General features: G+C 72.9%; 43 protein-coding genes and 2 pseudogenes (2 of these 45 cut by a window edge). 33 read left to right on the top strand and 12 right to left on the bottom strand.

What is annotated here, in order from left to right; translation table 11 throughout:
• Window positions 1–1,207, top strand: partial view of an esterase-like activity of phytase family protein gene (locus J2X68_RS08820; RefSeq protein ID WP_310431901.1) — the 3' portion only. The gene continues 137 nt to the left of window position 1, outside the view; the window shows 1,207 of its 1,344 coding nt (coding positions 138–1,344); its start codon lies off the left edge, out of view; it ends in the stop codon at window positions 1,205–1,207.
• Between the two features lie 54 nt (window positions 1,208–1,261).
• Here the strand turns inward: J2X68_RS08820 and J2X68_RS08815 are convergent, their stop codons facing one another.
• Together J2X68_RS08815 and xylA are read right to left on the bottom strand one after the other, a co-directional pair.
• Entirely contained in the window at window positions 1,262–1,717 is a 456-nt protein-coding gene (locus J2X68_RS08815) for a hypothetical protein (RefSeq protein WP_310431900.1), read from the bottom strand.
• A 218-nt stretch (window positions 1,718–1,935) separates the two neighbouring features.
• A complete protein-coding gene (gene xylA, locus J2X68_RS08810; protein ID WP_310431899.1) occupies window positions 1,936–3,102 on the bottom strand; it encodes a xylose isomerase in 1,167 nt (388 codons plus the stop codon).
• A gap of 140 nt (window positions 3,103–3,242) precedes the next feature.
• Here xylA and xylB point away from each other — a divergent pair, with 140 nt between their 5' ends.
• From xylB to J2X68_RS08685, 25 genes are all read left to right on the top strand, one after another.
• Window positions 3,243–4,688 (top strand): xylulokinase, encoded by a 1,446-nt coding sequence (gene xylB, locus J2X68_RS08805; protein WP_310431898.1) that lies wholly within the window; start codon window positions 3,243–3,245, stop codon window positions 4,686–4,688.
• Window positions 4,689–4,710: 22 nt separating this feature from the next.
• Window positions 4,711–5,919, top strand: coding sequence for an ROK family transcriptional regulator (locus J2X68_RS08800; protein WP_310431897.1), 1,209 nt, complete (start codon window positions 4,711–4,713; stop codon window positions 5,917–5,919).
• 495 nt (window positions 5,920–6,414) lie between these two features.
• Entirely contained in the window at window positions 6,415–7,683 is a 1,269-nt protein-coding gene (locus tag J2X68_RS08795) for a GAF domain-containing protein (protein ID WP_310431896.1), read from the top strand.
• Window positions 7,684–8,104: 421 nt separating this feature from the next.
• On the top strand, window positions 8,105–9,628 hold the full coding sequence (locus tag J2X68_RS08790) for an aldehyde dehydrogenase family protein (protein WP_310431895.1): 1,524 nt from the start codon (window positions 8,105–8,107) through the stop codon (window positions 9,626–9,628).
• Window positions 9,629–11,113: 1,485 nt separating this feature from the next.
• On the top strand, window positions 11,114–12,592 hold the full coding sequence (locus J2X68_RS08785) for a sugar transferase (RefSeq protein ID WP_310431894.1): 1,479 nt from the start codon (window positions 11,114–11,116) through the stop codon (window positions 12,590–12,592).
• 73 nt (window positions 12,593–12,665) lie between these two features.
• Window positions 12,666–13,985, top strand: coding sequence for a nucleotide sugar dehydrogenase (locus J2X68_RS08780; RefSeq protein WP_310431893.1), 1,320 nt, complete (start codon window positions 12,666–12,668; stop codon window positions 13,983–13,985).
• Window positions 13,975–15,246, top strand: coding sequence for a glycosyltransferase family 4 protein (locus J2X68_RS08775; RefSeq protein ID WP_310431892.1), 1,272 nt, complete (start codon window positions 13,975–13,977; stop codon window positions 15,244–15,246). The genes J2X68_RS08780 and J2X68_RS08775 overlap by 11 nt, the downstream gene beginning before the upstream one ends.
• Window positions 15,236–16,603, top strand: a complete 1,368-nt coding sequence (locus tag J2X68_RS08770; RefSeq protein ID WP_310431891.1) for a polysaccharide biosynthesis protein — start codon at window positions 15,236–15,238, stop codon at window positions 16,601–16,603. The genes J2X68_RS08775 and J2X68_RS08770 overlap by 11 nt, the downstream gene beginning before the upstream one ends.
• Window positions 16,600–18,153, top strand: coding sequence for a Wzz/FepE/Etk N-terminal domain-containing protein (locus tag J2X68_RS08765; RefSeq protein WP_310431890.1), 1,554 nt, complete (start codon window positions 16,600–16,602; stop codon window positions 18,151–18,153). The genes J2X68_RS08770 and J2X68_RS08765 overlap by 4 nt, the downstream gene beginning before the upstream one ends.
• Before the next feature lie 2 nt (window positions 18,154–18,155).
• The gene (gene asnB / locus J2X68_RS08760; RefSeq protein ID WP_310431889.1) at window positions 18,156–20,090 is read left to right on the top strand and encodes an asparagine synthase (glutamine-hydrolyzing); all 1,935 of its coding nucleotides are present in this window, start codon (window positions 18,156–18,158) and stop codon (window positions 20,088–20,090) included.
• Between the two features lie 34 nt (window positions 20,091–20,124).
• Window positions 20,125–22,323 (top strand): bi-domain-containing oxidoreductase, encoded by a 2,199-nt coding sequence (locus J2X68_RS08755; RefSeq protein ID WP_310431888.1) that lies wholly within the window; start codon window positions 20,125–20,127, stop codon window positions 22,321–22,323.
• Window positions 22,320–24,287 (top strand): alginate lyase family protein, encoded by a 1,968-nt coding sequence (locus tag J2X68_RS08750; RefSeq protein ID WP_310431887.1) that lies wholly within the window; start codon window positions 22,320–22,322, stop codon window positions 24,285–24,287. The genes J2X68_RS08755 and J2X68_RS08750 overlap by 4 nt, the downstream gene beginning before the upstream one ends.
• Before the next feature lie 9 nt (window positions 24,288–24,296).
• Window positions 24,297–25,817, top strand: coding sequence for a right-handed parallel beta-helix repeat-containing protein (locus J2X68_RS08745; protein WP_310431886.1), 1,521 nt, complete (start codon window positions 24,297–24,299; stop codon window positions 25,815–25,817).
• 1 nt (window position 25,818) lies between these two features.
• Window positions 25,819–27,051, top strand: a complete 1,233-nt coding sequence (locus J2X68_RS08740) for an O-antigen ligase domain-containing protein (RefSeq protein WP_310431885.1) — start codon at window positions 25,819–25,821, stop codon at window positions 27,049–27,051.
• A gap of 2 nt (window positions 27,052–27,053) precedes the next feature.
• Window positions 27,054–28,328: a glycosyltransferase gene (locus J2X68_RS08735; protein WP_310431884.1), complete on the top strand. Its 1,275-nt coding sequence runs from the start codon at window positions 27,054–27,056 to the stop codon at window positions 28,326–28,328.
• Window positions 28,325–29,560 carry a class I SAM-dependent methyltransferase gene (locus J2X68_RS08730; RefSeq protein WP_310431883.1) on the top strand — a complete coding sequence of 412 codons (1,236 nt, stop codon included), beginning with the start codon at window positions 28,325–28,327 and terminating at the stop codon, window positions 29,558–29,560. The genes J2X68_RS08735 and J2X68_RS08730 overlap by 4 nt, the downstream gene beginning before the upstream one ends.
• A complete protein-coding gene (locus J2X68_RS08725) occupies window positions 29,557–30,366 on the top strand; it encodes a glucose-1-phosphate cytidylyltransferase (protein ID WP_310431882.1) in 810 nt (269 codons plus the stop codon). The genes J2X68_RS08730 and J2X68_RS08725 overlap by 4 nt, the downstream gene beginning before the upstream one ends.
• Window positions 30,363–31,010 carry a PIG-L family deacetylase gene (locus J2X68_RS08720; protein WP_310431881.1) on the top strand — a complete coding sequence of 216 codons (648 nt, stop codon included), beginning with the start codon at window positions 30,363–30,365 and terminating at the stop codon, window positions 31,008–31,010. The genes J2X68_RS08725 and J2X68_RS08720 overlap by 4 nt, the downstream gene beginning before the upstream one ends.
• A gap of 3 nt (window positions 31,011–31,013) precedes the next feature.
• Complete coding sequence (locus J2X68_RS08715) at window positions 31,014–32,039, top strand: SDR family oxidoreductase (protein WP_310431880.1); 1,026 nt, start codon at window positions 31,014–31,016, stop codon at window positions 32,037–32,039.
• Window positions 32,036–33,310 (top strand): DUF4910 domain-containing protein, encoded by a 1,275-nt coding sequence (locus J2X68_RS08710; protein WP_310431879.1) that lies wholly within the window; start codon window positions 32,036–32,038, stop codon window positions 33,308–33,310. Before J2X68_RS08715 ends, J2X68_RS08710 begins: the two co-directional genes overlap by 4 nt.
• A 5-nt stretch (window positions 33,311–33,315) precedes the next feature.
• Window positions 33,316–34,629 (top strand): hypothetical protein, encoded by a 1,314-nt coding sequence (locus tag J2X68_RS08705; RefSeq protein ID WP_310431878.1) that lies wholly within the window; start codon window positions 33,316–33,318, stop codon window positions 34,627–34,629.
• Window positions 34,626–35,573: a glycosyltransferase family 2 protein gene (locus J2X68_RS08700; protein WP_310431877.1), complete on the top strand. Its 948-nt coding sequence runs from the start codon at window positions 34,626–34,628 to the stop codon at window positions 35,571–35,573. The genes J2X68_RS08705 and J2X68_RS08700 overlap by 4 nt, the downstream gene beginning before the upstream one ends.
• The gene (locus J2X68_RS08695; RefSeq protein ID WP_310431876.1) at window positions 35,570–36,802 is read left to right on the top strand and encodes a polysaccharide pyruvyl transferase family protein; all 1,233 of its coding nucleotides are present in this window, start codon (window positions 35,570–35,572) and stop codon (window positions 36,800–36,802) included. The genes J2X68_RS08700 and J2X68_RS08695 overlap by 4 nt, the downstream gene beginning before the upstream one ends.
• Complete coding sequence (rfbC, locus tag J2X68_RS08690) at window positions 36,799–37,350, top strand: dTDP-4-dehydrorhamnose 3,5-epimerase (protein WP_310431875.1); 552 nt, start codon at window positions 36,799–36,801, stop codon at window positions 37,348–37,350. Before J2X68_RS08695 ends, rfbC begins: the two co-directional genes overlap by 4 nt.
• A 7-nt stretch (window positions 37,351–37,357) precedes the next feature.
• Window positions 37,358–38,692: a glutamate-1-semialdehyde 2,1-aminomutase gene (locus tag J2X68_RS08685; protein WP_310431874.1), complete on the top strand. Its 1,335-nt coding sequence runs from the start codon at window positions 37,358–37,360 to the stop codon at window positions 38,690–38,692.
• Between the two features lie 12 nt (window positions 38,693–38,704).
• On the opposite strand, the gene J2X68_RS08680 is transcribed toward J2X68_RS08685, so the two are convergent.
• Window positions 38,705–39,376 (bottom strand): phosphatase PAP2 family protein, encoded by a 672-nt coding sequence (locus J2X68_RS08680; protein WP_310431873.1) that lies wholly within the window; start codon window positions 39,374–39,376, stop codon window positions 38,705–38,707.
• A 648-nt stretch (window positions 39,377–40,024) separates the two neighbouring features.
• On the opposite strand from J2X68_RS08680, the gene J2X68_RS08675 reads away from it, so the two are divergent.
• The 3 genes from J2X68_RS08675 to J2X68_RS08665 all read left to right on the top strand — a co-directional run bounded on the left by J2X68_RS08675 (window position 40,025) and on the right by J2X68_RS08665 (window position 45,182).
• The gene (locus J2X68_RS08675) at window positions 40,025–41,044 is read left to right on the top strand and encodes a LacI family DNA-binding transcriptional regulator (protein WP_310431872.1); all 1,020 of its coding nucleotides are present in this window, start codon (window positions 40,025–40,027) and stop codon (window positions 41,042–41,044) included.
• A 223-nt stretch (window positions 41,045–41,267) separates the two neighbouring features.
• The gene (locus J2X68_RS08670) at window positions 41,268–42,401 is read left to right on the top strand and encodes a GH12 family glycosyl hydrolase domain-containing protein (RefSeq protein ID WP_310431871.1); all 1,134 of its coding nucleotides are present in this window, start codon (window positions 41,268–41,270) and stop codon (window positions 42,399–42,401) included.
• A 732-nt stretch (window positions 42,402–43,133) separates the two neighbouring features.
• Window positions 43,134–45,182, top strand: coding sequence for a non-reducing end alpha-L-arabinofuranosidase family hydrolase (locus tag J2X68_RS08665; RefSeq protein WP_310431870.1), 2,049 nt, complete (start codon window positions 43,134–43,136; stop codon window positions 45,180–45,182).
• Window positions 45,183–45,301: 119 nt separating this feature from the next.
• Here the strand turns inward: J2X68_RS08665 and J2X68_RS08660 are convergent, their stop codons facing one another.
• On the bottom strand, window positions 45,302–46,105 hold the full coding sequence (locus tag J2X68_RS08660) for a hypothetical protein (RefSeq protein ID WP_310431869.1): 804 nt from the start codon (window positions 46,103–46,105) through the stop codon (window positions 45,302–45,304).
• A gap of 256 nt (window positions 46,106–46,361) precedes the next feature.
• The gene (locus J2X68_RS08655) at window positions 46,362–47,165 is read right to left on the bottom strand and encodes an NAD(P)-dependent oxidoreductase (protein WP_310431868.1); all 804 of its coding nucleotides are present in this window, start codon (window positions 47,163–47,165) and stop codon (window positions 46,362–46,364) included.
• Between the two features lie 169 nt (window positions 47,166–47,334).
• Between J2X68_RS08655 and J2X68_RS40270 the strand changes: the two genes are divergently transcribed.
• Window positions 47,335–47,412 carry a 50S ribosomal protein bL37 gene (locus tag J2X68_RS40270; RefSeq protein ID WP_373287922.1) on the top strand — a complete coding sequence of 26 codons (78 nt, stop codon included), beginning with the start codon at window positions 47,335–47,337 and terminating at the stop codon, window positions 47,410–47,412.
• A gap of 240 nt (window positions 47,413–47,652) precedes the next feature.
• Here the strand turns inward: J2X68_RS40270 and J2X68_RS08650 are convergent, their stop codons facing one another.
• Window positions 47,653–48,552: a hypothetical protein gene (locus tag J2X68_RS08650; RefSeq protein ID WP_310431867.1), complete on the bottom strand. Its 900-nt coding sequence runs from the start codon at window positions 48,550–48,552 to the stop codon at window positions 47,653–47,655.
• On the bottom strand, window positions 48,549–48,923 hold the full coding sequence (locus tag J2X68_RS08645) for a peptidase inhibitor family I36 protein (protein WP_310431866.1): 375 nt from the start codon (window positions 48,921–48,923) through the stop codon (window positions 48,549–48,551). The genes J2X68_RS08650 and J2X68_RS08645 overlap by 4 nt, the downstream gene beginning before the upstream one ends.
• Window positions 48,924–49,158: 235 nt before the next feature.
• On the opposite strand from J2X68_RS08645, the gene J2X68_RS08640 reads away from it, so the two are divergent.
• From J2X68_RS08640 to J2X68_RS08630, 3 genes and pseudogenes are all read left to right on the top strand, one after another.
• Window positions 49,159–52,197, top strand: coding sequence for a tetratricopeptide repeat protein (locus J2X68_RS08640; protein ID WP_310431865.1), 3,039 nt, complete (start codon window positions 49,159–49,161; stop codon window positions 52,195–52,197).
• A 255-nt stretch (window positions 52,198–52,452) separates the two neighbouring features.
• Window positions 52,453–52,696, top strand: a pseudogene (locus tag J2X68_RS08635) (PLP-dependent transferase); the annotation flags it as partial.
• 21 nt (window positions 52,697–52,717) lie between these two features.
• Window positions 52,718–52,900: pseudogene (locus tag J2X68_RS08630) on the top strand (homoserine O-acetyltransferase); the annotation flags it as partial.
• Between the two features lie 53 nt (window positions 52,901–52,953).
• On the opposite strand, the gene J2X68_RS08625 reads toward J2X68_RS08630, so the two are convergent.
• The 5 genes from J2X68_RS08625 to J2X68_RS08605 form a co-directional block, all read right to left on the bottom strand.
• A complete protein-coding gene (locus J2X68_RS08625; RefSeq protein ID WP_310431864.1) occupies window positions 52,954–53,706 on the bottom strand; it encodes an SDR family oxidoreductase in 753 nt (250 codons plus the stop codon).
• A complete protein-coding gene (locus J2X68_RS08620; protein ID WP_310431863.1) occupies window positions 53,703–54,674 on the bottom strand; it encodes a fumarylacetoacetate hydrolase family protein in 972 nt (323 codons plus the stop codon). Before J2X68_RS08620 ends, J2X68_RS08625 begins: the two co-directional genes overlap by 4 nt.
• Window positions 54,675–54,752: 78 nt before the next feature.
• Window positions 54,753–55,685: a VOC family protein gene (locus J2X68_RS08615; protein ID WP_310431862.1), complete on the bottom strand. Its 933-nt coding sequence runs from the start codon at window positions 55,683–55,685 to the stop codon at window positions 54,753–54,755.
• 4 nt (window positions 55,686–55,689) lie between these two features.
• Window positions 55,690–56,697 (bottom strand): amidohydrolase family protein, encoded by a 1,008-nt coding sequence (locus J2X68_RS08610; protein WP_310431861.1) that lies wholly within the window; start codon window positions 56,695–56,697, stop codon window positions 55,690–55,692.
• Window positions 56,694–57,671, bottom strand: partial view of an FAD-dependent oxidoreductase gene (locus tag J2X68_RS08605; protein WP_310431860.1) — the 3' portion only. Its footprint extends 153 nt past the window's final position; 978 of the gene's 1,131 nt are visible here — the last part of the coding sequence; the start codon falls outside the window, past its right edge; its stop codon occupies window positions 56,694–56,696. Before J2X68_RS08605 ends, J2X68_RS08610 begins: the two co-directional genes overlap by 4 nt.

The raw sequence follows: 57,671 nt of genomic DNA, 5'->3' as shown, positions 1-57,671 counted from the left end.
GACCGCGACGCTCGGCGACATCCCGCTCGGGACGTTCAGCAACGCGCTGCTGCCCGGCACGGTGACCGACGACCGGGGCGTGGATCTCGGCGGGATCGGCAGCGACATCTACCCGGCGGGCCGCAAGGGCGAGTTCTGGACGGTCACCGACCGCGGGCCCAACGGGCAGATCAAGGTGGGCGGCGCCAAGCGCCGTACCTTCCCGGTACCCGGCTTCGACCCGGCGATCGTCCGGATCAAGGTGTCCGGGGACACGGTGAAGGTGCTCCAGGCGATCCCGGTCACCACGGCGTCGGGGAAGCCCGTGACGGGCCTGCCGAACCAGGCCGGGCGCGACGAGGCGCCGTACTCCTACGACGCGCAGACCCCGCTGTCCTACAACCCGGACGGCCTGGACACCGAGGGCGTCGTGCGGGCGGCGGACGGCAGTTTCTGGCTCGTCGACGAGTACGGCCCCTCGCTGGTGCACGTCTCCGCGCGCGGGAAGGTCCTGACGCGGTACGTGCCGCAGGGGCTGAATCTCACGGGCACGGACTACCCGGTGGTGGAGGCGCTGCCCGCGGTCCTGCTGCACCGGAAGATCAACCGCGGGTTCGAGGGCCTGGCCCGACTCCCCGGCGGTGACCTCGTCCTGGCGGTGCAGAGCCCGCTGTCGCTCCCGGACACGGACGCGGGAGAGGCTTCGCGGACCACGCGTCTGCTGCGTTTCTCGCCGAAGAAGAAGGCCGTCACCGCCGAGTACGCCTACCGCTTCGACCCGGTCGAGGTGGTCGACCCGAGCGAGGACGACACCTCCGAGCTCAAGATCTCCTCGGTGGTCGCGGTGGGCGGTGACCGGCTGCTCGTGGAGGAGCGCACCGACAAGGCCGCGCGGCTGTACCTGGTGCGGCTCGGCCGGGCGGCGAACATCCTGGGCGGCCGCTGGGACGACGAGGCGACGTCCCCGTCGCTGGAGCAGTTGGCGGACCCGGCGGCCTCGGGAGTCCCGGTGCCGGCGAAGCGGCTGGTCGTCGATCTCGGCACGGTCGCCGGGGTGCCCGGGAAGATCGAGGGCGTCGCGCTCGTGGACCGCTCCACGCTGGCCCTCGTCAACGACAACCACTTCGGGATGACGGACGGCGTCGGCGCGTTCGACGCGCAGGGCCGGCTCGTCGACAGCGGCGTCGAGACGACGGTCACCTCTGTGCGGCTGCCGCAAGGCATGTGAGGGCGCCTCGGCACGCGCGCGTGGCGGTGTACGGCGGCCACGCGCGCGTGACCGTTACGGCAGCAGGGACTCCAAGGACGGCAGCAGCGACTCGAGGTCGCTGGGCAGCTCGGTCGGCAGTCGGGTCGGCAGTTCGGTGGGCAACCGCGACGGCAGGTCGCTCGGCAGGCCGCTGGGCAGCTCCACCGGGAGGCTGAAGGACGGGGCGGGAGTGGAGCCGGTGCTGTTGCCCGCGGTCGGCTCGTCGCCCGGCGAGTCGTCGCCGTCCGAGGCCATCAGCACGACGATGACGACGGCTCCCGCGGCGACGAGCAGCGCGAGGACGACGAACAGCGGGTTCCGGCGCCGTCCGGAGCCGCGCCGCGGATCCGACGGAGGCGGAGGCGACCAGCCGCCCCCGCCTCTGCCGTCGTCGGGTCCGTAGCCGGAGTCGTGCGGTCCGAAGCCGCCAGGAGGCGGCATGTCGCCCGGCGGTCCGGGCGGTTGAGGCGGTACGGGCGGCATGGCCATACCGTCCAGCGTCGCGGTGAACCGCGCACGGCGCGAGCCCCGCACGGAAGTTGATACCGACCCATGTCATGGACCGCATGGTTCCGGCGCATTCCGTGCGCGGAACGGTCGGAAACCGAGCGGAGAACACGCGACGACCGAGCGAGGTCCGAGCGGGGCCGGTCGTGGGACGCACGCGTGTGTGCACGCTCACCGGTGCACACACACGCGTGTGCGGGTCAGCCCCGGGCGCCCAGCAGGTGGTCCATGGCGAGCTGGTCGAGGTGCTCGAAGGCCATGCCGCGAGCGGCGGCCGTGTCGGCGTCGAACTCCTCGAAGGCGGTGCGGTCGGCCAGCAGGCTCTCCAGACCGTCGGCCGCCGTGGCCTGGGCGAGCTCGTCCAGCCGGGAGGCGCGCAGGGCCTCCTGGACCTCCGGGTCGTTGCGGAACGCGAGCGCACGCTCCTTGAGGATCAGGTAGTTGCGCATGCAGCCCGCGGCCGAGGCCCACACGCCGTCGAGGTCCTCGGTGCGCGGCGGCTTGAAGTCGAAGTGCTTCGGGCCCGCGTAACCGGCGCTCTCCAGCAGGTCGACCAGCCAGAACGCGGAGCGCAGATCACCGGCGCCGAAGCGCAGGTCCTGGTCGTACTTGATGCCGGACTGGCCGTTGAGGTCGATGTGGAAGAGCTTGCCCGCCCACAGCGCCTGGGCGATGCCGTGCGGGAAGTTCAGCCCGGCCATCTGCTCGTGGCCGACCTCGGGGTTCACGCCGTACAGCTCCGGGCGCTCCAGGCGCTCGATGAAGGCCAGGGCGTGGCCGACGGTGGGAAGCAGGATGTCGCCGCGCGGCTCGTTCGGCTTGGGCTCGATGGCGAACTTCAGGTCGTAGCCCTGGGAGGTCACGTACTCGCCGAGGAGGTCGAAGGCCTCCTTCATGCGGTCGAGGGCCACCCGGACGTCCTTGGCCGCGCCGGACTCCGCACCCTCACGGCCGCCCCAGGCGACATAGATCTTCGCGCCGAGCTCGGCGGCCAGGTCGATGTTGCGGATCGTCTTGCGCAGGGCGTAGCGACGCACGTCACGGTCGTTCGCCGTGAACGCGCCGTCCTTGAAGACGGGGTGCGTGAAGAGGTTGGTGGTGGCCATCGGCACCGCCATGCCGGTGGTGTCCAGGGCCTGGCGGAAGCGCTTGATGTGCTCCTCGCGCTCGCTCTCGGAGGACCCGAAGGGGATCAGGTCGTCGTCGTGGAAGGTCACGCCGTAGGCGCCCAGCTCGGCCAGGCGCTGCACCGATTCGACCGGGTCCAGGGCACGCCGGGTGGCGTCGCCGAACGGGTCCCGTCCCTGCCAGCCGACGGTCCAGAGGCCGAAGGTGAACCTGTCGTCGGGGGTGGGCTGGTAGCTCATGCCGCGGCTCCTTGCTTGAAGACTGTGTCGCTGACTGTGTCGCGAGCTATTTCGTCATGGCAGTTTACAAATTAGTATGCGGACGCATCTCTGGGAAGACAGATCCCGCAGAGCCGTGGAAAAACTTGAGGGAGAACCCGATGTCAGCAGCCGAGGGTCCGCTCGTCGTCGGCGTGGACACGTCCACCCAGTCCACCAAGGCGCTGGTCGTCGACGCGGCGACCGGCCAGGTCGTCGCGAGCGGCCAGGCGTCGCACACGGTGTCCACCGGCGCCGGCCGCGAGAGCGACCCCCGCCAGTGGTGGGACGCCCTGCGCGAGGCCCTGCACCAGTGCGGCGACGCGGCGCGCGAGGCCGCCGCGGTGTCGGTCGGCGGGCAGCAGCACGGCCTCGTCACCCTGGACGGGCAGGGAGAGCCGGTGCGCCCGGCACTGCTGTGGAACGACGTGCGCTCGGCCCCGCAGGCCCGTCGGCTGACCGAGGAACTGGGCGGAGCGAAGTTCTGGGCGGAGCGCACCGGGTCCGTCCCCGCGGCTTCCTTCACGGTCACGAAGTGGGCCTGGCTGGCGGAGCACGAGCCGGAGGCCCTGCGCGCCACGAAGGCCGTGCGCCTCCCCCACGACTACCTCACCGAGCGCCTCACGGGCGAGGGGACCACCGACCGCGGTGACGCCTCCGGCACCGGCTGGTGGGCCTCCGCGACCGAGGCGTACGACGCGGAGATCCTCGCCCACGTGGGACTCGACCCGGCGCTGCTGCCCCGCGTGGTGCGGCCCGGCGAGGTGGCGGGCACCGTACGCGACAGCCACGACCTGCCCTTCGCCAAGGGCACCCTGGTCGCCCCGGGCACCGGGGACAACGCCGCGGCGGCGCTGGGCCTCGGGCTGCGTCCCGGCACACCCGTGCTGAGCCTCGGCACCTCGGGCACGGTGTACGCGGTGGCCAGGCAGCGCCCGACCGACCCCACCGGCACCGTGGCCGGCTTCGCCGACGCGCACGGCGACTGGCTGCCCCTGGCCTGCACCCTGAACTGCACGCTCGCCGTCGACCGCGTCGCCGCCCTGCTGGGCCTGGACCGCGAGGCGGTGGAGCCCGCCGCGGGCCTCACGCTGCTGCCCTACCTGGACGGCGAACGCACCCCGAACCTGCCGAACGCGTCGGGCCTCCTGCACGGTCTGCGCCACGACACGACCGGCGGCCAGCTGCTCCAGGCCGCCTACGACGGCGCCGTGCACTCCCTGCTCGGCGCTCTCGACCTCGTCCTCGACGAGGACGCCGACCGCTCGGCTCCCCTGCTGCTGATCGGCGGCGGCGCCCGGGGCACCGCCTGGCAGCAGACCGTGCGCCGGCTGTCCGGACGGCCGGTCCAGGTGCCCGAGGCCAGGGAACTCGTCGCGCTGGGCGCCGCGGCCCAGGCGGCGGGCCTGCTGACCGGCGAGGACCCGGCCGCCGTCGCCCGGCGCTGGAACACCACCCGGGGTCCGGTGCTCGACGCCGTCGAGCGGGACGAGGAGACGCTCGCCAGGATCTCCGGGGTACTCTCCGACGCGGCCCCGCTGCTGGACCGGAGCGCGGACGCCCACTGAGCATCGACGAATCGACGGAGGCATGACCGCACCGCTGCACGAGGCCCGGCCGACCGGCCCGGGGCGCGCACTGCCCGACACCCAGCAGGGCATGCGCCGCCGCAACCTGGCCAGGGTGATGCACGCCGTCAGCGCCGAGGGGCCGCTCTCGCGCGCGGCGGTCGCCTCACGCATCGGCCTGACCCGGGCAGCGGTCTCGACCCTCGTCGACGAACTCGTACGCACCGGACTGCTCGAGGAGCTGGGCCCCGAGCGGCCGGGCCGGGTCGGCCGCCCCGGTTCGGCGCTCGCGGTCAGCGGGCGCGGTCCGTCGGGCATAGGCGCCGAGATCGGCGTCGACCACCTGGCGGTCTGCGCCGTCGACCTGCGGGGCGAGGTACGGGCGCGCGCGGTGCGGCACGGCACGAACCGCGGCCGCTCCCCCGGGCCCGTGGTGGAGGAACTCACCGGCCTCGTGCGCCAGGTGGTCGCCGAGGCCGAGCGCGAGGGACTGTGGCCCGCTGGACTCGCCGTGGCCGTCCCCGGCCTGGTCGCCCGCGACGCCCGGACGGTCGTCCGCGCGCCGAACCTCGACTGGCAGGACGTCGACCTCGGGGCGCTGCTGCCCGCGGAGTACCCGCTGACGGTGGACAACGAGGCCAACTTCGGCGGCCTGGCCGAACTGTGGCTCGGCGCGGACACTCCCGGGGACTTCCTGCACGTGTCGGCGGAGATCGGCATCGGCGCCGCGCTGGTCGTGAACGGCAGCCTGCTGCGGGGCACCCGCGGTTTCGCCGGTGAACTGGGCCATGTGCCCGTGCACCCCGACGGACCGGAGTGCGTGTGCGGCGGGCGCGGCTGCCTGGAGCAGTACGCCGGCGAGGAGGCGGTGCTGCGCGCCGCAGGGCTGGAACAGGGCGAGGACCGCGTCGGACTCCTCGCGGGTCGTGCCGCGGACGGCGACCCGGACGTGCGGCGGGCGCTGCGCGAGGCGGGTACGGCGCTCGGCATCGCTCTCACCGGGGCGCTCAACCTCCTGGACCCGGAGGGCGTCGTGCTCGGGGGCGCCCTGGCCGGACTCGCGCCGTGGCTGCTGCCGTCGCTCGAGGCCGAGCTCTCCCGGCGCACGGCGGGCCCCGCTCGTCCCGTGTCCGTCTCCCGGCTGGGGTCCGAGGGCCCGTTGCTGGGGGCCGCGCACTCGGTGGTGCGAGCCGTGCTGGACGACCCCGCGGCGGTGGCGGAGCGGGCCTGAGCGTCCCGTCCCGGGTCAGCGGACCGATCGCGTCACCGAACGGCACCGGCCGCATGCCGGGCGTCATGCCCCGGCCCTAGCTGCCGGCCCTCGCGCCCGGCCCTCATACGGCGGTCCCCGTGCCCCGTCCCCCTGTCGGCCCTCGTGTCGGTCCTCATGTCGGCCGCGGTACCGATCGGATGCGGAACTCCCCGTTCGGGTGAGCGAGTTGTCCACAGTTCCGCGTTCGTCCACCGAACCCGGCGTGTCCTCCTGCCCGGCCCGCCTGAGCCGTAGCGTGATGCCGGCGGGACACGGCCGCCGAGTGGCGACGGCCGTGGCGGGCCGGCGTCCGCACCGGGACCGGGGCCGCTATCTGAGACTCGTGGGCCGCGCCTGACCCGCACCGGGCCGGGAACGGACGGCCGCCCTCGGGGTCACCTCGTCCGAACGGTTGTCGGCCCCGGCACCCGGAGTGACGATGTCCCCAGCCCTATCGCCTTCCGGGAGGACCAATTGACCGATCCCTGGGTCGCCCTGGCACCGGGTGCCGACCCCGCCGAGCGGATGCGCGTCCTGCGGCGGGCGCATGACACGTTCACCCAGGCGGGCACGGTGGCGCGACCGGTGCGTGCCGTCGTGGCCGACTCGTGGCGCCGTTCCGCGCGGGCCGGCGTCGGCCCCGACGGCACGGCGAGCGTCGAGCTGACCGACGGCGATCTCGGCGCCTATCGGTCCGAGCATCCGCTGGCGCGGGTGATGCCGTTGTTCCGTGAGCTGATGGGCACGTTCGCGGCCGACGGAGAGCACCTGCTCGCGGTGTGCGACGCGCACGGCAGACTGTTGTGGGTCGAGGGGCACGCGGCGACCCGGCGGCAGGCGGGACGGATGAACTTCGTGCCGGGCGCGCGATGGGCGGAGAGCGCGGTCGGGACGAACGCGCCGGGCACCGCGGTCGCTCTGGACCGGCCGGTGCAGGTGTTCGCGGCCGAGCACTTCATCCGGCGGGTGCAGCCGTGGACGTGCGCCGCAGCCCCGGTGCACGATCCGCGGACCGGGCGGGTGCTGGGCGCCGTCGACATCACGGGCGGCGACGGACTGGCGCATCCGCACAGCCTCGGTTTCGTGCAGGCGGTCGCGCGGGCCGCCGAGGCGCACCTGGCGCTGCTCGCCCCGGAGCGGCCCGCCGTCGACGCACCGCGGCTGACCGTGCTGGGCCGGGACGAGGCGCGGCTGGTCACCGGCGGCCGTGACGTCAGGCTGAGCCGTCGGCACAGCGAGATCCTGGTGCTCCTGGCCCGCCGTCCGGAGGGCCTGACGGGCGACGAGCTGCTGTGCGCGCTGTACGAGGACGAGTCGGTCACCCCGGTGACGCTGCGGGCCGAACTCGCCAGACTGCGCGGGGTGCTCGGCCCCGGGCTGCTGGCCTCGCGCCCGTACCGGCTCACCGTCCCCTGCGAGTCGGACGTCGCCGTCGTCGAACGACGGCTGGCGGCCGGCGCGGTCACGGCCGCCGTGTCGGCGTACACCGGGCCGCCGCTGCCGTCGTCCCAGGCTCCTGCTGTGGCACGGCTCAGGCACCGTCTGGCCGAGGGTCTGCGCGCCGCGCTGATCGCCTGCGGCGACCCGGATCTGCTGGCCGACTGGGCGCACGCGCCCTGGGGCGAGGACGACCTCGATGTGTGGCGGGCGCTCGCGGCGGCCCGGCCGACGGCCGCGATACGGGCGCGCCTCGCGTCGCTCGAGTCGGAACTGACGGACCCGTCCGGATGGCCGCACCCGTAGGACGGGCGGCACGTCCACGCGCGGGACGCCGACGGGCGGCGCGCCCCTGCGCGAGACGCCGACGGGCGGCGCGCGCACGCGCGAGACGTGACAGGCAGGGGTCCACGCGACACGAACCGACGGGCAGAGCACCCACCCGGGCGACCCCCGACAGGCAGGGCGTCCACACGACACGAACCGACGGGCAGAGCACCCACCCGGGCGACCCCCGACAGGCAGGGCGTCCACACGGCGCAAACCGACGGGCTGAGCGCACACGCGCGCGACCCGGACAGGCGGGACGCACCCGTCGGCACCCGCCGGCGACCCCGTACGGCAAGCCGTCCCGCGTGCATCGCAACGTGGATGCAACGTCCGCCTCCCTAGCCTGCCGCGGAGAGCTGCCCAACGGCGGGCAGCGCTGCTGAGGAGGCAGAGCAGGATGACCCGTTACGCGGCGCCCGGCACCGAGGGCGCGATCGTCTCCTACCGGACGCGCTACGACCACTTCATCGGCGGCGCCTACGTGCCCCCGGCCCGGGGGCAGTACTTCGACAACCCGTCACCGGTGAACGGGGAGACGTTCACCGAGGTGGCGCGCGGCACGGCGGAGGACGTGGAGCGGGCTCTCGACGCGGCGCACGCCGCCGCGCCGGGCTGGGGACGCACCTCGGCGACCGAGCGCTCCGACATCCTGCTGAAGATCGCCGACCGGATGGAGGCGCATCTGGAGTCCCTGGCGGTCGCGGAGAGCTGGGAGAACGGCAAACCCGTCCGGGAGACGCTGGCGGCGGACATCCCGCTGGCCATCGACCACTTCCGCTACTTCGCCGGCGCGGTACGGGCCCAGGAGGGTTCGCTCAGCGAGGTCGACGACGACACGGTGGCGTACCACTTCCACGAGCCGCTCGGCGTCGTCGCGCAGATCATCCCGTGGAACTTCCCGATCCTGATGGCCACCTGGAAGCTCGCGCCGGCCCTCGCGGCGGGCAACACGGTCGTCCTGAAGCCCGCCGAGCTGACGCCGGTGTCCATCCACTACTGGATGAGCCTGGTCGCCGATCTGCTGCCCCCGGGTGTGGTGAACATCGTCAACGGCTTCGGGGAGGAGGCGGGCAAGCCGCTCGCGTCCAGTCCGCGCGTGGCGAAGATCGCCTTCACGGGCGAGACGTCGACGGGGCGGTTGATCATGCAGTACGCCTCGCAGAACCTCAAGCCGGTCACGCTGGAGCTGGGCGGCAAGTCGCCGAACATCTTCTTCGACGACGTCTGGGAGAAGGACGACGACCTGCGGGACAAGGCGCTCGAAGGCTTCACCATGTTCGCGCTGAACCAGGGCGAGGTGTGCACCTGCCCGTCCCGGGGGCTGATCCAGCGGGGCAACTACGGCGACTTCGTCGCAGCGGCCGTCGCCCGTACCGAGCTGATCAAGCCCGGCCATCCGCTGGACACCGACACGATGATCGGCGCCCAGGCGTCCAGCGACCAGCTCGCCAAGATCCTCTCGTACATCGACATCGGCCGGGAGGAGGGCGCCAAGATCCTCACCGGAGGCGAGCGCGCCGAGTACGACGGTGACCTGAAGGGGGGCTACTACGTCCGCCCGACGATCTTCGAAGGCGACAACGGCATGCGGGTCTTCCAGGAGGAGATCTTCGGGCCGGTGGTCTCGGTGGCCTCGTTCGACGACTTCGACGACGCCATCAAGATCGCGAACGACACGCTGTACGGCCTCGGGGCGGGCGTGTGGACGCGTGACATCAACACGGCGTACCGCGCGGGCCGGGCGATCCAGGCGGGCCGCGTCTGGACGAACTGCTACCACGCGTACCCGGCACACGCGGCCTTCGGCGGCTACAAGCAGTCGGGCATCGGCCGCGAGACGCACAAGATGATGCTGGAGCACTACCAGCAGACGAAGAACCTCCTGGTGTCGTACTCGCCGAAGAAGCTGGGCTTCTTCTAGGAGCGGGCAGGAGGGCGCTCGACCGGGCCGTTCGCCGGTCGGGCGCCCTCGCGGCGCGGCGCTGACGCCGGACCAGGCGGCCGTCCGGCCGTTCGCCCGCTCGCCCACTCGCCCGCTCGCCCACCGGGAAGTCTCGTGATCGCGGTAGATCGGCGCGCGCCGCGCCAGATGTCCGGCGCGACGGCAGTCGAGCCCGGCCCCGGTGCACTCACGACGCCCTGATGCCCCCACCGCCTCACCCGCCCGGCCCGGCACACCCGCCACCACACCCGCCCAGCCCGGCACAGACACCTGCTCGCCCGCCCGGCCCGGCACACCCGCCACCACACCCGCCCAGCCCGGCACAGACACCTGCTCGCCTGCCCGGCCCGGCACACCCGCCACCACACCCGCCCAGCCCGGCACAGACACCTGCTCGCCTGCCCCGCCCGGCACAGGCGTCTCCTGCGAGCAAGGTCGGCACGACGGTCACTCGCTTCGCGTCCCCAGCTTCTGACGAGCAGTCAGATACCCCTGAATTCGACCGGCCGGTCAATAGATGTAAGCGGAAAAGGTCACCCGGCCCGTGACGCTCACCGGTATACGAACGGTCCGATCTCGCCAGAAAGGGCTTTCCCCATCAGGGAGTTGTCACATCAGCCACTCTCACACCAGCCGAAATACGTCGTCCGAAAGGGACTTGGATCTCGCCGCCGCCCTGTATGCCGCGACCGCACGGCGAACCGTTTCCGGGGACCGCGTCGCCATCGGGCGTGGGGCCGTCGCCATCAGGGGTGAGCCCGTCGTCGTCACCGCATCGCGTCGAGATTCATCCCGTCGATGCGTTCTGACCTGCACAGAACAAGAACTGACGCTCCAACAGGCCGGACGCCCGCCGGAGAGCCGGCGCACCGCGCGCCGGAGCGCACCGGTCCGCGCCGCATGAACGGCGGCCGGGAACCGGACACGGCCGCCCGGTCAGGCGGTGGCGCGAAAGCGTCCAAATCCGGTCACCGCGTGACGGCTGCGGGCCGAAAAGCTTGAGCACAAATTACACACATCCCTCTCTTCATACCGGCCCCGATGGTCTAGATTGACCGTGCTTCAGCAGTTCGGAGGCGGGGCGTTCCGTTAATGATCTATTGGTCAGGCGTTACGGAAAGCCGGCAGTCGTGTCTCCGGCGCCAGACGTGGGGGTGATCAATTCCTGGAGCCCGGGAGGGGGTCTTGGGTTCGGGGAACGCTCGCGCTTTCGGCGGGTTCCCGCGTACCTCGAGGGTCTGGCAGGACATGCACACCCGCTGCCGTCCGGGCAGGTTTTCCACTACCGCTGAAACAGCGGGATGTCGCGCAGGGGAGGCGGGGGCCTCCTGAAGGGGCGGAGCAGTGCGGCGCGGGAGGCGGGGGCCTCCCGAGGGGCGGAACAGTACGGGGGGCGGGGGCCTCCCGGGGGGAGGAACAGTGTTAGGCGAACACGTCGAACCACTGGGGGATCTGGGGGGGTCCGTGCGGCAGGGGGGACTGGTCAGCCAGTTTCCCTCGGCGCACGAGCGTCTGACGAACGGCGCGATCAGAGAGCCCGCCACCGACTGGGAGCAGCGGTACAGACGTGCCGTGATCACCAGCGACACCGTGGCCACCGCGTTCGTGGTGGCGGCGATCGGCAACTTCTTCGGTGCGCGGGACGCGGCCAACTGGCACGAGAAATGGGGAATTCTCGCCTTCGGCACCGAGCTGCTGGTGCTGGGGGCGCTCGCGGTCAGCCGGTCGTGGGCTCCGGCGGTGCTCGGCCAGGGCGCCGAGGAATTCCGCCGGCTCGGACGCTCGCTCTTCGCGGCGACCGTCGTGCTGGCGCTCGGCGGAATAGCCCTGACCTCGCGCAACATCAAACTCTGGATCTTCGTCGCGATCCCCGCGATCGCGATCGTCACCATGACCGCGCGATATCTGCTGCGCCTGTGGCTGCACAAACAGCGTAAGGACGGACGGTGCCTGCGACCGGTGCTCGCCGCCGGAAGCCCGGCCACCGTGCGCGATCTGATCACCAGGACCCGCAAGTTCCCGCACCTCGGCTGGCGGGTGGACGCGGTGTGCACGACGGACGGTCGCGGGCTCGACGGCGACCAACTGGACGGAGTGCCGGTCGTCGGCCGACTGGCGGAGGTCGCCGGTCACGTCCGCCGCGACGGCTACCGGGTCGTCGCGGTCACACCGGACCCGCACTGGTCACCGGACCGGCTGCAACGGCTGGCGTGGAACCTCGAGGGCAGCGACGCCGAGATGGTCGTGGCCCCCGTGCTGATGGAGGTGGCCGGGCCGCGGCTGCACATCGACGCGGTGCTCGGGATCCCGCTGCTGCGGGTCAGCATGCCGACCTTCACCGGGGGACGCCGGGCGGTCAAAGAGGTCGTGGACCGGGTAGGCGCAACGATTCTGCTGATGGTGTTCGCGCCGCTGATGCTGCTGGTCGGGCTGATCGTCCTGCTGGACAGCCGGGGCGGGGCGTTCTACCGCCAGCGCAGGGTCGGCAAGGACGGCCGCGAGTTCACCATTCTCAAGTTCCGCACCATGGTCGCCGGGGCCGACCGCGCCCGGGCCGCGCTGGCCGACCGCGACGAGGGCGCCGGCCTGCTGTTCAAGGTCCGCCGCGACCCTCGTGTGACCCGGGTGGGAGCGGTGCTGCGCCGGTACTCGATCGACGAGCTCCCGCAGTTGTTCAACGTGCTCACCGGATCGATGTCGCTCGTCGGTCCGCGGCCGCCCTTACCGGAGGAGTCCGCCGCGTACGGCCCGGACATCCGGCGCCGGCTGCTGGTCAAGCCGGGTCTCACCGGCCTGTGGCAGATCAGCGGGCGCAGCGACCTGCCGTGGGAGGAGTCGGTGCGGCTGGATCTGCGGTACGTGGAGGACTGGTCGCTCGCCCTGGACACGGTGATCTTGTGGAAGACACTGCGTGCGGTGCTCTACGGGCAGGGGGCCTACTGATGCGCGGGAGCCGCCGTCCGGCCGGCGCACGGACCGCAGGCCGGGACGGCCTGCCTGGGGGGAGGAACGCGTCATGAGAGTCAGCGTTTTCGGGCTCGGTTACGTGGGCTGCGTGTCGGCCGCGTGCCTGGCCAGCATGGGGCACGAGGTCGTCGGGGTGGACGTGAACCAGGTGAAGGTCGACCTGGTCAACGACGGCAAGGCCCCGGTGGTCGAGGAGCGGATCGGCGAGCTCATCGCCGACGTCGTGCGGACCGGGGCGTTACGCGCCACCGACGACGTCCGCGAGGCGATCATGGACAGCGAGATGTCGCTGGTCTGCGTGGGCACGCCGTCGGAGCCCAACGGCAGCCTGTGCACCACCTATCTGGAACGGGTCACCGAGCAGATCGGCGCCGCGCTCGCCGAGCGGGGTGGTCGGCACACCGTCGTGTTCCGCAGCACCATGCTCCCGGGCACCTGCCTGAACCTGCTGGTGCCGATCCTGGAGAAGTTCGTCGGCGGCACGGCCGGGGTGGACGTCGGAGTCGCGGTCAACCCCGAGTTCCTGCGCGAGGGCACCAGCGTGCGGGACTTCTTCGACCCGCCCAAGACCGTCATCGGCGAGCTCGACCGGGCGAGCGGCGACGCGGTGGCGGCGCTGTACGAGGGACTGCCGGGCGAGGTGTTCCGGGTGCCCGTCCCGACGGCCGAGGCGATCAAGTACGCGGACAACGCGTTCCACGGCCTGAAGATCGGCTTCGCCAACGAGCTGGGCGCGGTGTGCCAGGCGCTCGGGGTGGACTCGCACCAGGTGATGGACGTGTTCCTGGCCGACCGCAAACTGAACATCAGCCCCGCCTACCTGCGTCCCGGCTTCGCCTTCGGCGGCTCCTGCCTGCCCAAGGACCTGCGCAGCCTGGTCCACGCGGCGCAACGGGCCGATGTCTCGGTGCCCATCCTCTCCCATGTGCTGCCCTCCAACTCCGACCATCTGCAGCGCGCGGTGGAGCTGGTCGAGCGCACCGGCAAGCGCCGGGTGGGAATGTTCGGGCTGTCCTTCAAACCAGGGACCGACGACCTCCGCGAGAGCCCGCTCGTCGAACTGGCGGAGAGGCTCTTCGGCAAGGGGTACGACCTGCGCATCCACGACGCCAACGTGAGCCTGTCCCGGCTGCTCGGCGCGAACCGCGAGTACGTCGAGACCCGGCTGCCGCACCTGGCACAGCTGCTCGCCGACTCCGTCGACGAGGTGCTCGAGCACGCCGAGGTGTGCCTCGTCGGAACCAGGGATCCGGACGTGCTGTCGGCGCTGCCCCATGGCGGCGACGGCCCGGTGATCGTCGACCTCATCCGCCTTCCCGACGCCGAGGCGCGCCGGGCCGAACCGGGGTACATGGGCCTTGCTTGGTGACACGACCAGGGGCGAGCGGCCGGTCCGGCGCGCGCTGATCCTGGTGGAGAACCTGTCGGTGCCGTTCGACCGGCGGGTGTGGCAGGAGTGCACGACCCTGCGCGACGCGGGCTGGACGGTGCACGTCATCTGCCCTCAGGGCAGCAAGCGGGACACGGAGCCGGAGGTCGAGATCGACGGGGTGCGGATCCACCGCTACCCGTTGCGCGCGGCCACCGGAGGGCCGGCCGGCTACCTGCGGGAGTACGGATCGGCGTTGTGGCACACGGTCCGGCTGGCCCGCAAGGTCGGCCCGGTCGACGTGGTCCACGCCTGCAACCCGCCCGACCTGTTGTTCCTGCCCGCGCTGTGGCTGAAGCGGCACGGAGCGCGGTTCGTCTTCGACCAGCACGACCTGGTGCCCGAGCTGTACCTCTCCCGGTTCGACCGCGGCGAGGACCTGCTCTACCGCGCCGTGTGCGCGCTGGAACGGCGGACGTACCGGGCGGCGGACGTCGTGCTCGCCACGAACGAGAGCTACCGGGACGTCGCGGTGCGCCGCGGCGGGCAGCGGCCGGAGGACGTCTTCGTCGTGCGCAGCGCGCCCGACATCGACCGCTTCCATCCCGTGCCGGCCGAGCCGGAGCTCAAGCGCGGCAAGCCCCATCTGCTGTGCTATCTCGGCGTCATGGGCCCTCAGGACGGGGTCGACTACGCCCTGCGGGCCCTGGCGAAGCTGCGCGACAAGCTCGGACGGACCGACTGGCACGCGGTGTTCGTCGGCGCCGGCGACACCTTCGACGCGATGGTGGAGCTGTCCCGTCGGCTCGGGCTCGCGGACCAGGTGGAGTTCACCGGACGCGTCCCGGACGCCGACCTGGTGCGCTACCTGTCCACCGCGGACGTGTGCCTCTCCCCCGACCCGCACAATCCGCTCAACGACGTGTCGACCATGAACAAGGTCCTGGAGTACATGGTGATGGGCCGGCCGATCGTCTCGTTCGACCTCCGGGAGGCGCGGGTCTCCGCCGGTGACGCCGCCCTCTACGCGTCGGCGAACGACGAGGTCGAGTTCGCCGAGCTCATCGCGCTGCTGCTGGACGATCCGGAGCAGCGGGCCCGGATGGGCAAGATCGGCCAGGAGCGGATCAGCGGACCGCTCTCCTGGCGGAACTCCCAGCGGGCCCTGCTCGACGCCTACGCCGCCGCCTGCCGTGACCGCGCTCCGCTGCCGGCGGGCGACCCGGACCGGCAGGGTGGAGGCCGCACCGTTGAGCGATGACACGATACGCCTGGTCACGATCGGGCGGATCATCCGTCGGCGTCGGCGGCTGCTCACCGTCCTCCTCGTGATGGGCGCGCTGGTCGGCTACGGCACCTCTTTGCTGCTGCCGCCGCGTTACACGACCTCGGCCTCGGTCCTGTTGCCGGGGGCGTGGGAGGAGCGCGAGCTGCTGACCCAGACGGAGATCGCGACCAGTTCGGTGGTGGCCGACCGCGCCGCCGCCACGCTCGACTGGGCCGGGGTCGACGGTGGCGAGGTGCGGGACCGGGTGAGCGCCAAGGCCGCCGACGGGAACATCATCACGATCTCGGGCACGGCCGAGACCCCGGAGCGCGCCCAGCAGCTCTCAGACCAGGTCGCCCAGCAGTTCGTCGCCTTCGCCGCGCGGATCGTGGACGACAACACCGACCCCGAGGCCGCGGTGCAGCTCGAGGAACTGCAGCAGATGGTGGTGCAGACCAACCGGCGCATCAGCGAGCTGGCCGACGCGGCCGATCCCGGGCAGACCGTGGAGAGCGTGCAGACCCGCACGGAGCTCGCGAAGCTGCGCACCTCGCTGCAGGAAGCCATGACCAAGCTCGACCAGGCCGACCCGGCCGCCAACAAGGCCCGCATGGTCGTCATGGGGCCGGCCGCCCGGCCGAGCGGCGAGGCCCCGCCGACGCGGGTCCAGCTCGTCGTCGCCGGCGCGGTGCTGTTCTTCCTGCTCGCGGTCGTCGGGCATCTCACCGCCGCCCGGATGAGCCGCCGGCTGCGCACCTCGCCGGAGATCGCCGGGGCGCTGGGCTCGGCGCTGCTGGGCACCGTCGACGTACCCGAGGAACAGCCGGAGCGGCGCCCCGAGGACCGTGGCGCGTGGGCCCGGATCCGTCGGCTGCTGGGCGTCGACGTCCGATGGGACGTACCGCCCCCGCAGACGTCCGGCGACGAGGCCGAGCGGCGGATCCGCTACCGGCGGGTGTGCGCCCGCCTGCGGGATCGACTGCCGGCTCCCCGGCGGCTGCTGGCCGTCGTCCCGGACGGCGACGAGATCGCCCTGCGGGCCGCGGAGCGGCTCGTCGCCGAGGCCGGGAGCGATCCGCTGCTGCGGGTGGCGGGGGTTTCGGTGTCCCAGCCGCTGGTCCCGGACCGCGACGACGAGTCCGGCGTCCTGGTCGTGCTCAGCGCGGGCAACTGGACCGCGGCGGAGCTGGCCGGCATCGCCGAGGCGTGCGCGGACGCCAAGCACGACGTCGTCGGCATCGTCGTCGCCGGCACGGTACGGCCCCGTCCGGCGCGATCCGCCGGCGTTCCCCGGCCTGCCGCCGAGAAGGCACTCGCGACCGCCGACGACACGACGGGAGGTTCAGCGTGACGACGCGTACGACTGCGGAGCCGTCGGCCGCCGCACCACTGCTGGACCTGCAGGCGCTGGTGGTGGCGGTGCGCAGGCGACGCCGCTTCTGGTGCTCCCTGGCGCTGCTGGGACTGCTCGTCGGCGCGGCGACGGCCGTCCTGCTGCCGCCACCGCCGACCGCGGTGACCAAGGTGCTGGTCGCGCATCAGGAGGACCAGCCGAACGACCCCGGAACGCTGATCCGCACCGACGTCGCGCTGCTGCAGACCACGCGGATCGCCGACAAGGCCCTGCGGTCCCTCGGGTCCTCGGAGAAACCGGAGGACTTCATGCGGGACTACGGGGGTCTCGGCCTGACCAACAACCTGCTGCAGATCACGGTGACGGGTGACAGCGACGCGGAGGCGGTGGCCCGCGCCGAGGCGCTGGCCGACGCGTTCGTCGCCGACCACGTCAGCCGGATACAGCAGGCGGCGAACGCCGAGGCCAAGGCCCTGCTCGACCAGCGTGACCGCATGCAGGACGACCTCGCCCAGGTCGACAAGGCGATCGGGGACGGTTCGTCGGAGAGCGGGCCGAAGGCGTCGGCGAACATGGAGTCGCTCTTCGCCCGCCGGGCCGAACTCACCTCGCGCATCACCGATTTCAGCCAGCGCGCGGCGGAGGCGCGCATCGGCACGCCCCAGCTCATCGCCGGCACGCAGATCGTGGACGCCCCGCGCGCGGTGCGGCACTCCCTGCCCAGGACCGCCGCCACCAACGGCGCGATCGGCTTCGTCCTCGGGCTCGCCCTGGGGCTCGCGGCGGCGGCGGTGGGCGCCGTGGTGGCGGACCGTCCCGTGCTGCGCCGGGAGATCGCGGCGAACCTCGGTGCCTCGGTCGTCGCGGAGCTGCCCCGCCGGTCGCCCGTGCTGTGGCGGCGCCGCCGGATCCGGGCCGCGCGCGAACGGCTCACCACGTCCCTGGCCCGCACCGTGCGCGGCTCCGGGGAACCGGTGTCGCTGCTCGAACTGGGCTGCGCGCGCAGCGCGAGCGTGATCGCCCTGGACCTCGCCGAGGCCCTGGGCGCGGAGGGGCCGGTGGTCGTCGTCGACGGCCTGCCCGGCCTGCGGCTCGCCCGCCGCCGCCCGAAGCCGGGGGACCCGACCGTGGTCGGCGGCGAGCGTGCCGCGGCCCCGGCGCCCGGGGAACTCCGCATCGGCGTCGGCTCGGTGGCGCCCGGCACGGCGTGGACCGACCTCCAGTACCTCGGCGCCCGGACCGTGCTCGTCGTGCGGGCCGGGCACGGCAGCGCCGCGTGGCTGCACACCGTGGCACGGCAACTCGCGGACCAGCGCATCCCGGTGATCGGCGTGGTGCTGATCGACCCCGATCCGCGGGACCGAACCGACGGCACGCTGTGGGACGGCACGGACATGGCGCTGCGCGGCCAGAACGAGCGGGCGGCCCGGCAGAACGATCGGGGTGCCTCCCACGCCGTTGCGGCAGTGGGTGAGGACCGGCGGCGGACGGAGCGGCTTCCGCTGCGGGCGGCCCGGGTCCCGGACAGCGACCAGGAGGCGCGGTAGACATGTGTGGCATCGCAGGCACGTACCGGTGGCCGGACGGGAAGGCCGTGACCGACCGGCTCACCGAGACCCTCGCCCACCGCGGTCCGGACGGGGCCGGCCGGTACAGCCACCCCGTCGGCGACGGCGAAGTGCACCTCGGGCACCGCCGGCTGGCCATCGTCGACCTGTCCGAGACCGGCGCCCAGCCGATGGTCTCGGACGGCCTCGTCCTGACGTACAACGGCGAGCTGTACAACGCGCCCGAGCTGCGCGCCGAGCTGGCGGCCACCGGGGTCCGCTTCCGCGGCACCTCCGACACCGAGGTGCTGCTGGAGGCCTGGCGGCGCTGGGGCACGGACTGTCTGCCCCGGCTGCGCGGCATGTTCGCGTTCGGCGTCTTCGACGAGCGCACCGGTGACCTGGTGCTCGCCCGCGACCAGCTCGGCATCAAGCCGCTGTTCCTGCTCCGGCGCGGCGAGGGTCTGGTGTTCGCCTCCGAGCTGAAGGCGCTCGGCGCCGTGACCGGCGGGTCGCTGGAGGTGGACCACGCGGCGCTGGTGGCCTCGCTCCTCTACTACTGGGTGCCGGACTCACGGTGCGCGTTCCGCGAGGCGGAGAAGCTGCCGCCGGGAAGCTGGCTCCGGTGCCGGGCCGACGGCCGGGTGGAGCGCGGACGGTTCTGGAACCTCCGGGACGTCGCCGCCGAGGCCCAGGAGCGGGCCCGGGCCGGCGAGCTGCCGGACATCGCCGCCGTCGTCGAGGAGTCGACCCGGCGCCACCTGCTCTCCGACGTGCCCGTGGCGACCTTCCTCTCCGGCGGTCTCGACTCCAGCTACCTGACCGCGCTGGCGGCCCGTGACCGGCCCGGGATCTCCGCCTACACGATCGGGTTCCGCGCCGAGGACGCCAGGTTCGAGGCGATGCCGGACGATCTGCGCTACGCCCGGCAGGTGGCCGAGCGGTTCGGCGTCGACCTGCACGAGATCGAGATCGCTCCGAACGTCCTCGACCTGCTGCCGCAGATGACGTACCACCTGGACGAGCCGATCGGCGACCCCGCCGCGATCAACACGTTCCTGATCTGCCAGGCGGCCCGGGAGGCCGGGGTCAAGGTGATGCTCTCGGGGATGGGCGCCGACGAGCTGTTCGCCGGTTACCGCAAGCACCTGGCCAACCTGATCGCGCTGCGCTACCAGCGCGTCCCGCGGCCGCTGCGGCGCGGTGTGTCCGGGGTCGTGGACCGGCTGCCGGTCGCCACGGCCCGCCGGGGGTACCGGTCGGTGCGCTTCGCGAAGCGGTTCCTCTCCTTCGCCGATCTGCCGGAGGAGACCGCGTTCCGGCGCAGCTACACCATGTACGACCAAGAGGAGCTGCTCGCCCTGATCGATCCCGACCTGGCCGGGACGGTCGACGACGTGCTGACCGAGCACGCGGACGTCTACGAGGACAACGCACTCGACGACTTCGTCAACCGGATGTGCCTGGGGGACGCCCGGATGTTCCTGCCGGGCCTGAACCTCGCCTACACGGACCGGTCGAGCATGGCCGCGTCGACGGAGGTGCGGGTGCCGTACGTGGACGTCGAGGTGGTCAAGGCGGCGTTCTCCGTGCCGGGCGACCGCAAGATCGTCGGACGGCAGGGCAAGGCCGTCCTCAAGGAGGCGGCCGCCTCGGTCCTGCCCCGGGAGATCGTGTACCGGCCCAAGGGCCTGTTCAGCGCCCCGCTGCGGGCCTGGATGAGCCGGGATCTGGCTCCGCTGGTGCGCGAGGTGGTCGACGACGGCGAGCTCGTGCGTTCCGGGTTCCTGCGCCGCGACGCGCTGGCCCGCATGGTCGCCGAGGACGCCGCCGGGCACCGGGACTTCTCCAAGCATCTGTGGCATGTGCTGACCCTCGAGTACTGGTACCGCGGCGCGACCTCCGGGGCCGGCCAGAACATCTCACTGACGGCGTAGAGACAGCAGAGACGGCAGAGACAGAGGACTTCGGGTGAAACAGGTTGTTCAGAACTACAAGACCGGCGAGCTCGCGGTGCTCGACGTGCCGGTGCCGGGGTGCAAGCCGGGCGGTGTGCTGGTCCGCAGCGCCTACTCGCTGATCTCCACCGGGACCGAGCTCATGAAGGTGTCCGAGGCCGGCATGTCGATGCTGGGCAAGGCCCGTTCCCGGCCGGACCAGGTGGCCAAGGTGATGCAGAGCGTGGCCACCAACGGGGTGCCCGCCACCTACCGCAAGGTGATGGGCAAACTGGATTCCTACACGCCGCTGGGCTACTCGCTGTGCGGGGTCGTCGAGCAGGTCGGCGCCGGGATCGACGAGGTGAAGGTCGGCGACCTGGTGGCCTGCGCCGGCAACGAGCACGCGCTGCACGCCGAGCTGAACTGGGTGCCGAAGAACCTCTACGCCCGGGTGCCGGACGGCCTCGCGCCGCGGCACGCGGCCTTCGGCACCGTCGGGTCGATCGCGATGCAGGGCGTGCGCCAGGGCGAGCCGCAGCTCGGCGAGGTGGCGCTGGTCGTCGGCCTCGGGCTGATCGGGCAGCTGGTGGTGCAGCTGCTGACCGCCTCGGGCGTCCGCGTCGTCGGGGCCGACCCCGACCCGGTGCGCTGCGAGCTCGCCGAGCGCCTGGGCGCCGCGGCCTGCGGCGATCCCGCGTCCGCCGCCGTGGAGAGCGCCGTCGCCGAACTGACCGGCGGGCACGGCGTGGACCAGGTGTACCTGGCCGCCGGCGGCGGCAGCAACCAGCCCGTCGAGCTGGCCGCGCGGCTCTGCCGGGACCGCGGCCGGGTCGTCGACATCGGCAAGTGCCGCCTGGACCTGCCGTGGAACGCGTACTACGAGAAGGAGCTCGACGTCAGGTTCTCGCGCAGTTACGGCCCCGGGCGCTACGACCCGGAGTACGAACTGCAGGGGCGGGACTACCCGATCGGCTACGTGCGCTGGACCGAGCGCCGCAACCTGGCCTGCTTCCTCGATCTCCTCGCCCGCGGCAGCGTCGACGTCGAGCCCCTGATCTCCCACGTCGCCGCCTTCGACGACGCCGTCGAGACGTACCGGCGCCTGAAGGACGGCGATCTCAAGGCCGTGGCCGTGCTGTTCCGGTATCCCGAGCAGAAGGAGGAGGCCGGGGAGGCCGGAGAGGCGCAGGCCCCGGCGGTGGCCGTGCCCGCGGTGCGGCGCGGCGGCGGAGCGTCCGCCCCGGCCCGGTCCGCGAAGGCGCCGGTGCGGCTGGCGTTCGTCGGCGCGGGCAACTACGCGACGTCGATGCTGCTTCCGCACCTGGCCCAGCGCGACGGCGTCGAGCTGTCCACGGTCGTCACCACGACGGCGCTGTCCGCGGCCAACGCGCAGCGGAAGTTCGGCTTCGCCGGGGCGACCACCGATCTCGACGCCGTGCTCGGCGACCCGTCCGTCGACGCGGTGTTCGTCGTCACCCGCCACAGCTCGCACGCCGAGCTGACCCGGAAGGCGCTGCTGGCCGGCAAGGCGGTGTTCGTGGAGAAGCCGCTGGCCCTCACCGAGGACGAGCTGGCCAATGTGCTCACGGCGGTGGAGGAGTCCGGCAACGACCGGCTGCAGGTGGGCTTCAACCGCCGGTTCGCTCCGCTGCTGCAGGAGGCCCGGACACGGTTCGGCCCCCGGACCGGACCCGCGAGCCTGCGCTACCTCGTCAACGCGGGCCGGCTGCAGCAGGGCAGCTGGTACCTCCAACAGGGCACCGAGGGCTCCCGGTTCGCCGGTGAGGGCGGCCACTTCATCGACACGGCGAGCTGGCTGCTCCAGGCCGACCCGGTCTCGGTGTACGCCGTCGCCGCGTCCGGCAACGAGGACCTGCAGGTCGTGCTGCGCTACCCGGACGGGTCCACCGCCACCATCAGCTACGTCACCACCGGCTCCCCCGGCTTCCCCAAGGAGACGCTGGACCTGGTCGCGGACGGCAAGGTGCTGCGGCTCGACGACTTCGTCCGCGCCTCGGTGTACGGCCGCAAGCGGTGGGCGAGTTCACGGCTGCCGAAGGCGCGGGACAAGGGCCAGTCCGCCGAACTGGCCGCGTTCGTCAGGGCCGTGCGGACCGGCGGGCCGATGCCGGTGCCGCTGGAGTCGCTGGTCGCCACCACGGCGGCGACGCTCGCCGTGCAGACCGGCCTGGCCGCCGGCGCGCCCGTGACGCTGGCGGGGCCGCGATGACCATGAGCGCCGGCTGGTACCTGCGGCGGCTGTCCCGGATGGGACCGCGGGAGGTCGGCGGCCGGCTGGCCGACGCGGCGCGCAGACGGCGGTGGCGGTCGGTGCGGCCGGACTGCCCGGGCGTGACCGGCGCCCGGTTCACCGCGGTACTGCCCGCGGGGGCGATCGCCGCGGTGCCGCCGGACGCCGCGAAACGTCTCGTCGCCGAGGCCGACCGGCTGATGGACGGGCACGCCGTGTTCTTCGGGGTGGACCGCGACGACCTGGCCGACCCGGACTGGTGGCACGACCCGAAGACCGGGCGCCGGGCTCCATGGGGGTACGCCTTCGACGTGCCCTACCGCAACGAGGACGCGGTCGGGGACATCAAGCAGATCTGGGAACTGTCCCGGCACCAGTACCTCACCGTGCTCGCCGGCGCCTACGCGCTCACCGGGGACGAGCGGTACGCCGAGCGCGTCGCCGCGCATCTGCGGTCGTGGTGGGCGGGCAACGCGCCGCTGCGCGGAGTGCACTGGACCAGCGGCATCGAGCTGGGGATCCGGCTGCTGTCCTGGGTGTGGATCCGCCGGCTGCTCGACGGCTGGCCGGGCGCGGCCGGGCTGTTCGAGGACAACCCGGTGGCGCTGAACCAGATCTGGCACCACCAGCGCTGGCTGGCCGCCTTCCCCAGCCGGGGTTCCTCGGCGAACAATCACGTCGTCGCCGAGGCCGCCGGACAGTTCGCCGCGGCCTGCGCGTTCGGCTGGTTCCCCTCCTCGGCCCGGTGGCGGGCCGACGCGCTGCGGTCACTGGAGCGGCACCTGCGCGGCAACACCTTCGGCTCCGGTCTGAACCGCGAACTGGCCACGGAGTACCACGGACTGGTGCTGGAGCTCGGCCTCGCCGCGGTGGCCGAGGCGGACGCCGCCGGTGTGCCGGTCCCCGCGTCGGTCCGGCTGACGCTGCTGCGGATGACCGACGCGCTCGCGGCCGTCGTGGACGACCGGCTCCGGCCGCCGCGCCAGGGGGACGCGGACGACGGGCACGGTCTGGTCGTGGACGGGGCGGGCACCGACCGCTGGGCCTCGCTGCTGGCCACCGGGGACGCCGTGTTCGGCCGGCTCGCCTGGTGGCCGGCGGTGACCGGCACCGATGTGCGCACCCCGCTGCTGGCCGCGCTCGTCCGGCCGTACGCGAAGGACGCGACCGCGCCGGCGGTGGACCGTCCGGCGGACCGGCCCGCGCACTTCGCCGACGCGGGCATGACCATCCTGCGGGGTCCGGCGGGGATCTGGTGCCGCTGCGACGGCGGTCCGCACGGATTCCTGTCCATCGCCGCACATGCCCACGCGGACGCGCTGTCCGTGGAGGTCCGGCAGGACGGGGTCGACGTGCTCGCCGACCCGGGGACGTTCTGCTATCACGGGCAGCCCGCCTGGCGGCGGTACTTCCGCTCGACCCTCGCCCACAACACCCTGCAGCTGGACGGCGGCGACCAGTCCGTCTCCGGCGGTCCGTTCCTGTGGACCCGGCACGCCCGCAGCCGCGTCCTGGTCGCGGACACCTCCGGCGCCGCCGACGGGGGCACGGCCCGCTGGTGCGCCGAGCACGACGGCTACCGGCCCTCCACGCACCGCCGCCAGGTGGAGCTGACGGCCGCCGGCCAGGAACTGAGGGTGGTCGACGAGGTACGCGGCCCGCGCCGGGCCGTGCGCCTGGCGTTCCACCTCGGCCCGACGATCACCGCGGAACTGGAGGGGAACCGGGCCGTCCTCACCTGGACCCGGGACGGCGAGGACCGCTCCGCGGCGCTCGACCTGCCCGGACAGCTGGACTGGCGGGAGCACCGCGGCGAGAGCGGCCCGCCGCTGGGCTGGTACTCCCCCGGCTTCGGGCGCAAGGAGCCCGCCACCACCCTGGTCGGCAGCGGCTTCGCCGACGGCACGGCGGAGTTCACCACCGTACTCAGGTTCCACGGCTAGGGAGGACGCTTGCGGATCAAGTGGCGGCACTGGGCATGGCCGGCGGCGACGCTGGCTACGGCCCTGCTGGCGGCGACCGGGTGCGACAGCACGCCGGGCGCACGGCCGAAGCCGACCGCCGCGCCGTCCACCTCCGTGGCGCGGGTGTGCGCCGCGCCCGCGGCCGGACCGGCGAAGGCGCCGGCGGGCGCGGTGACGGTCGACCCCGCGGTGGCCGGCGACCTGGCCACGAAGACGAAGAACAGCCCGCCGAACACGACGTTCTGGCTCCGCCCGGGCACGCACCGGCTCGATCCGGACCGCTACGCCCAGGTCATCCCCAAGAAGGGGGACAGCTATCTCGGCGCGCCCGGCGCGGTGCTCGACGGCCGCAGGACCAACCAGTACGCGTTCGGCGGCACCGCCCCCGACGTCACCATCCGGTACCTGACCGTGCAGGGCTTCGTCGCGCCGCACGACGAGGGCGTGGTCAACCACGACTCGGCCGACGGGTGGGTGATCGAGCATGCGACGATCCAGAACAACTCCGGCGCCGCCCTGATGGCGGGCGCCCGCCAGCAGGTCCGCGCCAACTGCCTGCGCGACAACGGCCAGTACGGCATGAACGCGTACAAGGGGGCCGGCCGCATCAGCGGTCTGGTGGTCGAGGGCAACGAGATCGTGGGCAACAACAAGGACGACTGGGAGCGGCGGCGGCCGGGCTGCGGCTGTACCGGAGGCGTCAAGTTCTGGGCCGTCGACGGCGCCGACATCCGCGGCAACTGGGTGCACGACAACCGCGGAGCCGGGTTGTGGGCGGACACCAACAACAACGACTTCCTCGTCGAGGACAACGTGATCGAGGCCAACGACGGCGCCGCGCTGATCTACGAGACCAGCTACAACGCGGTCATCCGGAAGAACACGATCCGGCGGAACAACTGGGTCGAGGGCCGCAGGTACGCCGACCGCGGCGACAACTTCCCGTTCGCGACCGTCTATCTGTCCGAGTCCGGCGGCGAACCACGGATCCGGGCCCGCACCGACAAGATCGAGATCTACCGGAACGTGCTGGAGAACAACTGGTCCGGGATCACCCTGTGGGAGAACGCCGACCGGTTCTGCAACAGCCCGGCCAACACCTCCTCCGGTGACTGCACGTTGCTGGTGCCGAAGAAGGACCGCTGCGCGCAGCCGGCGATCGCCACCGCGCCGCTCTACGCCGACTGCCGCTGGAAGACCCAGCGGGTGGACATCCACGGCAACCGCTTCGTGCTGGACAAGGCCGTCGTCGACTGCACGGTGAAGTGCGACCGCATGGCGGTGCTGGCCAACTACGGCAGCTACCCGGACTGGTCGCCGTACCAGGGCGAGCGGGTGGCCGAGGCGATCACCCGCGAGCAGCACAACCGCTGGCACGACAACGCCTACGTCGGACCCTGGAAGTTCGTCGCCCACGACCCGAGCCGGATCCTCGACTCCGCGCAGTGGCAGGGCACGCCGTACCAGCAGGACGCGGGCAGCACCTTCCGCGCGCGGGACGGTGGTTGAGATGACCGCCGACCACATGTCGAAGACCGTCGGGGCGGTCTGGGGGCTGCTGATCCTCAACACGCTCGGCTCCGCCGGGGCGAAGACCATCGTCCCGCTGCCCCGGTCCCTCATCCAGATGGTCACCATGGGCGCGCTGGTCGCCGCGTTCACGCTGGCGCTGGCGGTCAATCTCCGGCTGCGCATCCGGGCCAGCGCCTTCGTGTTCCTGCTCACCCTGCTGCTGGTGCCGAGCGTGATCTCCAGCGCGGACCTGGAGTCCGGGTTCGGCGCGCTGTTCCGCTGTGCCCGGCTGGCCCTCTTCGTCGGCACGCTGTGGCTGCTCAGCCGCTGGTGGGACGGCGGCCTGACGTTCGTCCGGCACCACATCCGGATGTACTTCGCGGTCCTCGGGTCGGTGGCCGCCGGAGCGGTCATCTCCCCGGGCGCCGCGCTGCCCGAGCTCTACGGCGGACGGCTGGTGGGCGCGTTGTGGCCGCTCACGCCCCCGCAGATCGGACAGTACGCCGCGGTGATCATCGGGCTCACCGTACTGCTCCTGCTGGGCCGCAGGACCGACGGGACCAGCGCGGCGGTGATCGTCGTGCCGGCCCTCGTCCTGCTCGCGCTGACCCACACCCGTACGGCCACGCTCGGCCTGCTCATCGGGCTCACGTTGGCGATCGGCTCGCTCGTCCTGACCAGCGCGGCCGCCCGCCGGTTCTTCGCCTGGGCGGTGGTGTGCGCCACCGTGGCCGCGGTGGGGTTCGGCTCCGCGCTGCAGGCCTGGTTCCTGCGCGGACAGAGCCAGGAGAACTTCTCCAGCCTCACCGGGCGGGCCAAGGTCTGGCACGCCCTGCTGGCGGCGCCCCGCACGACCTCGGAGTACCTGTTCGGCGCGGGTCTGGGCGACAAGTCGTTCGGCGGGCTGCCCATCGACAACAGCTGGCTGGCCGTCTACCACGAGCAGGGCATGACCGGCGTGGCCCTGGTGGCGGCGATCATCGTCGTGCTGGGCGGTGTCGCGCTGCTGCGGCCGCCCTCGCTGTCGAGGGCCTGCGCCATCTTCCTCATCAGCTACTGCGGGATCGCCTCGTACACCGAGGCCGGGCTGGGCGACGCGTCGCCGTATCTGCTGCACCTGGCCGTGGCCGCCTCGCTGCTGGCGACGCCCGCCGCCGCCACGGCGCTCCCGGCACCCGAAGTCGCTCGACGACGTGTCCCGCAATGGGCCCGAAGATCGGAGGTGGCCTGACCATGCACGTCCTCGTGGTGCACAACCGCTATGCCTCGGCGCAGCCGAGCGGGGAGAACAAGGTCGTCGACCAGGAGGTGGCGCTGCTGCGCGAGGCCGGCCACCGCGTCGAGCTGTTCGAGCGGCGCAGCGACGACATCGCCGCCCGGTCCCTGCTGGGCAAGGCCGCGTTACCCCTGCTGGTGCCGTGGAACCCGGCGGTCCGCGCGGAGCTCGCCGCCCGGCTCCGCTCCGAGCGGCCGGACGTCGTGCACGTCCACAACGTCTTCCCGCTGCTGTCGCCCGCGGTGCTGGCCGCCTGCGCCGACGCCGGTGTGCCCGCCGTGGCCACGCTGCACAACTACACCCAGGTCTGCCCGCCCGGCACGCTGCAGCGGGACGGCCGGCCGTGCACCGAGTGCGTCGGATCCGCGCCGCTGCCCGCCGTGCGGCACGGCTGCTACCGGAACTCGCGGCTGGCGACCGTGCCGCTCGCGGTCAGCCTGTCGGTCAACCGGCGGCGGTGGTGGTCCGGCGTGGAGCGGTTCTTCTGCATCTCGGCGGCGCAGCGCGACGTCCTGGTGCGGTCCGGCATGCCGGCCGAGCGGCTGGCGGTGAAGCACAACTTCGTTCCCGAGCCGGGTATTCGCCGGTCGGGCGACGGCGAGCACCTGCTCTGTCTCGGCCGGCTCGCGGAGGCCAAGGGCGTGCGGCTGCTCATGGCCGCGTGGGACGAGATCGCCGCCGGCGGCGGTGTGGGCGTCCCGCTCGTGATCGCCGGCACGGGGCCGCTGGAGCGGGAGGTGACCGCCTGGGCGGCGGGCCGGGACGACGTCCGGTACGTCGGCCTCTACGACGTGGCGGAGTGCCGGAAGGCGGTCGCGCGGTCGGTCGCCGTGCTGGCTCCCTCGACCTGGCTGGAGGCGTTCGGCCTGGTGGTCGTGGAGGCGATGGCGGCCGGGGTCCCGGTCGTCGCCGCCGGTCACGGCGCCTTCGTCGAACTCGTCGAGGACGGGGTGACCGGGCTGCTGCACCGGCCGGGCGAGGCCGCCTCGCTCGCGTCCTGCATACGCCGGATCGCGGTCGGACAGGACCGCAACCGGGAGATGGGCCGGGCGGCCCGGGTCCGTTACGAGCAGGGGTTCAGCCCGGCCGTCGGCCTGGAGCGCCTGGTGGAGGGGTACCGCACCGCGATCGCGGGTCGGTCCGGCGGCGGGGACAGCCCGTCGCCGACAGGGGACAACAGCACTGGCTCGCACCGGGGGCACCCGGGCGGGCGGGATGGGGGCAGTAGATGACACGATGCCGACTCTGCGGCTCGGCGGCGCTGGCGAGCGTCGTCGATCTGGGGGCGACCCCGCCGTGCGAGAGCTTTCTCGCCGCGGACCGGCTGGACGAGCCGGAACCGGCGTACCCGCTGCACCTGCGGGTCTGCACCGACTGCTGGCTCGCGCAGATCCCTCCGCTGATCACGCCGGAGGAGACGTTCAGCGAGTACGCGTACTTCTCCTCGTTCTCGACGTCCTGGGTGGAGCACGCGCGCACGTTCGTCGCCGACGCCGCACAGCGGGTGGGGCTCGGCGCCGACTCCTTCGTGGTCGAGGTCGCGAGCAACGACGGATACCTGCTGCGGCACGTGGTGGACCGGGGGATCCGCTGCCTGGGCGTCGAGCCCTCGGTGAACGTGGGCGGGGCGGCCCGGGACGCGGGTGTGCCGACGCTGACGGCGTTCCTGGACCCGGACACCGGCGCCGGCGTCCGCGCCGAGCACGGCCCGGCGGACCTGGTCGTGGCGAACAACGTGTACGCGCACATCCCCGACGTGGTCGGCTTCACCCAGGGGCTGCGCGCCCTGGTCGCCGACGACGGCTGGGTCTCCATCGAGGTGCAGCACCTGCTGACCCTGATCGAGGAGAACCAGTACGACACGATCTACCACGAGCACTTCCAGTACTACACGGTCGCGTCCGCGATCAGGGCGCTGGCGAGCGGCGGACTCGCCCTCGTGGACGTCGAGTTGCTGCCCACGCACGGCGGCTCCATCCGGCTGTGGGCCCGTCCGGCCGAGGTGGCGGGCGAGCCGGGCCGGCGGGTGGCCGAGGTGCTGGACCGGGAGAAGGCCGCGGGGCTGCAGGAGCTGTCCGGGTACGCCGAGTTCTCCGCCCGGGTGGCCAAGGTCCGCCGGGACCTGCTGCGGTTCCTCATCGAGGCGGCCGAGCGCGGCGAGACCGTCGTCGGCTACGGCGCGCCGGGCAAGGGCAACACCCTGCTCAACCACTGCGGCATCCGGCCCGATCTGCTGGCGTACACGGTCGACCGCAACCCCTACAAGCACGGCAGGTTCACCCCGGGCACCCGGATCCCGATCCTGCCGCCCGAGCAGATCGCCGCCGACCGGCCCGACTACGTCCTCGTCCTGCCGTGGAACCTGCGGGACGAGCTGGTCGAGCAACTGTCCTACGTGCACGAGTGGGGCGGCCGGCTGGTCTTCCCCGTCCCGGAACTGAGCATTGTCGAGGTCAAGTCATGAAGGTCGTTCTGTTCTGCGGCGGTTACGGGCTGCGTATGCGCAACGGAGCCTCCGACGACATGCCCAAACCGATGGCGATGGTCGGTCCGCGGCCGCTGATCTGGCACGTCATGCGCTACTACGCCTACTTCGGGCACACCGAGTTCATCCTGTGCCTCGGGTACGGGGCCCACCACATCAAGAACTTCTTCCTCAACTACGACGAGACGACGTCCAACGACTTCGTGCTGCGGGGCGGGCGGCCCGAGCTGCTGTCCACCGACATCGCCGACTGGACGATCACCTTCGCGCAGACCGGCATCGAGTCGCCGATCGGGGAGCGGCTGCGCCGGGTGCGGCATCACCTGGACGGCGACGAGATGTTCCTCGCCAACTACGCCGACGTGCTCACCGACGCCCCGCTGCCGGAGATGATCGACCGGTTCGCCCGGCGCGACGCGGGCGCGTCGATGATGGTCGTGCCGCCGCAGTCCTCGTTCCACTGCGTGGACCTGGGCGAGGACGGGCTGGTGGGGGGCATCACCGCGGTGAGCGAACTGCCGCTGTGGGAGAACGGCGGCTACTTCGTGCTCCGCCAGGAGGTCTTCGACCACATACCCGAGGGCGGGGACCTGGTCGCCGACGGTTGCGCCCAACTGGCCAAGCGGGGACGCCTGGTGGCGCATCAGCACCGCGGCTTCTGGAAGCCGACCGACACCGTGAAGGAGCGGGCCGCGCTCGACGACGCCTACACCCGGGGCGACCGCCCGTGGGCCGTGTGGGAGCGGGACGGCGCGGCCGCGGGCGCCGGGGCGGGGACCGCGTGATCCGGCTCGGGACCGGGCCCGTGGACCGGATCGTCGCGGTGGGCGCGCACTGCGACGACATCGCCATCGGCGCCGGCGGCACCCTGCTGACGATGTGCCTCGCCCGGCCGGGTGTCCGCGTCGACGCGCTGGTGCTCTCCGGCGGCGGCGGCGAGCGGGAGCAGGAGGAGCGGGCCGCGCTGGCCGCCTTCTGCCCCGGCGCCGACCTGCGGCTGACGGTGCACAAGCTGCCGGACGGCCGACTGCCCGCGCACTGGGAGGAGGCCAAGGCCGCGGTCGAGGAACTGCGCGCGCAGACCGAGCCGGATCTCGTGCTGGCCCCGCGCACCGATGACGCGCACCAGGACCACCGCGGCCTGGCGAAGCTGATGACCACCGCGTTCCGGGACCACCTGGTGCTCCGCTACGAGATCGTCAAGTGGGACGGCGACCTCGGCCGTCCGACGGCGTACCAGCCGCTCTCGGTGGAGGTCGCCGAACGGAAGGTACGGCTGCTGCAGGAGCACTACCCCTCGCAACGGCACCGGCCCTGGTACGACCGCGAGGCCTTCCTCGGCCTCGCGCGCATCCGCGGCATCGAATGCCACGCGCGTTACGCCGAGGCGTTCACCGTCACCAAACTCACTCTCGACCTGGGGGAATGAACCTTGCGCGTACTGCTGACCGGACACCAGGGCTATCTGGGCACCGTGATGGCACCGGTCCTCGCGGCCGCCGGGCACGAGGTCGTCGGTCTCGACGCCGGCCTGTTCGCCGACTGCGTGCTGGGCCCGCGGCCCGCCGATCCGCCCGGCCCCCGGGTGGACCTGCGCGACGTCACGGCCGAGCACGTGGCCGGGGTGGACGCCGTGATCCACCTGGCCGCCCTGTCCAACGACCCGCTGGGATCGCTCGCGCCGGAGCTCACCTACGACATCAACCACCAGGCCTCCGTGCGGCTGGCCCGGCTGGCCCGCGAGGCCGGGGTGCGGCGCTTCCTGTACGCGTCGACCTGCTCCGTCTACGGCGCGGCCGGCGGGGACGACCTGGTGACCGAGGACGCCCCGCTGCGCCCGGTGACGCCGTACGCGGAGTCCAAGGTGCGGGTGGAGGACGACCTGCACGCGCTCGCCGACGGCGACTTCACCCCGGTGTACATGCGCAACGCCACCGCGTTCGGCTTCTCGCCCCGGCTGCGCGCCGACATCGTGCTGAACAACCTGGTGGGGCACGCCCTCCTGTCCGGCGAGGTGCTCGTGCTCTCCGACGGGACACCCTGGCGCCCGCTGGTGCACGCCGCCGACATCGCACGGGCCTTCACCGCCGCGCTGTCCGCGCCGCGCGAGGCGGTGCACGACCGGGCGTTCAACATCGGCAGCGAGATCAACAACGTCACGGTCGCCGAGATCGCCGAGCAGGTGGCCGAGGCGGTGGCCGGATCGAAGGTGGTGATCACCGGGGAGACCGGCGCCGATCCGCGCTCGTACCGGGTGGACTTCTCCCGGTTCCGCGCCGCGGTGCCCGGCTTCGACTGCGAGTGGACGGTGAAGCAGGGGGCGCTCGAACTCGCCGACGCCTACCGGAAGCACGGGCTGACCCGGGAGGACTTCGAGCGGCGCTTCACCCGGCTGGCCGTGCTGCGCGCGGCGTCCGACGCGGGCGCCGTCGACGACACTCTGCGGTGGAGCCGATGACCACGGCCGGCGAAGAGATGCACGCCCTGGTGGAGCGGCTGTACCCGCTCTGCCGGAGCATCACCGGCGACGGTGTGCGCGCCACCCTGGAGATCGTCGGCGAGTACGTCCCGTTGCGGGTGCACGAGGTGCCGACCGGGACCCAGGTGCTCGACTGGACGGTGCCGCAGGAGTGGAACATCCGGGACGCGTACATCGCCGACGCCGCCGGCCACCGGGTCGTCGACTTCGCCGCGTCCAGCCTGCACGTGCTCGGCTACAGCGTGCCGGTGTCGGCGACCATGCCGCTGGCCGAGCTGCGCGCGCACCTGCACACCCTGCCGGAGCACCCGACGTGGGTGCCGTACCGCACCAGTTACTACCGGCCGGAGTGGGGGTTCTGCCTGGCCCAGGAGACCTTGGACGCGCTGCCGGACGGCGAGTACGAGGTGCGCGTCGACTCCACGCTCGCCGACGGCCACCTCACCTACGCCGAGCACGTGGTGCCCGGGCAGGTCTCCGACGAGGTGATCGTCTCCTGCCACGTCTGTCACCCGTCGCTGGCCAACGACAACCTGGCGGGCATCGCGGTGGCGACGTACCTGGCCCGGGCGCTGGCGGAGCAGAAGCCGTACTACACCTATCGGTTCCTGTTCGCGCCCGGCACCATCGGGGCGATCACCTGGCTGGCCCGCAACGCGGAGCGGATCGAACGGGTCAAGCACGGGCTGGTGCTGGCCTGCGCCGGCGACCGGGGCCAACTGACCTACAAACAGAGCAGGCGGGGCGACGCGGAGATCGACCGGGTGCTGCGGCATGTCCTGGCCGCCTCCGAACGCCCGCACCGCATCACCGAGTTCACCCCGTACGGCTACGACGAGCGGCAGTTCTGCTCGCCCGGATTCGATCTCGGCGTGGGCTCGCTCAGCCGGACCCCGTACGCCGGGTACCCCGAGTACCACACCTCGGCGGACAACCCGGACTTCGTCTCACCCCAGGCGATGGCGGACACGCTCGCCGTCTGCCGGGAGGCCTTCGCCGTCCTCGACCGCAACCGGCGGTACGTCAACCTCAGCCCCTACGGCGAACCCCAGCTCGGCCGGCGCGGGCTGTACGACTCGCTCGGCGGCCGCAGCGACGCGAAGCAGGCCCAGATGGCCCTGCTCTGGGTGCTCAGTCTGTCCGACGGCGAGCACGCGCTGCTGGACGTGGCCGAGCGGTCCGGGCTGCCGTTCGACACCGTCGCCGCCGCGGCCGACGCCCTGCACGGCGCCGGGCTGATCAAGGCGTGACGCGGATGAGCACCGAGGGGGACAGGACGGGGGCGCCGCCCGCGGACCGGGCCGGGGACGCCCCGAGGTCCGCCAAGCGGGCCCTCGTCGGACGGCTGTCCTGGGGACTGGCCGACCAGGCGGCGTCCAGCATGACCAACTTCGCGGTGGGGATCTACGTCGCGCGCTCGCTCGGGGTGACCGCGTTCGGCGTGTTCAGCCTGGCCTGGGTGACCTACGGCGTGGTGCTCAACGTCTCCCGCGGACTGGCCACCGACCCGCTCGTGGTGCGCTTCAGCGGCGTGTCGGACACGTCCTGGCGCGGCGCGGTGGCCCGGTCCACGGGCACCGCGCTCGGCGTCGGCGCCGCCCTCGGCGCGGCCTGTCTGGTGGTCGGGCCGGGTCTCGGCGGCAGCGTGGGGCCCGCGTTCGTCTGCCTCGGCGTCGTGCTGCCGGGGCTGCTGCTGCAGGACGCCTGGCGGTTCTCGTTCTTCGCCGCGGGCGCCGGCCGGAAGGCGTTCGTCAACGACCTCGTGTGGGGCGTCGCGCTCGTCCCGGCCATGGTCGTGGCGGCCCGGGTGGGCAGCGTGGCCGCCTTCGTGCTCGCCTGGGGCGCGTCCGCCGCGGTGGCCGCCGCCTACGGCTGCCTCCAGTCCGGCATCCGGCCGCGGCCGACCGGGGCGCGCGGGTGGCTGCGCGAGCAGCGCGACCTCGGCTACCGGTACCTCGTCGAGAACGTGAGCCTCAGCGGCGCGAGCCAGCTGCGGGCGTACGGGCTGGGCGCGATCGTCGGGGTCGGCGCGGTGGGCGCGGTGCGGGGCGCCGAGCTCCTGCTCGGCCCCTTCCTCGCCGTGCTGATGGGGCTGTCGCTGGTCACCGTCCCGGAGGCCGCGCGGGTACTGCGGCAGGCCCCGCACCGGCTCGGCGCGTTCTGCCTCGTGCTGGGCGGCGGACAGGCCGCCGGCGCCCTGCTCTGGGGCGGGGCGCTGCTGCTGGCGCCGGACCGGCTCGGCGAGCTGGTGCTCGGCGACGTCTGGCACTCCGCGGCGGCGCTCGTCGTGCCGGTCACCATCGGTGTCGCGGGCGCGGGCCTCGGCACCGGTGCGGCGGCCGGGCTGCGCGCGCTCGGCGCGGCCCGGCGCAGCCTGCGCTGCCAGCTGTTCGCCTCCGCCTGCTATGTCGGCGGAGGCCTGGGCGGGGCGGCCGCGGCCGGCACGGTCGGCTCGGCCTGGGGCGTCGCCGCCGCGACCGTCACCGGCTCGGCCGTGTGGTGGCTGCAACTGCGCTCCGCCCTGCGCGAGCACCACCGGAACATCCTTCCCGAAGTGAGGACCTCATGACCGACCGACCCAGGCTGAGCATCGGCCTGCCCGTGTACAACGGCGAGGAGTACCTGGCCGAGTCGTTCGACGCCCTGCTCGGCCAGACCTACGAGGACTTCGAGCTGGTCGTCTCCGACAACGCCTCGACCGACGGGACCCAGGACATCTGCCGCGCGTACGCCGCGAAGGACTCGCGCATCCGGTACATCCGGCTGTCCCGCAACATCGGCGCCGCGCCGAACCACAACCACGTGTTCACCGAGTGCCGGGGCGAGCTGTTCAAGTGGGCCTCGCACGACGACCTGTACGCCCGGGACCTGCTGAAGCGCTGTGTAGAGGCGCTGGACGAACGGCCGGACGTCATCCTCGCGCACTCCGGCCAGGCGGTCATCGACGGCGACGGCCGGGTGAAGGTCCCGTACGAGTACGGACTGGCCACCGACTCGCCGCACACGCCCGAGCGCTTCCGCAGCCTGCTGTTCGAGCCCGGCGGCGACGACTTCTACGGGGTGATGCGGGCCGACGTGCTGCGCCGGGTGAAGCCGCACGACAGCTATCACCACGCGGACCGCACGTTCGTCGCGGAGATCACCCTGCACGGGCCGTTCCACCAGGTGCCGGAGCTGCTGTACTTCCGCCGCGACCACCCCACCCGCGCCGAGCGGGCCAACCCTTCCAAGCGCTCCCGGTGCGTCAACCTGGACCCGCGCCGGGCGGGCCCGCTGCACCCGACGCCCCGGCTGCTCGCGGAGTACGTGTGGGGCTTCGCCTCGGCGATCCGGCGGGCGCCGTTGTCGCCGGCCGACCGGCGCGCGTGCTACGGCCACCTGGCCGCGTGGCTGACCAGCCGGGTCCGGCCGGGCGCCGGCGAGCGCGTCGAGGACCGCGCCCCGGTCGACCCCGCCCGGCTCACGGTCTCCGTCGACGCCCTCGTCGCCGGCCGTGAGGGGAGGCAGACATGACGTCCGGAGCCCGACGCCCGGTGCGTGTCGGGCTGTTCGGCCTGCTCGGCTCCGGCAACCTGGGCAACGACGGGTCGCTCGAGGCCGCGCTCGGCTACCTCCGCGCCCGGCATCCGCAGGCGGTCGTGGACGCGCTGTGCGGCGGACCCGAGGTCGTCGCGGCCCGGTACGGGATCCCCGCGACACGGCTGCACTGGTACCGCGGGGAGTACCGGACCGCGTCGCGGGCGGGCGCGATCGCGGGGAAGGGCCTCGGCAAACTCGTCGACGCCTTCCGCACCGCCGCCTGGGTGCGCCGGCACGACGTGGTGATCGTGCCCGGCATGGGCGTCCTGGAGGCCACGCTGCCGCTGCGGCCGTGGGGGTTCCCGTACGCGCTGTTCCTGCTCTGCGCGAGCGGCCGGCTGTTCGGCACGCGGGTCGCGCTGGTCGGCGTCGGCGCCGCCGCGATCGGCGACCGGCCGACCCGGACCCTGGTGCGCTGGTCGGCGCGGCTGGCGGCCTACCGGTCGTACCGCGACGCCCTGTCCCGCGACGCGATGCGGGCGATGGGCGTGGACACCGCGCGCGACGAGGTCTTCCCGGACCTCGCGTTCGCCCTGCCGACGCCGTCGGGGAGCGCGCCCTCGGGCCCCCCGGGCCAGGTCTGCGTCGGCGTCATGGACTTCCACGGCGGCAACGACGACCGGGCCCGGGCCGAGGAGATCCACCGGCGCTACCTCGACGGGACGACCCGCTTCGTCCGGGCACTGGTCGAGGACGGCAGGCCGGTCCGGCTGCTCACCGGCGACGCGTGCGACGCGCCGGTGGTCGCCGCGATCCTCGACGCGGTGGACTCGCCGCTGGTCAGCGCCGCCGAGGCGACCTCGCTGGCCGACCTGATGAAGGAGACGGCGGCTGCCGACACCGTGGTGGCGACCCGGTACCACAATCTGGTCTGCGCGCTGAAGGCCGGCACTCCGACGCTCGCGCTCAGCTATGCGGCGAAGAGCGACGCGCTCATGGCCCGGATGGGTCTCGGCGCGTACTGCCACCCGGCGCGCGAGGTCGACGCCGACCGGCTGCTGGAGCAGTTCCGGGCGCTGGAGGAGCGCTCGGCGGAGCTGCGGCGCACCCTCGCCGAGCGGAACCTGGTCGCCGTACGGCAACTCGAGAGCCAGTTCACCGCCTTGACCGCCGCCCTGTTCCCGGCGGCCGACCACGCCCAGGCCCTGCGGGAGGCTTCATGAAGGCGAGCGACGTCCCGGCGATCGCCGGCGCGTACCTGTTCGAACCGACGCCGTACGCCGACGAACGCGGCTTCTTCTGCCGCACCTTCGACGCCGACGTGGTCCGCTCGGTGGGCCTCGACCCGGACGCCTTCGTCCAGGACAGCCTGTCCCGCTCGGTCCGGGGCGTGCTGCGCGGCCTGCACCTGCGCTCCGGCGCCGGCGAGGCCAAGCTGGTGCGGTGCTCGTACGGGCGGATCTTCGACGTGGTCGTGGACCTGCGGCCGGACTCGCCGACGTACCGCAACGTGGCCTCTTTCGAGCTGTCCGGCGAGACGCAGGCGACCCTGTACATCCCGGCGGGGTGCGCGCACGGCTTCCAGGCGCTGACCGGGACCGCCGACACCTCGTACCGGATCGACCGCCCGCACGATCCGGCCGAGGACGTGACGATCGCCTTCGACGACCCGGAGCTAGCCGTCCCCTGGCCGCTGCCGGTCACATCGATGTCCCAGCGGGACCTGAAGGCGCCGAGCCTCGCCGAGGTCCTGCGGAACCGGAAGAGTTGAGGCAGGCGTGAACACCGAAGGCACCGAAGAGCTCTCCCTGCCCCGGTCGCGGGCGGCGAACGAGCGACTGCACACCATGATCCCCGGGGGCGCGCACACCTACGCCAAGGGCGACGACCAGTACCCCGAGCACCTGGCCCCGGTCATCAGCCACGGCCGCGGCGCCCACGTGTGGGACATCGACGGCAACCGCTACGTCGAGTACGGCTCCGGGTTGCGGTCGGTCAGTCTCGGCCACGCCCACCCGCGCGTGACCGAGGCGGTGCGACGGGAACTCGACCGCGGCAGCAACTTCGTCCGGCCGTCCGTCGTGGAGGTCGAGGCCGCCGAACGCTTCCTGGCCACCGTGCCCACCGCCGAGATGGTGAAGTTCGCGAAGAACGGCTCCGACGCCACGACCGCCGCGGTGCGCCTCGCCCGCGCCGCCACCGGGCGCTCGCGGGTGGCCCTCTGCGCCGACCATCCGTTCTTCTCCGTCGACGACTGGTTCATCGGCACCACTCCGATGTCCGCCGGCATCCCGGACGCGACCAACGAGCTCACCGTGGCGTTCCCCTACGGGGACCTGGCCGCCACGGAGGAGCTGCTCACCCGGTACCGGGACGAGGTCGCCTGCCTGATCCTGGAACCCGCCACCCAGACCGAGCCGCCGCCCGGATACCTCGCCGGTCTGCGCGAACTGGCCGACCGGCACGGCTGCGTCCTGATCTTCGACGAGATGATCACCGGCTTCCGCTGGTCCGAAGCGGGCGCCCAGGGCCTGTACGGGGTCGTCCCCGACCTCTCCACGTTCGGCAAGGCGCTCGGCAACGGATGCGCCGTCTCCGCGCTGGCCGGGCGCCGCGACCTGATGGAGCTGGGCGGCCTGCGCCACTCCGGCGAGCGGGTCTTCCTGCTGTCCACCACGCACGGGGCGGAGACGCACTCCCTGGCGGCCGCGATGGCCGTGCAGAGCACCTATGCCGAAGAGGGCGTCACCGCCCGGCTGCACGCCCTCGGCGAGCGGCTGGCGGCCGGGGTCCGGGACGCGGCGGCCGCCATGGGCGTCGGCGACCACGTCGTCGTCCGGGGCCGGGCCAGCAACCTGGTCTTCGCCACCCTCGACGAGCACCTGCGGCCCTCGCAGCGGTACCGCACGCTGTTCCTGCGCCGGCTCCTCGCGGGCGGGGTGCTGGCTCCGTCGTTCGTGGTGAGCGCCGCGCTCGACGACACCGACATCGACCACACCGTCGACGTGGTGGCCCAGGCCTGTGCGGTGTACCGGAAGGCACTGGACGCCGCCGACCCCACCCCCTGGCTGGCGGGACGGCCGGTGAGGCCCGTCTTCCGCAGCCGGGCGTGACGTGACCTGACGTCAGGGGCGCGCCCGCCGGCCGGCGTCGGCGAGCCGGTCGGCCGGTCGGTCCACCCGCCGGTCGGCCGTCCGGTCGATCAGCCACGCGGTCGCCGGTACCACCGCCAGCGCGGTGCACCAGCCGCCGAGGACATCGGTCGGGTAGTGCGCGCCCAGGACGACCTGTGCCCAGCCCATGGCGGCGCCGGCGACCAGCGCCGCGGCGAGCACGAGCGCCGTGCCGGCCGTCCTGCCGAGGCCGAGCCGGCCGGCCGCGAGCAGCGCGACCACCAGGGCGAGCGCGGTGAGGAAGGCGGTGTGCCCGCTCGGGTAGGACAGGTTGCCTTCACCGTGGATGGTGCGCCCCACCAGCGACTTGAGCGCCGTGGCCGTCGCGACGGCCACGCCGGGGCCGGCGACGACGAGCACGGCCGCGTGAGGACGGCGCAGCAGCAGGCAGCCCGACCCGGCGACCGCGACCAGCGTGGCCGCTCCCCCGGGCTCCCCCAGGAAGTCCGTGGCGAGCGCGACGGACCGCCACGGCGACGCCACGCCCTCCACCGCCGCCCAGATCCGGGCGTCCACCGTCGCGGGCTCGCTGTCGCCGGCGTACAGGACCCCGAGCACGACGACCAGCAGCGCGGCCAGGACCGCGATCGGTCCGAGCCGGCCGCGCAGCGCGGGCGGCAGCACCCGGGGCGCCGACCGGCCGGCCGGTCGACCTCTCGGGACGGGGCGGGGGTGCGCCCCCTCATCCGACCGGTGGCCGGCCATGCATCAGCCTTCCGTCAGTACCTCGGCTCCCGCGGGCGGGTCGGACACGGCGGATCCGACGCACCTCCCCCTCCCGTAGGGGCCGACACCGTCGGCCCGTCGCTCGCGCGATGCCACGCCCCGACAACTCCCGCTGCCGTCACCGGAATTGACCGAGGTCGTCAGGGACGGGGCACGGCGCCGCGCACGGCCGGACCGGGCAAGAATAGACAGAACCGACGCCGGGACCAAGCGGGCCCGGCGGGGCCACGGAGACGATGATCGTGCGCCGCGAGCGCCGCGTCCGGCACCGCCGGCCGGCGTACCGGGGTCAGGTGTGCCGTGAGCGGGGTCCGTGGGTATCCATGGGGATCCGTCCCCGGCCGGGCCGGGCCACGGATCCCGACGGACGCTCACCGCGTCAGCGGATCACGGCAGCGGCGGGTAGGCGTTCTGCACCAGCTGCTGGAACTGCGCGGAGAACCAGCGTCCGGCCAGCGGCGACTCCGGCAAGGCGCCCGTGGGGTGAAGTCATGTGCCCGGCCGCCCCCGGCCGCTACGATCGGTGATCTCGTGGGGGAGGTGGTCATGGGCAGACGGCGCCCGGGGACACCGACGCTGGAGGAGGTGGCCGCCCACGCACGGGTAGGGCGGGGCACGGTCTCCCGCGTCATCAACAACGCGGCCGGCGTGAAGGAGTCGACACGGCGAGCCGTGCAACGGGCGATCGAGGAACTGGGGTACGTGCCCAACCTCGCGGCCCGTTCCCTGGCCGGGCGCCGGGCCGACGCCGTGGCGCTGGTCATGACGGAGCCGGACTGGCGGCTGTTCGCCGAACCCTTCTTCTCCGAGATCGTCCGCTCACTCGGAGACGCGCTGACGGACACCGGGCTCCAGCTGCTGCTGACCCTGGTCCGCTCGGACGTCGAGCGGCAGCGCTTCCTCGAGTACGCGCGCGGCGGCCGGGTCGACGGAGTCCTGCTGATGTCCGTGCACGCCGGTGATCCGTTGCCGGACATGCTCGCCGACGCCCGGTTGCCGACCGTGCTGCTGGGGCGCCGCTCCGGGGAGGAGTACGTCAGCTACGTCGACGCGGACAACATCGGCGGCGCCCGCAGCGCCGTCTCCCACCTGCTGGCGCAGGGCCGCAGGGCGATAGCCACCATCACCGGGCCGCTCGACCTGTACGCGGCCCGGTGCCGGCTGCGCGGGTATCAGGAGGCACTTGCGCTGGCGGGCCTCGAGGGCGAACAGCGCGTCGCCGAGAGCGACTTCACCGCGGAGAGCGGGCGGCGCGCGATGGCCGACCTCATCGCACGGCATCCGGAGATCGACGGCGTGCTCGCCGCGTCGGACACCACGGCCGCGGGGGCTCTGGAGGCGCTGCGCACGGCCGGGCGCCGGGTGCCCGAGGATGTGGCCGTGATCGGTTTCGACGACTTCTCGCTGGCCCAGCGGACCGCACCGCGACTGACGACGGTGCGGCAGCCGATCGAGGAGATCGGCCGGGCCATGGTGCGGCTGCTCCTGGAGGAGATGGAGGAGGGCGCCGTGGCCTGGCGGCACGTCATCCTCCGTACGGAACTGGTGGTCCGCGAATCCACCTGACGTTCGCCGGCCGATCGGCCCGCGAGCGCGCCCGGCGTCGGCGCCGCGCGCCGCCGTTGTCCCGCCCGCGTCTCGGAAACCGGCGCGACGGCTTCGTGCCGACAGGCTTGTCAGCCGCCCGAACCATCCCTACAGTCCCAGCCGAAACCAGGATTGGGAGCGCTCCCATTCACGAGGTCGCGGGATCGCCTCTCCCACCCCCCTCCCTCCACAGAGGATCCGCATGCGTCCTTCACCGCACCATGCCCGGAGCGCGCGTGGCCTGCTCGGCGCGCTGCTCACCTCGCTCGTCTCCCTCGCCGCGCTGCTGACGACCGCACCGGCGGCGCAGGCCGACACCACGATCTGCCAGCAGTTCGGATCGACGACCATCCAGGGCCGCTACGTCGTGCAGAACAACCGCTGGGGCACCAACGACACCCAGTGCATCGCCGTCGGCGACTCGGGGTTCAGGATCACCCAGGCCGACGGGTCCGTTCCCACCAACGGCGCCCCGAAGTCGTATCCTTCCGTCTACAACGGCTGCCACTACACCAACTGTTCGCCGGGAACCGGCCTTCCCGCCCAGCTCCGCGGCATCTCCAGCGCGCCGACCGGCATCTCGTTCGGCTATGTGGGCAACGCGGTGTACGACGCCGCCTACGACATCTGGCTGGACCCCACGCCCCGCACCGACGGTGTGAACCGGACCGAGATCATGATCTGGTTCAACAAGGTCGGCCCGGTGCAGCCCGTGGGCTCCCAGGTCGGCAGCGCCACCGTGGCCGGGCGCGACTGGCAGGTGTGGTCCGGCAACAACGGCTCGAACGACGTGCTGTCGTTCGTGGCGCCGTCGTCGATCGCCGCCTGGAACTTCGACGTCATGGACTTCGTGCGGCAGGCCGTCGCCCGTGGACTGGCACAGGACAGCTGGTACCTGACGAGCGTCCAGGCGGGCTTCGAGCCCTGGAGCAACGGGGCGGGCCTTGCCGTGAACTCGTTCTCCTCCGCCGTCAACCTGGGCTCCTCCGGCGGTGACCCGGGCACTCCCGGCGGCTCCACGGCATGCAAGGTGACCTACGCGACGAACGTCTGGCAGGGCGGTTTCACGGCCGACGTGACCGTCGCCAACACCGGCTCCTCCCCCGTCAGCGGATGGAAGCTCGCGTTCGCCCTTCCCTCCGGGCAGCAGATCACGGGCGCGTGGAACGCGAACCTGTCCCCGTCGTCCGGCACCGTCACGGCGAGCAACGTCGCCCACAACGGCGTGATCGCGGCCGGCGGCCAGGTGTCCTTCGGGTTCCAGGGCACCTCCAGCGGCGCCTTCGCCAAGCCCTCGGGCTTCAGCCTGAACGGCACGTCCTGCACCACCGTGTGACACCCGCTCACCCGTTCGCCTTCCGGGGCCCGCCCGGCTCCTCCACCCCGACCGGGCGGCCCCGGAGACCGCGGGCGTACGGCGCGACGCCTCGCCGGCCGCGCTCGTCGTCCTTGCCGCGGGAAGGACGGCGGCGGCCTGCCGTCGCGTCCGTCCCGCGGCACCGGAAGAGCGCCGGACCAGGGTTGTCCGAGGCCTGGACAAGGCCCGGCGCGGGCCGGTGACGCGCCCATGGTGCTCGAAATTTCGGTTTGATTTCGGATCGCTGATACTGCCCACGCACGGACAGTGCGGAGCGTGTCCGGACCCATGCCCCGTTCATCACGCTGTCCATTTCCCACCGGTCGCCGGACTGGGGAAACAGCTGCCCGGATCACGGGTTTTCGGACACGCGGGAACCTCGAAATATTTCGCTCCGAAAAACGAATCATGCGAAGCGTATTGACGGGAGCCGCGGGCTCCCTGTCAATAAGAATGCTCGATGCGCCGACTGGCGTTCGCTATTTCGAACGCTACGCCATCGACCGTCCGCCGACGCAGCGCTTCCCCGCAGAGAGATCGGCACGCAGATATGTCATGCCCTGTTCAAAGTTCTGATCAAGTCCGGCCCGGTAGCCCGGTGTCGAACGCCGCCACCGAAGCGCCCCGCGTCGTGCGGTCCGCGCCGACCACGGCCTGACCCCGTCCGGCCCACCGCACCGACCCAACCCCCCACCCCGCACGAGGAGAACCATGAACCCGCTGAAACGGCTCGGCCGTCGCCGTGCCTCGCTGGTGTCCCTGCTGGCCGTCTCCGGCTTGGTGATACCGGGGGCCGCGACCGCGGCGCCCGACGCGCCCGATGCCGTCCGGGCGTCCACCCTGGGCGCCCAGGCGGCCCAGTCCGGCCGGTACTTCGGCGCCGCGGTCGCCGCCGGAAAGCTCGGCGACGGCACGTACACCTCGATCCTGGACCGCGAGTTCACCTCGGTCACGCCCGAGAACGAGATGAAGTGGGACACGACCGAGCGCACGCGCGGCTCGTTCACCTTCGGCCCCGCCGACCAGATCGTCAACCGCGCCACGGCCCGCGGTCAGCGCGTGCGCGGCCACACCCTGGTGTGGCACTCCCAACTGCCCACCTGGGTCAGCTCCCTCACGGACGCCAACACCCTGCGCGGCGTGATGAACAACCACATCACCACCGTGGCGAACCACTACAAGGGCCGGATCCACTCCTGGGACGTCGTCAACGAGGCCTTCGCCGACGGCGGCAGCGGGCAGCACCGCTCCTCGGTGTTCCAGAACCTGCTCGGCGACGGCTTCATCGAACAGGCCTTCCGCACCGCGCGGTTGGCCGATCCCGCGGCCAAGCTCTGTTACAACGACTACAACATCGAGAACTGGAGCGACGCGAAGACCCAGGGCGTCTACCGCATGGTGCGCGACTTCACGTCGCGCGGGGTGCCCATCGACTGCGTGGGCCTCCAGGCCCACTTCGGCGCGGGCGGCCCGCCGTCGAGCTTCCAGACGACGCTGGCGAACTTCGCCGCCCTCGGTGTCGACGTCCAGATCACCGAACTGGACATCGCCCAGGCCTCGGCGACGGCATACACCAACACGGTGCGGGCCTGCATGAACGTGGCACGCTGCACGGGCATCACCGTCTGGGGCATCCGTGACAGCGACTCCTGGCGCAGCGGGGAGAACCCGCTGCTCTTCGACCGCAACGGCGCCAAGAAGTCCGCCTATCAGGCGACGCTGACCGCGCTGGGCGGCACGGCCGCGGCACGCGCCGCGGCCGCAGCCGCGCCCACGTCCTCGCCCCCGTCCTTGTCCGCCGCCGCACTGCCCACCGGCTTCTCGTGGAGTTCGAGCGGCGCCCTGATCGCGCCGAAGCCGGACGCGACCCACCACATCGCCGGGATCAAGGACCCGTCGGTCGTCTACTACAACGGCAAGTACCACGTGTTCGCGAGCACCGCGAGCACCGCCGGGTACAACCTGGTGTACCTGAGCTTCTCCGACTGGTCGCAGGCGGGTTCGGCCACCCACCACTACCTGGACCGCACCGCCATCGGCGCCGGTTACCGGGCCGCGCCCGAGGTCTTCTACAACACGTCGCAACGCCTGTGGTACCTCGTCTACCAGACCGGCAACGCGTCCTATTCGACCAACGCCGACATCGGCAACCCCAACGGGTGGAGCGCGCCGCGCAACTTCTACTCGTCGATGCCGGACATCATCAAGCAGAACATCGGCAACGGCTACTGGGTCGACATGTGGGTGATCTGCGACAGCGCCGACTGCTACCTGTTCTCCTCGGACGACAACGGGCACCTCTACCGCTCCCGGACGACCGTCGGCCAGTTCCCGAACGGGTTCACCGACACCGTCATCGTGGCCCGGGACTCCAACAAGTACGCCCTGTGGGAAGCGAGCAACGTCTACAAGGTGCAGGGCTCCGACCAGTACCTGCTCCTCGTCGAGGCCATCGGCTCGGACGGCCGGCGCTACTTCCGTTCCTGGACGACGAGCAGCCTCGCCGGTTCGTGGACCCCGCTGGCCGCGTCCGAGGGCAACCCGTTCGCCCGGGCGAGCAACGTGTCCTTCCCCAGCGGAGCCTGGACCCGGGACATCAGCCACGGTGAGATGATCCGCGCGGGCTACGACCAGACGCTGACCATCCCCTCCTGCCGCCTCCAGTACCTGTACCAGGGCATGAACCCCGGCGCGAGCGGCGACTACAACAGCCTGCCGTGGCGACTGGGACTGCTCACCCAGACCAACTCGACCTGCTGACGGTCCGGTCGACGACGTGGGCCCCGCCGTACACGGGGCCCACGTCCCGTTCCGGTCCCGCTTCCCTTGCCTTCCTTCGCCTTCCGTTCCGTTCCCTTCCGTTCCGTTCCGTTCCGGGCTCATTCGCAGGTGGGAGACTTCTCCGGCTTCATGTTCCACGGCTCGGAGCTGATCAGGCGCACACCCCCGGGCGACTGCTTCCAGTCCGCCGCGCGGGCGAAGAGCGCTCCGCTGGCGAGGCTCCACACCTTGCCGTTCGGGTCCCGGAGTTCGAGCCGCAGTCTGTCCAGATCCCGGTCCGTGAGGTGCTTCGTGACCGATGGTTCTTCGGCCGACATCGAGCTCTTGAGCAGCCCGGTCGGAATGTCGAACTGCCCGCACGGCGGCAGGGCCTGAAGGTCCCACCACACGTCGGGCGACTTCAGGACGAGGCGCATCTCCATCACCCGGGAACTGCTGTTGACGACCGTCAGTGTCGACATGTGCCGGTAGAAGTCCACCAGCCGCGGGTACGTCGACGCCTCACGCTCGTCCGCCTCCGCGTCCTGGTCCATGGCCCGCCGCTCGTCCCCGACGGCCCGCTGCTCGGCTCTGACACCGAGAATCAGGCCGCCCAGGGCCGCGATGACGGTGACGACCGTTGCCGTGATCGTCCCCAACCGGGCCATGTCCATCACGGGCGGGTCGGCGGAGGTGTCCGCCTCCTCGCGATCCCCCTCGGCACGGGCGGGTGCGGCGCCCGCCGTACCCCGTTCGCCGTCCGGGGCACTCGGCTCCCCGTCGGCGCCGGACGCTGGTTCCGGTGCCGGCTCCCCGGTGGCCGTCCCGTCGGCGCCACGGCTCCCCGCGTCGCCACCGGCCGCCGTCGCCGTGGTCCCGCCGTCGCCGGACGGACCGCCCTCTGTGTCACTCGATGCAGCCATGGCCCACGATCTTCCACCCGCTCCCCCGCGCATGCCCCGATGTCGGGCATAACGTCCGCGCACAAGAGATGAGTTGAGTAGAGTGCGATCCCCTGCGGCCGGGCGGGCGCGGGCATTCCGGCCCGCCGTGTGCCGGTGCCGCAGGTCGTCCACGCCGTCGGGCCGGCCGACCACGCGCGGGGCGCCGGACGGGATACACCGGTCGCGGCGAGGGCGGCGGCAGGGGGAAGCCGCCCGGGCGGGGGCCGGAGGCGGCTCAGGGCCGGAGGTGGCGCAACGTGACCTCCGGCAGGGCGTACGGGCCGGCCTGCGGTGCTTCGGGGTCGGCGGGGACGTCGAGGTCGGTGAGGTGCGAGGCGTACGTCTCGGCGTCGTCGACCGGCGTGTAGGCCAGTTCGGTCGCCGCGGGGAGTTCCCAGAAGCGGCGGGTGTTGGCCGAGACGGCGTACACCGTGGCGAAACGGGTGGAGAGCGGGGCGGCCAGCGCGGCACGGCAGAAGCCGACGGCGTCGCGCGGGCTGAGCCAGGTCGCGAGGTGGCGAGCCTCCGTGGGCGCCTCCTCGAAGCTGCCGATGCGCAGGCAGATCACGGACACCCCGAACTTGTCCGCGTACAGCCGCCCCAGGGCCTCGACGGCCGCCTTGCTCACCCCGTACATGCCGTCGGGGCGCACGGGATCCCGCGGGTCGGTGCGATGCGCCGTGGGGTAGAAGCCGGTCACGCGGTTGCTGCCGGCCAGCACGACCCTCGGGATCCTCGCACGGCGGGCGGCCTCCAGGACGTGATGGGTGCCCAGCACGTTCGCTTCCAGGAGCTGCTCGAGCGGCGCCTCGTCCGGCAGCCCGCCCAGGTGCAGCACGGCGTCCGCGCCCGTCAGCGCGGCCTCGACGGCGTCCGCGTCCCGAAGGTCGACGGTGTGCACCACCTCGTTCGCGGCCTCGGCCCGGAGCGGGACGCGGTCGAGCAGAACCATGCGGCCGACCTCGCCGCGCAACGCCCGGCGCACCACCGAGCCGATGTTCCCCGCCGCCCCGGTGACGACCACGGTGCCCAGCCCCACTGCGTGCCTCCCCTGTCCGACATCCGCCCTGCCCGGGCCGGCAGCGATCCTCTCATCACGCGGATCTCTCCCCCCGTCAGGCCGGATCGCAGGGGAATGCGATGTGTGGAATCGTGGATCACGATGCTTCGGAGCGAAGCCCGCCGACCCGCGAGTGAGAGGGGTTCTCATGTCCTCGAAGCGACGCCGGAAGAAGAAGAGCCGCCGCAAGCACGCCGCGAACCACGGCAAGCGACCTCAGTCCTAGGCACGGTCGGTCTCCTGCGCGGACGACGCCTCACGCGGCGGCCGGGCGGCGCGGTGGCCGGGGCCCCGGCCGTGCGGGCGGTCGGTCCCGTGCGCGGTGACCGGCCGGGCGCGGGCGTCGCTCCGCACCGCCATAGGCGTGAGCGGGCGCGTCGGGAGGCGCGGGCGGCCGTACACCCGGGCCATCGGCCACCGCGGCAGCCCGGCACCTGAGCGACCGACCTCCCCAAAGGCCGGTCGCTCAGGCGGATCCGGTGGCCAGCGCCCTGCGCTTGTCCGCCAGGTAGGCCGCCACGGTCCTGCGGTCGGCCGCTGTCAGCAGGCGCTTCTCGACGGCCCGTTGCACGTCCTGGACCGCCTCGGACAGTTCTGTGGAGAGCTGGCAGTCCGCGTCGGCGCGCGCCACGCGGATCTCGTCGCGGCCGAGCGCCCGCAGCGACGCCTGGTCCGACGCGGCGTTCGGCAGCCGGGTGTCGACGGCCCGGCGGGGGGCCTGGAGATCCTTCGCCGGATGCCCCGCCTTCGTCATGCACGAGGACCAGCGCCGGACGGCGGCACGGTACCCGGAATCCGCTTCGACGGCGCCGATCACCCGGTTCGCCAGTGCCACGGTGACGGGCTCGACCGTGTTCCAGTCCGCCCCGTACAGCTCGGCGCGGGCCCGGGCGACACACCCGTCGGTGGAGTACTCCAGGCTGACGCCGTCGGGGAGCCGCAGGCTCACCCGGTGCGCCGGCGTGCCGGTCAGCGCCTGTCGCCAGGCGGCCTCGCGGGGCTCGTCGGCCGGGGCGGGTGTGGACCGCCGGTACAGGTACTCCCCGACGATCCCGTACCCGTCCTGGGTCGCCTTCTCCGGGGTGAGCAGTCCGTAGGGGTTGGTCTCCTCGTTGCGCGCGGACGCGGTCCGGGGCTGTGTCTCGTACGTCTGGCCGCGGGACCTCATGCAGGCGGCCACGGCACGTTCCTCACGGTCGTGGAGGCGTACGGCGTCGGCGTGGCTGATCGCGGTGGTCCCGGACAGGGGACGGACGTCGGGTGCCACGGGCCCGCGAGCGGGCTGCTCACCCCCGTGAGAGCAGCCCGCCGCGGTCAGCGCAAGGAGCACCGCGAGCAGTGTCCGCCGCGCCGTGGATGCGCTCATACGCACCAGTTGTTCGAGGCCACGTTGTGCCAGTACACGGTGTTCGCCAGGGAGCCGTTGTAGTAGCCCCGGGAGAGCACGTAGCTGGAGCCCGTGTAACCCGTGCCCGAGTAGATGCGGACGTTGCAGCTGTTGCCGTTGTTGTACAGCGACTCGGCGTTGTTGAACTTGTTGTACTGGAGAAGGTTGGTGTTGTCGCCGTAGACCACCCCGGGGTCGCCCGAGCCGTTGACGCCCAGGTAGGCGCACAGCCCTCCGGAGGGACAGTCCGACAGCGCCGCGTTCGCGGGGGCGGCGGTGATGAGGGCGCCGGTGGTGGCCAGGGCCACGCTTCCCAGGACGATGCCGGCCTTGGCCAGGATCCGCTTCATATTGAGTGTTCCTCCATCGCTCGGGACGCCGCCCACGGGCCTCGGGTCGTTCGTGGTGCGGCGGCTTGCCGTGCACACGATGGCGGGAGGAGCTGGCCGGGAACCTTGCGTAGAACTTGCCTCGCAGGTGACCCGGTGGTTGGGTGACGCCCGGTGGGCGCGGGCGACATGTGCGGGGCGGGGCGGGGGATACGTCGTGACGGGATTTCGGCTCCTGGGGGCCGTGGAGTTATGGGTGTCGGGACGGCCGGTGGATCTGGGCCCCGCCAAGCGGCGCACGGTCCTGGCGGCGCTGCTGGTGGACGCGGGCCGCTGGGTGACGGCCGAGACACTGATCGACCGGGTCTGGGGGGACGCCCCGCCGGCACAGGTGCGCGCCACGCTGTACGCCCACATCACCCGTATCCGCCGGGTCCTCGTGGACCAGGGCCCGCACCTGCGCGGCGGCGCCGACGGACCGTCCGAAGCGCCGTCGTTACGGCGCGGTGCGGGAGGCTACCGGCTCGACGTCCCACCGGACCTGGTCGACGTGCACCGCTTCCGGAGGCTGGTGACGCGGGCTCGTCGGAGCGACCGCTCCGACGCCGTGCGGGTGGCCACGCTGCGGGAGGCGATGGGCCTCTGGCGGGGCGATCCGCTGGCCGGGCTGACCGGTGACTGGGCCGCCAGAACCCGGGAGAGCTGGCTGCACCAGCGCGTCGACGCCGTCCTCGCCTGGGCCGACGCCGAACTCCGGGTCGGCGGCCACGTCGTGGTGATCGACACGCTGTCCGTCCTCGTCGCCGAGCACCCGTTGATCGAGCCGCTCACCTCGACGCTGATGCGGGCGCTGCACGCGGCCGGTCGCGCCTCGGAGGCACTCGCCTGTTACGCCGCCCTGCGCAAACGGCTGGCCGACGAACTCGGCGCCACCCCGGGAGTCGAGGCCCGGCGCGAACACCAGAGCATCCTGAGCGGGAAGGCCGCCCCACCGGCCGTCCGTCCCGCACCGCCCGCCGCCGTCGGGCGCCCGGCCGTCGTGCCCGCTCAACTCCCCCTGGAGGCAGCGGGGTTCACCGGCCGAGAAGAGGAACTGAACCGGCTGGAGAAGATCCTGGTCGCGTCGGCGGAGCGGCCGACCGCGGTGGTGGTCTCGGCGGTGTCCGGGACGGCGGGCGTGGGCAAGACGGCGCTCGCGGTGCACTGGGCGCACCGGGCCCGGGACCGTTTCCCCGACGGCCAGTTGTACGTGAATCTGCGCGGCTACGACCCCGACCGGCCCATGACCGCCCCCGACGCGCTGACCCGGTTCCTGACCGCGCTCGGGGTGCCCGGGCAGGACATCCCGCTGGAGGCGGACGACCGGGCGGCTCGCTACCGCACCGCCGTCGCGGGCCGGCGCATGCTGATCGTGCTCGACAACGCCGCCACCGTCGAGCAGGTCCGTCCGCTGCTGCCCGGCACCGGCTCCTGCGCGGTGCTGGTGACCAGCCGCGACAGCCTGGCCGGGCTGGTGGCGCGGGAGGGGGCACACCGTCTCGACCTCGACCTGCTGCCCGCGGACGCCGCCCACACTCTGCTGCGCCGGCTCGTCGGCCCCCGCGCCGAAGCCGAACCCGACGCCGTCTCCGCGCTCGCCGCGCAGTGCGCCCGGCTGCCGCTGGCGCTGCGGGTCGCCGCCGAACTGGCGGCCGCCCGGCCCGCCACGCCGCTGACCGACCTGGTCGGCGAACTCGCCGACCAGCAGCGGCGGCTGGACCTGCTCGACGCGGACGGCGACCCCCGGGCAGCCGTCGCCGCGGTGTTCTCCTGGTCGCTGCGGCATCTGCCGACGGAGGTGAAGCGCGCGTTCCGGCTGCTCGGACTGCATCCCGGCCCCGACTTCGACGTCCACGCCGCCGCCGCGCTCACCGGCGGCGGCGTGGCGGACACCCGCCGGGCCCTCGACGTCCTGGCCCGCGCCCATCTCGTCCTGCCCGTCGAGCCGGCCCGCTACGGCATGCACGATCTGCTGCGCGCGTACGCCACCCGGCTGGCCATGTCCGACGACACCCCGCAGGCCCGCGAGGCGGCGCTGGACCGGCTCTTCGACCACTATCTCGCGACCGCGGCCGCCGCCATGAACTGTCTGCACCCGGCCGAGGCCCACCTGCGGCCCGCCGTTCCCGAGCCCGCCGCTTCCGTTCCGGACCTGTCCGGTCCCGAGGCGGCGCGTTCCTGGCTCGACGCCGAGCGGGCGTGTCTGGCGGCCATGTCCGCCCACACCGCCGCCCACGGCCGGCCCACCCACGCGATCCGGCTCTCCCTCGTCCTGTACCGCTACCTCATCAGCGGCTATCACACCGACGGCCTCACGATGCACGGCCACGCCCGGGACGCCGCGCGCCGGATCGGCGACCCGCTGAGCGAGGCCCGAGCGCTGCTCGGCCTCGGCACCGCCTCCTACCAGCTGGCCCGGCACGAACCGGCCCGCAGGCACCTCCAGGACGCGCTGACCCTGTTCCGGCGGTCCGGCGACCCGACCGGCCAGGCCCGCGCGCTGGTCAACCTCGGTCTCGTCGACGAACGACTGGGCCGTTTCCTGTCCGCCGTCGAGTACCTCGAACAAGCCCTGGTGCTGTACCGGAGCGTCGGCGACCGGTCGGGCGAGGCGATCGCCCTGAAGGATCTCGCCAGCGTCGAGGGGCAGTCGGGCCGCTACCAGGAGGCCGCCGACCACCTCCGGCAGGCTCTCGCGCTGCTCCGCAGGACCGGCAACCGGTATCTGGAAGCCCATGCGCTCAACGACCTCGGATCGGTCGAGGCGCGACTCGATCTCCTCGGGTCGGCCGCCGACCACCAGGAGCAGGCCCTCGTTCTGCTGCGGGAGGTCGGCGACCGGTACGGCGAAGCGGGGGCACTGCACGACCTCGGCATCATCCACACCCGGCGCGACCAGCCCGCGCAGGCGGCCGAGTGTCACCGGCAGGCCCTCGCCCTCTACTCCGGCAACGGCGATCGCAACGGCGAGGCCCGGGCGCGCAACGGGCTCGGCGAGGCCGCCCGGGCCGCCGGCCGGCCCGCCGACGCCCTCGTCCACCACACGGACGCCCTCGCCATCGCCGAGGACATCGGCAGCCCGGGCCAGCAGGCCCGCGCCCTCGGCGGACTCGGCGACGCCCACCACGCGCTGGGCGACACCGCCGCCGCCGTCGGCCGCTACGAGCGCGCGCTCGCCCTGTACACCCGGCTCGGCATGCCCGAGGCCGACGCCGTCCGAAGGAGACTGGCCTCGGCGACCGGCCCCCGCCCCTGACCCGGCTCCCTCCCAGGCATCTGGTGCGCCGTCACCATCTGTGGTTACCTGACCTCATGACCGTGCTCGTGACCCGCCGCCACGTCGATGACGTGCGTGTCACCACCACGGGCTGTTCCACCGCGAGCTGACGCCCCGCTCCGGTATCTGATCCCACCCTCTTCACCCCTCGCACCGCGCTGCCCATCGCCCTGCCCGCGTCCCGGTCCGGGCAGCCGCCGCGCGGTGGCTCCAGGCACCCCGTACGCCCCGCACGGGGTCGAGGCGGGCAAGCGGTTCGTCGACGGCGTCGAACTGTTCAGTCACCTCGCCGACATCGGCGACGTCCGCAGTCTCGTCATCCATCCGGCGTCCACCACCCACCGCCAGCTGGACGACGCGGTTGGCGGCGACCGGCACCGCGCCCGGTCTGGTGCGCCTGTCGGCGGGCATCGAGAACCTCGCCGATCTCCAGGCGGATCTGGAAGCCGGCTTCCGTGCCGCGAAGGGCGCGTCCTGAACGCCGTGCCGACGACCTCGCGGGCCCGGGCTGGCCCTGGACACCGACCGCTGGTTCGTCGTCGCGCCCACTGTGCTGGGCGGCTGCCAGGGCAGCACCGGGCCCTCGTCGAGGCGTCCCGACGGACGGCACTGGGGTGGCGCCTTCCCGTCCTTGCCCCAGCGCGACCAGGTCGCCGCGGAGGCCGGGCTGGCCGACGCGCTCCGGCGCCGGACCCCGCCTTGTCCCTGCGGGTGCCGCCTTTCGGCCGAGGCGTCTCACGGCGTCGTCCCGCGCAGCGCGTCGGAGACGGACTTCACCCCGCCGTGCGCGGTGAGGCCGCCGTCGACGGGGATCTCGGCGCCCGTGATGAAGGAGGCCTCCTCGGACAGCAGGAACACCACGAGCGGGGCGACCTCGTGCGCGGTGCCCGTGCGGCCGAGCGGCGTCTCGCGGACGTTCGCGTCGCGGAAGGCGGGGGCGGCGGAGGCGGTCATCTCGGTCTCGATGAAGCCGGGGTGGATCGTGTTCACGCGGATGCCGCGCGGCCCGAGCTCGGTCGCGGCGCTCTTCGACAGACCGCGCAGAGCCCATTTGCTCGCCGTGTAGGCGACCGGGTAGTGGCCGGTGAGGGCGGCGGAGGAGCCGACGTTGACGACGGCGGAACCCGGGGGCATCAGCGGGGCCAGATGCTGGATGCCGAGCAGCGGTCCGGTGACGTTGACGGCGTGGACGCGGGCGAAGTCCTCGGGCCGTACGTCGCCGACGCGGGCACGCCAGGTGATGCCCGCGTTGTTGACCAGGCCGTGCACGTGGCCGTACGACTCCCGCAGGAGCGCGGCCAGTTCGGCCCAGTCGTCCTCGCTGGTGACGTCGAGGCGGCGGCAGTCGCCGGTCGGCCGGGCGTCGGTGGCGACGACCCGGGCGCCCTCGCGGGCCAGGGCCTCGGCCTCCGCCGCGCCCTGGCCTCGGGCCGCGCCGGTGACGACCACGACCTTGCCCTGGAGCCTGCCCCGGTGCGGTTCGGTCACGGCCTCTCCCGGGTACGGCGGCGGGCGGCGGGGAGCGGCACCGGCTCCGTGCCCGCCACCACCGTGTTGGAGACGGTGCCGATGCCCTCCACGGTGAGGGTCACCGTGTCGCCGGGCCTCAGCGGCGGCGGGGACTGCTGTCCGCGCACTCCCCACAGCTCCGCCAGGCAGCCGCCGTTGCCGCAGGTGCCCGAGCCGAGCACGTCGCCCGGGCGGACGACGGTGCCCCGTGAGGCGTAGGCGACCATCTCCTCGAAGGTCCAGCTCATGTTGGACAGCAGGTCCTCGCCGACGATCTCGTCGTTCACCGCGGCGGTCAGGGCCAGGCGCAGGAAGCCGTCGGCGTCCCGGTGCGGTTCCAGCTCGTCCGCGGTGACCAGGTACGGCCCGAGGGTGGCGGCCGTGTCCTTGCCCTTGCACGGGCCGAGGCGGACCTGCATCTCGCGGGACTGGAGGTCCCGGGCCGACCAGTCGTTGAAGACCGTGTAGCCGATGATGTGGTCCCGTGCCCGTTCGGGGGTGAGGTCGCGTCCCTCGCGGCCGACGACCGCCGCGACCTCCAGCTCGAAGTCGAGCAGCGCGCTGCCCGGCGGCACCGGCACGTCGTCGTGAGCGCCGACGACGGCGTACGGGTTGGTGAAGTAGAAGGTCGGGGCGTCGTACCAGGCTTCCGGCACCCCGCCGGCCCCGTCCACGGACCGCCGTACCCCTTCGACGTGCTCCTCGAAGGTGACGAAGTCCCGCACGGTGGGCGGCTCCAGCGGCGGCAGCAGCCGTACCTCGGACACCTGGGGGCCGGCCGGGGCGCCGAGGGCGGCGGCGCCGGCGTCCAGCAGCGCGTCGAGGCCGTCCGCGGACCGGATCAGCTCCGTGAGCGAGCGCTCGCCGGGCACGGGGCGGAGCGCGCCGTCCTCGTCGACGACGGCGACCCTGCGCCGGTGCTGGTGTTCATAGGTGGCGAAACGCATGGACGGCTCCAGGCTCCGGGGAACGTGCGGGGATCGGACCGGTGGGGAGGGGTCCGGCGGGGACCGGACCGTCGGGGATCAGACCGGCGGGGCGACGAACACGCCGCGGTCGACGTCGTTGAACGACTCCTTGGCGACCAGCTCGTTCATGGGGTTGGCGGTGCCCCACTGGTCGGCGACCTCGGGCTGGGAGAAGTCGTAGACGTGCGGGTGCCAGGTGTCCTCGTCCAGCAGTTCCAGCTCCGTCGTGTACTCGACGGTGTTGCCCTGCGGGTCGAGGAAGTAGGTGAAGGTGTTGTCGCCGGCCGTGTGCCGGCCCGGGCCCCAGAGCTTGCGGGCCCCGGAGCGGATGACCCGGCCGGAACCGCGCAGGTACTCGTCGATGCCGCGCATCTCGAAGGAGACGTGGTGCAGGGAGGTGTGCGGGCCCTTGGCGATCGCCATCGAGTGGTGCTGGTTGCTGATCCGCAGGAAGTGCATGGCCTCGCCCATCCGGGGATGCATCAGGGTGTCGGAGAGCCGGAAGCCCAGGTGGCGCTCGTACCACTGCCTGGTGACGTTCAGATCGGGGGAGTTGAGGACGACGTGCGAGAGCTTGACCGGGATGGCCTCCTTCTCCTCGATCTTGCGGTGCTGCCGGGCCTCGACGTCCGCCGACACCTCGACGGTGCGGCCGTCGACGTCGAAGAAGCGGAAGCCGTAACCGCCGCCCGGGGTCTCGACCTTGCCCGGCTGCGAGACCAGCCGGACGCCGCCGGCGAGGAGCCGCTCGGCGAGGGTGTCCACGTCCGCCGCGCAGGCCGCGCCGTAGGACACCAGGTCGAGGCGCTTCTCGTCGGCCTTGCGCAGCCGTACGACGTAGTGCTCGGGGCTGCCCTCGGCGGCCAGGAAGGAGATCCCGGAGTCCTCGGCGACCTTGGTGAGGCCCCAGACACCGGCGTAGAAGTCGAGTTGCCTGTCGTAGTCGGGCACGGCGAGGTCGACGTGCCGCAGATGGGTGAGCAGACGCATGGGGTCAGTCCTTCCGGAGGAGGGCGGCGGCGTTGCCGCCCCGTACGGCGTGGAAGTCGGCGTCGGGCAGCCGGGCCGCGCGGAGCGCGCCGACGGGGTCGTCGGTGCCCATGTCGAAGGGGAAGTCCGAGCCGAGGAGCACGCGGTCGGCGCCGACGGCGCGGACCAGCTCCCGCAGGACGTGCGGGTCGTGGACGAGCGAGTCGAAATACAGCCGCCTGAGGTAGCTGCTGGGCAGCTGGGCGCAGCCCGCTCCCGCGTCGGCGCGCGCCGACCAGGCGTGGTCGGCGCGGCCGATGTGGGTGGGCAGATAGCCGCCGCCGTGTGCCGCGATCACCTTCAGGGCGGGGTGCCGGTCCAGCACGCCGGAGAAGATCAGGTGGGAGAGCGCGACGGCGTTCTCGGTGGGCTGGCCGACGGTGTTGGACAGGTACCAGCGGTCCAGGCGCTCGTCGAGCGTGCAGCCGAAGGGGTGCAGGAAGAGGATCGCGCCGCTCTCCTCGGCCCGCGCCCAGAAGGGCTCGTACGCCGGGTCGGACAGTTCGCGCCCCGGGGCGTGGGACGAGATCTCGACCCCGGACAGGCCTTGTTCCAGGGCGTGTCCGAGGGCGCGCACGGCCAGGTCCGGGTGCTGGAGCGGCACGAGGCCGAGCCCCTGGAGCCGGTCGGGGGCCTGGGCGCAGTGTGCGGCGGTGGCCTCGCCCGCCACCCGGCAGATCTTCTCGGCGGTCTCCTCGTCGGCCCAGTAGTGGTAGTGCGAGGGCGACGGGCTGACCAGCTGCACGTCGACGCCCTGGGCGTCCATGGCGGCCAGCCGTACGGCGACGTCGGTCAGCCGCGGGAGGCGTTCGCGGACCATGGGGCCGCTGACGGCCAGGGCGGCGGGGCCGTTGCGCCGGGCGTCCAGTTCCCTGGCCGCGGCCAGGCCGGGGAGTCCGGCGACGAGGGCGTCGACCTCGGGCAGCAGGACGTGGGCGTGCACATCGACGGTGGGCGCGGGGCGGCCGGTCACGGGAGTTCCTTGAGCATCGTCATGGTGCGGCCGATCAGGCCCGGGACGTCGGCGTCGCGGACGCCGTCCAGCTGCCACTGCCCGAGCTGCACGGACGCCTCGACCACGGCCCGCACCCGGGGGATGCGGCGCTCGTAGTACCGCTGGAGCAGTTCCTCGTCCCAGTCCGCGCCGGCGGTGAGCAGTTCGGCGAGGACGGAGGCGTCCTCCAGGGACATGGCCGCGCCCTGCGCGAGGGTGGGCGGGCAGCAGTGCGCGGCGTCGCCGACCAGCACCACCCGGCCCCGGTGCCAGGAGCCCTCGACCAGCAGGCGGTCGAACCAGGTGTAATTGACCTTCGCCGGGTCCGTGATGTGCGGGGTGATCTCGGTCCAGTGGCCGCCGTATCCCTGTGCGAGCCGGCGCATCTCGTCGGCGTGGTCGGCCGGGTCGATGGAGGCGCGGTCGCGGTACGCCTCGACGACGTAGGCGTAGAGGGTGTGCTCGCTGGTCGGGCAGTAGCCGGCGATGTACGCCGGGCCGCCGTAGGCCAGGTCGGTGCGCACCAGGCCCGCCGGGCGCGGGGCGGTGGTGCGCCAGATGGCCATGCCGGTGGGCTCGGGTTTCGCCGTGATCCCGATGGCGGCGCGGGTGGTGGAGTTGAGGCCGTCGGCGGCGATCACCAGGTCGTACCGGCCGCTGGTGCCGTCGCTGAAGCGCACCGAGACGCCTTCGGCGTCCTGGTCCAGGATCTCGGCGGTGGTGCCCAGGCGGACCTCGGCGCCGACGGCGCGGACGGCGTCGATGAGGATCTGCTGCAATCGGGGCCGCTGCATGCCGACGGTGGCGGGCAGGTCGTCGCCGCCGGTCCGGATGTCCTCGGCCTCGTGCAGCACGGTGCCGTCGGGGGCGATGACGCCCAGCGAGCCGAAGGCCTGTCCGGAGGACTCGACCCGGTCCTGGACGCCGAGTTCGCGCAGCACACGCAGGGCGTT

The sequence above is a fragment of the Streptomyces sp. 3330 genome (assembly GCF_031456635.1).
In the GTDB taxonomy this organism is placed as follows: Bacteria; Actinomycetota; Actinomycetes; order Streptomycetales; family Streptomycetaceae; genus Streptomyces.
Note: the sequence above shows the minus strand (reverse complement) of the source record. Positions and strands in the feature narration are given on the sequence as shown.

Coding starts and splice junctions, on each gene's coding strand:
- xylA (WP_310431899.1), bottom strand. CDS start 3,102: ATGAGCTACCAGCCCACCCCCGACGACAGGTTCACCTTCGGCCTCTGG.
- J2X68_RS08615 (WP_310431862.1), bottom strand. CDS start 55,685: ATGCGTCTGCTCACCCATCTGCGGCACGTCGACCTCGCCGTGCCCGAC.
- J2X68_RS08735 (WP_310431884.1), top strand. CDS start 27,054: ATGCACGTCCTCGTGGTGCACAACCGCTATGCCTCGGCGCAGCCGAGC.
- J2X68_RS08780 (WP_310431893.1), top strand. CDS start 12,666: ATGAGAGTCAGCGTTTTCGGGCTCGGTTACGTGGGCTGCGTGTCGGCC.
- xylB (WP_310431898.1), top strand. CDS start 3,243: ATGTCAGCAGCCGAGGGTCCGCTCGTCGTCGGCGTGGACACGTCCACC.
- J2X68_RS08650 (WP_310431867.1), bottom strand. CDS start 48,552: ATGAGCGCATCCACGGCGCGGCGGACACTGCTCGCGGTGCTCCTTGCG.
- J2X68_RS08700 (WP_310431877.1), top strand. CDS start 34,626: ATGACCGACCGACCCAGGCTGAGCATCGGCCTGCCCGTGTACAACGGC.
- J2X68_RS08815 (WP_310431900.1), bottom strand. CDS start 1,717: ATGGCCATGCCGCCCGTACCGCCTCAACCGCCCGGACCGCCGGGCGAC.
- J2X68_RS08665 (WP_310431870.1), top strand. CDS start 43,134: ATGAACCCGCTGAAACGGCTCGGCCGTCGCCGTGCCTCGCTGGTGTCC.
- J2X68_RS08645 (WP_310431866.1), bottom strand. CDS start 48,923: ATGAAGCGGATCCTGGCCAAGGCCGGCATCGTCCTGGGAAGCGTGGCC.
- J2X68_RS08660 (WP_310431869.1), bottom strand. CDS start 46,105: ATGGCTGCATCGAGTGACACAGAGGGCGGTCCGTCCGGCGACGGCGGG.
- J2X68_RS08750 (WP_310431887.1), top strand. CDS start 22,320: ATGACCATGAGCGCCGGCTGGTACCTGCGGCGGCTGTCCCGGATGGGA.
- rfbC (WP_310431875.1), top strand. CDS start 36,799: ATGAAGGCGAGCGACGTCCCGGCGATCGCCGGCGCGTACCTGTTCGAA.
- J2X68_RS08790 (WP_310431895.1), top strand. CDS start 8,105: ATGACCCGTTACGCGGCGCCCGGCACCGAGGGCGCGATCGTCTCCTAC.
- J2X68_RS40270 (WP_373287922.1), top strand. CDS start 47,335: ATGTCCTCGAAGCGACGCCGGAAGAAGAAGAGCCGCCGCAAGCACGCC.
- J2X68_RS08670 (WP_310431871.1), top strand. CDS start 41,268: ATGCGTCCTTCACCGCACCATGCCCGGAGCGCGCGTGGCCTGCTCGGC.
- J2X68_RS08800 (WP_310431897.1), top strand. CDS start 4,711: ATGACCGCACCGCTGCACGAGGCCCGGCCGACCGGCCCGGGGCGCGCA.
- J2X68_RS08730 (WP_310431883.1), top strand. CDS start 28,325: ATGACACGATGCCGACTCTGCGGCTCGGCGGCGCTGGCGAGCGTCGTC.
- asnB (WP_310431889.1), top strand. CDS start 18,156: ATGTGTGGCATCGCAGGCACGTACCGGTGGCCGGACGGGAAGGCCGTG.
- J2X68_RS08725 (WP_310431882.1), top strand. CDS start 29,557: ATGAAGGTCGTTCTGTTCTGCGGCGGTTACGGGCTGCGTATGCGCAAC.
- J2X68_RS08620 (WP_310431863.1), bottom strand. CDS start 54,674: ATGCGTTTCGCCACCTATGAACACCAGCACCGGCGCAGGGTCGCCGTC.
- J2X68_RS08705 (WP_310431878.1), top strand. CDS start 33,316: ATGAGCACCGAGGGGGACAGGACGGGGGCGCCGCCCGCGGACCGGGCC.
- J2X68_RS08675 (WP_310431872.1), top strand. CDS start 40,025: ATGGGCAGACGGCGCCCGGGGACACCGACGCTGGAGGAGGTGGCCGCC.
- J2X68_RS08740 (WP_310431885.1), top strand. CDS start 25,819: ATGACCGCCGACCACATGTCGAAGACCGTCGGGGCGGTCTGGGGGCTG.
- J2X68_RS08695 (WP_310431876.1), top strand. CDS start 35,570: ATGACGTCCGGAGCCCGACGCCCGGTGCGTGTCGGGCTGTTCGGCCTG.
- J2X68_RS08710 (WP_310431879.1), top strand. CDS start 32,036: ATGACCACGGCCGGCGAAGAGATGCACGCCCTGGTGGAGCGGCTGTAC.